55 protein-coding genes and 1 pseudogene (1 of these 56 only partly in view) are annotated in these 54,759 nt (G+C 70.0%); 15 read left to right on the top strand and 41 right to left on the bottom strand.

What is annotated here, in order from left to right:
* Positions 1 to 251: the 5' portion of a LysR family transcriptional regulator gene (locus tag AB0J95_RS08425; protein ID WP_364754223.1), read on the bottom strand. Its footprint begins 631 nt before the window's first position; only the first 251 of its 882 coding nucleotides appear in the window; the start codon lies at positions 249 to 251; its stop codon lies off the left edge, out of view.
* A gap of 157 nt (positions 252 to 408) precedes the next feature.
* Here AB0J95_RS08425 and AB0J95_RS08420 point away from each other — a divergent pair, with 157 nt between their 5' ends.
* Positions 409 to 1,275, top strand: coding sequence for an SDR family oxidoreductase (locus AB0J95_RS08420; protein WP_364754221.1), 867 nt, complete (start codon positions 409 to 411; stop codon positions 1,273 to 1,275).
* Here the strand turns inward: AB0J95_RS08420 and AB0J95_RS08415 are convergent.
* The gene (locus AB0J95_RS08415; protein ID WP_364754219.1) at positions 1,265 to 2,641 is read right to left on the bottom strand and encodes an MFS transporter; all 1,377 of its coding nucleotides are present in this window, start codon (positions 2,639 to 2,641) and stop codon (positions 1,265 to 1,267) included. The genes AB0J95_RS08420 and AB0J95_RS08415 overlap by 11 nt on opposite strands.
* A gap of 23 nt (positions 2,642 to 2,664) precedes the next feature.
* Here AB0J95_RS08415 and AB0J95_RS08410 point away from each other — a divergent pair, with 23 nt between their 5' ends.
* Positions 2,665 to 3,081, top strand: a complete 417-nt coding sequence (locus AB0J95_RS08410) for a MerR family transcriptional regulator (protein WP_364754216.1) — start codon at positions 2,665 to 2,667, stop codon at positions 3,079 to 3,081.
* On the opposite strand, the gene AB0J95_RS08405 is transcribed toward AB0J95_RS08410, so the two are convergent.
* The 4 genes from AB0J95_RS08405 to AB0J95_RS08390 form a co-directional block, all read right to left on the bottom strand.
* Positions 3,078 to 4,499: a transcription antitermination factor NusB gene (locus AB0J95_RS08405; RefSeq protein ID WP_364754214.1), complete on the bottom strand. Its 1,422-nt coding sequence runs from the start codon at positions 4,497 to 4,499 to the stop codon at positions 3,078 to 3,080. The genes AB0J95_RS08410 and AB0J95_RS08405 overlap by 4 nt on opposite strands.
* On the bottom strand, positions 4,496 to 5,425 hold the full coding sequence (gene fmt / locus AB0J95_RS08400; RefSeq protein ID WP_364754211.1) for a methionyl-tRNA formyltransferase: 930 nt from the start codon (positions 5,423 to 5,425) through the stop codon (positions 4,496 to 4,498). The genes AB0J95_RS08405 and fmt overlap by 4 nt, the downstream gene beginning before the upstream one ends.
* 2 nt (positions 5,426 to 5,427) lie before the next feature.
* Positions 5,428 to 5,973: a peptide deformylase gene (def, locus tag AB0J95_RS08395; RefSeq protein ID WP_364754210.1), complete on the bottom strand. Its 546-nt coding sequence runs from the start codon at positions 5,971 to 5,973 to the stop codon at positions 5,428 to 5,430.
* Positions 5,974 to 6,036: 63 nt separating this feature from the next.
* Entirely contained in the window at positions 6,037 to 7,512 is a 1,476-nt protein-coding gene (locus AB0J95_RS08390; RefSeq protein WP_364754207.1) for a glycosyl hydrolase family 28 protein, read from the bottom strand.
* A 152-nt stretch (positions 7,513 to 7,664) separates the two neighbouring features.
* Here AB0J95_RS08390 and AB0J95_RS08385 point away from each other — a divergent pair, with 152 nt between their 5' ends.
* Positions 7,665 to 8,456 carry a methyltransferase domain-containing protein gene (locus AB0J95_RS08385; protein ID WP_364754204.1) on the top strand — a complete coding sequence of 264 codons (792 nt, stop codon included), beginning with the start codon at positions 7,665 to 7,667 and terminating at the stop codon, positions 8,454 to 8,456.
* 36 nt (positions 8,457 to 8,492) lie between these two features.
* On the opposite strand, the gene AB0J95_RS08380 is transcribed toward AB0J95_RS08385, so the two are convergent.
* Positions 8,493 to 8,978 carry a carboxymuconolactone decarboxylase family protein gene (locus AB0J95_RS08380; protein WP_364754202.1) on the bottom strand — a complete coding sequence of 162 codons (486 nt, stop codon included), beginning with the start codon at positions 8,976 to 8,978 and terminating at the stop codon, positions 8,493 to 8,495.
* Positions 8,979 to 9,135: 157 nt separating this feature from the next.
* On the opposite strand from AB0J95_RS08380, the gene AB0J95_RS08375 reads away from it, so the two are divergent.
* Positions 9,136 to 10,008 (top strand): RNA polymerase sigma-70 factor, encoded by an 873-nt coding sequence (locus tag AB0J95_RS08375; RefSeq protein ID WP_364754199.1) that lies wholly within the window; start codon positions 9,136 to 9,138, stop codon positions 10,006 to 10,008.
* A gap of 209 nt (positions 10,009 to 10,217) precedes the next feature.
* Here AB0J95_RS08375 and AB0J95_RS08370 read toward each other — a convergent pair whose 3' ends face one another.
* A complete protein-coding gene (locus AB0J95_RS08370; RefSeq protein WP_364754198.1) occupies positions 10,218 to 10,844 on the bottom strand; it encodes a TetR family transcriptional regulator in 627 nt (208 codons plus the stop codon).
* 58 nt (positions 10,845 to 10,902) lie between these two features.
* On the opposite strand from AB0J95_RS08370, the gene AB0J95_RS08365 reads away from it, so the two are divergent.
* The 3 genes from AB0J95_RS08365 to AB0J95_RS08355 all read left to right on the top strand — a co-directional run bounded on the left by AB0J95_RS08365 (position 10,903) and on the right by AB0J95_RS08355 (position 12,871).
* The gene (locus AB0J95_RS08365; protein ID WP_364754195.1) at positions 10,903 to 11,592 is read left to right on the top strand and encodes an N-acyl homoserine lactonase family protein; all 690 of its coding nucleotides are present in this window, start codon (positions 10,903 to 10,905) and stop codon (positions 11,590 to 11,592) included.
* 86 nt (positions 11,593 to 11,678) lie between these two features.
* Positions 11,679 to 12,284, top strand: a complete 606-nt coding sequence (locus tag AB0J95_RS08360) for an ATP-dependent Clp protease proteolytic subunit (protein ID WP_364754192.1) — start codon at positions 11,679 to 11,681, stop codon at positions 12,282 to 12,284.
* Positions 12,281 to 12,871 carry an ATP-dependent Clp protease proteolytic subunit gene (locus tag AB0J95_RS08355; RefSeq protein ID WP_364754189.1) on the top strand — a complete coding sequence of 197 codons (591 nt, stop codon included), beginning with the start codon at positions 12,281 to 12,283 and terminating at the stop codon, positions 12,869 to 12,871. The genes AB0J95_RS08360 and AB0J95_RS08355 overlap by 4 nt, the downstream gene beginning before the upstream one ends.
* A gap of 219 nt (positions 12,872 to 13,090) precedes the next feature.
* Here the strand turns inward: AB0J95_RS08355 and AB0J95_RS08350 are convergent.
* Both AB0J95_RS08350 and AB0J95_RS08345 read right to left on the bottom strand, forming a co-directional pair.
* Positions 13,091 to 13,369: pseudogene (locus tag AB0J95_RS08350) on the bottom strand (helix-turn-helix transcriptional regulator); the annotation flags it as partial.
* Between the two features lie 60 nt (positions 13,370 to 13,429).
* Positions 13,430 to 13,738: a hypothetical protein gene (locus AB0J95_RS08345; protein WP_364754188.1), complete on the bottom strand. Its 309-nt coding sequence runs from the start codon at positions 13,736 to 13,738 to the stop codon at positions 13,430 to 13,432.
* A gap of 286 nt (positions 13,739 to 14,024) precedes the next feature.
* Between AB0J95_RS08345 and AB0J95_RS08340 the strand changes: the two genes are divergently transcribed.
* Positions 14,025 to 14,777 carry an SDR family oxidoreductase gene (locus AB0J95_RS08340; protein WP_364754185.1) on the top strand — a complete coding sequence of 251 codons (753 nt, stop codon included), beginning with the start codon at positions 14,025 to 14,027 and terminating at the stop codon, positions 14,775 to 14,777.
* Between the two features lie 17 nt (positions 14,778 to 14,794).
* Positions 14,795 to 15,634 (top strand): helix-turn-helix transcriptional regulator, encoded by an 840-nt coding sequence (locus AB0J95_RS08335; RefSeq protein ID WP_364754183.1) that lies wholly within the window; start codon positions 14,795 to 14,797, stop codon positions 15,632 to 15,634.
* Positions 15,635 to 15,735: 101 nt separating this feature from the next.
* On the opposite strand, the gene AB0J95_RS08330 is transcribed toward AB0J95_RS08335, so the two are convergent.
* The 4 genes from AB0J95_RS08330 to AB0J95_RS08315 all read right to left on the bottom strand — a co-directional run bounded on the left by AB0J95_RS08330 (position 15,736) and on the right by AB0J95_RS08315 (position 19,237).
* A complete protein-coding gene (locus AB0J95_RS08330) occupies positions 15,736 to 16,089 on the bottom strand; it encodes a hypothetical protein (protein ID WP_364754180.1) in 354 nt (117 codons plus the stop codon).
* A gap of 110 nt (positions 16,090 to 16,199) precedes the next feature.
* A complete protein-coding gene (locus AB0J95_RS08325; protein WP_364754177.1) occupies positions 16,200 to 16,745 on the bottom strand; it encodes a CbrC family protein in 546 nt (181 codons plus the stop codon).
* 68 nt (positions 16,746 to 16,813) lie between these two features.
* The gene (locus AB0J95_RS08320) at positions 16,814 to 17,932 is read right to left on the bottom strand and encodes an RNA ligase RtcB family protein (RefSeq protein ID WP_364754174.1); all 1,119 of its coding nucleotides are present in this window, start codon (positions 17,930 to 17,932) and stop codon (positions 16,814 to 16,816) included.
* Between the two features lie 129 nt (positions 17,933 to 18,061).
* Positions 18,062 to 19,237 carry a thiolase family protein gene (locus AB0J95_RS08315; RefSeq protein ID WP_364754172.1) on the bottom strand — a complete coding sequence of 392 codons (1,176 nt, stop codon included), beginning with the start codon at positions 19,235 to 19,237 and terminating at the stop codon, positions 18,062 to 18,064.
* 248 nt (positions 19,238 to 19,485) lie between these two features.
* Between AB0J95_RS08315 and AB0J95_RS08310 the strand changes: the two genes are divergently transcribed.
* Positions 19,486 to 19,941: a helix-turn-helix domain-containing protein gene (locus AB0J95_RS08310; protein ID WP_364754169.1), complete on the top strand. Its 456-nt coding sequence runs from the start codon at positions 19,486 to 19,488 to the stop codon at positions 19,939 to 19,941.
* Between the two features lie 24 nt (positions 19,942 to 19,965).
* Here AB0J95_RS08310 and ggt read toward each other — a convergent pair whose 3' ends face one another.
* The 4 genes from ggt to AB0J95_RS08290 form a co-directional block, all read right to left on the bottom strand.
* Positions 19,966 to 21,705, bottom strand: a complete 1,740-nt coding sequence (gene ggt, locus AB0J95_RS08305; protein ID WP_364755012.1) for a gamma-glutamyltransferase — start codon at positions 21,703 to 21,705, stop codon at positions 19,966 to 19,968.
* Between the two features lie 106 nt (positions 21,706 to 21,811).
* Complete coding sequence (locus AB0J95_RS08300; protein ID WP_364754166.1) at positions 21,812 to 23,416, bottom strand: thiamine pyrophosphate-binding protein; 1,605 nt, start codon at positions 23,414 to 23,416, stop codon at positions 21,812 to 21,814.
* Positions 23,413 to 24,348, bottom strand: a complete 936-nt coding sequence (gene speB, locus AB0J95_RS08295; protein WP_364754163.1) for an agmatinase — start codon at positions 24,346 to 24,348, stop codon at positions 23,413 to 23,415. The genes AB0J95_RS08300 and speB overlap by 4 nt, the downstream gene beginning before the upstream one ends.
* Positions 24,345 to 25,763: a sodium:solute symporter gene (locus AB0J95_RS08290; RefSeq protein ID WP_364754160.1), complete on the bottom strand. Its 1,419-nt coding sequence runs from the start codon at positions 25,761 to 25,763 to the stop codon at positions 24,345 to 24,347. The genes speB and AB0J95_RS08290 overlap by 4 nt, the downstream gene beginning before the upstream one ends.
* Positions 25,764 to 25,879: 116 nt before the next feature.
* On the opposite strand from AB0J95_RS08290, the gene AB0J95_RS08285 reads away from it, so the two are divergent.
* The gene (locus AB0J95_RS08285; protein ID WP_364754157.1) at positions 25,880 to 27,400 is read left to right on the top strand and encodes a PucR family transcriptional regulator; all 1,521 of its coding nucleotides are present in this window, start codon (positions 25,880 to 25,882) and stop codon (positions 27,398 to 27,400) included.
* Here AB0J95_RS08285 and AB0J95_RS08280 read toward each other — a convergent pair.
* Positions 27,382 to 28,536: a glutamate--cysteine ligase gene (locus AB0J95_RS08280; RefSeq protein ID WP_364754154.1), complete on the bottom strand. Its 1,155-nt coding sequence runs from the start codon at positions 28,534 to 28,536 to the stop codon at positions 27,382 to 27,384. The genes AB0J95_RS08285 and AB0J95_RS08280 overlap by 19 nt on opposite strands.
* 257 nt (positions 28,537 to 28,793) lie before the next feature.
* Between AB0J95_RS08280 and AB0J95_RS08275 the strand changes: the two genes are divergently transcribed.
* Positions 28,794 to 29,450 (top strand): RNA polymerase sigma factor, encoded by a 657-nt coding sequence (locus tag AB0J95_RS08275; RefSeq protein ID WP_364754151.1) that lies wholly within the window; start codon positions 28,794 to 28,796, stop codon positions 29,448 to 29,450.
* Positions 29,447 to 30,772, top strand: a complete 1,326-nt coding sequence (locus tag AB0J95_RS08270) for a hypothetical protein (protein ID WP_364754148.1) — start codon at positions 29,447 to 29,449, stop codon at positions 30,770 to 30,772. Before AB0J95_RS08275 ends, AB0J95_RS08270 begins: the two co-directional genes overlap by 4 nt.
* Positions 30,773 to 30,813: 41 nt before the next feature.
* Here the strand turns inward: AB0J95_RS08270 and AB0J95_RS08265 are convergent, their stop codons facing one another.
* The 14 genes from AB0J95_RS08265 to pyrR form a co-directional block, all read right to left on the bottom strand.
* Complete coding sequence (locus AB0J95_RS08265) at positions 30,814 to 31,401, bottom strand: M15 family metallopeptidase (RefSeq protein ID WP_364754146.1); 588 nt, start codon at positions 31,399 to 31,401, stop codon at positions 30,814 to 30,816.
* Between the two features lie 138 nt (positions 31,402 to 31,539).
* Positions 31,540 to 33,546 (bottom strand): primosomal protein N', encoded by a 2,007-nt coding sequence (locus tag AB0J95_RS08260; RefSeq protein WP_364754143.1) that lies wholly within the window; start codon positions 33,544 to 33,546, stop codon positions 31,540 to 31,542.
* A 31-nt stretch (positions 33,547 to 33,577) separates the two neighbouring features.
* Entirely contained in the window at positions 33,578 to 34,780 is a 1,203-nt protein-coding gene (gene metK, locus AB0J95_RS08255) for a methionine adenosyltransferase (RefSeq protein ID WP_364754140.1), read from the bottom strand.
* An 84-nt stretch (positions 34,781 to 34,864) separates the two neighbouring features.
* Complete coding sequence (gene coaBC, locus AB0J95_RS08250; RefSeq protein ID WP_364755010.1) at positions 34,865 to 36,079, bottom strand: bifunctional phosphopantothenoylcysteine decarboxylase/phosphopantothenate--cysteine ligase CoaBC; 1,215 nt, start codon at positions 36,077 to 36,079, stop codon at positions 34,865 to 34,867.
* Between the two features lie 29 nt (positions 36,080 to 36,108).
* Complete coding sequence (gene rpoZ, locus AB0J95_RS08245) at positions 36,109 to 36,390, bottom strand: DNA-directed RNA polymerase subunit omega (protein ID WP_364754137.1); 282 nt, start codon at positions 36,388 to 36,390, stop codon at positions 36,109 to 36,111.
* A gap of 31 nt (positions 36,391 to 36,421) precedes the next feature.
* Positions 36,422 to 37,015 carry a guanylate kinase gene (gene gmk, locus AB0J95_RS08240; protein WP_364754134.1) on the bottom strand — a complete coding sequence of 198 codons (594 nt, stop codon included), beginning with the start codon at positions 37,013 to 37,015 and terminating at the stop codon, positions 36,422 to 36,424.
* Positions 37,016 to 37,048: 33 nt separating this feature from the next.
* A complete protein-coding gene (gene mihF / locus AB0J95_RS08235; protein WP_054293572.1) occupies positions 37,049 to 37,366 on the bottom strand; it encodes an integration host factor, actinobacterial type in 318 nt (105 codons plus the stop codon).
* Positions 37,367 to 37,477: 111 nt separating this feature from the next.
* On the bottom strand, positions 37,478 to 38,314 hold the full coding sequence (gene pyrF / locus AB0J95_RS08230; protein WP_364754131.1) for an orotidine-5'-phosphate decarboxylase: 837 nt from the start codon (positions 38,312 to 38,314) through the stop codon (positions 37,478 to 37,480).
* A complete protein-coding gene (gene carB, locus AB0J95_RS08225; protein WP_364754129.1) occupies positions 38,311 to 41,640 on the bottom strand; it encodes a carbamoyl-phosphate synthase large subunit in 3,330 nt (1,109 codons plus the stop codon). Before carB ends, pyrF begins: the two co-directional genes overlap by 4 nt.
* Positions 41,640 to 42,773, bottom strand: a complete 1,134-nt coding sequence (gene carA, locus AB0J95_RS08220) for a glutamine-hydrolyzing carbamoyl-phosphate synthase small subunit (protein WP_364754126.1) — start codon at positions 42,771 to 42,773, stop codon at positions 41,640 to 41,642. Before carA ends, carB begins: the two co-directional genes overlap by 1 nt.
* Positions 42,770 to 43,273: a transporter gene (locus AB0J95_RS08215; RefSeq protein WP_364754123.1), complete on the bottom strand. Its 504-nt coding sequence runs from the start codon at positions 43,271 to 43,273 to the stop codon at positions 42,770 to 42,772. The genes carA and AB0J95_RS08215 overlap by 4 nt, the downstream gene beginning before the upstream one ends.
* On the bottom strand, positions 43,270 to 44,559 hold the full coding sequence (locus AB0J95_RS08210) for a dihydroorotase (protein ID WP_364754121.1): 1,290 nt from the start codon (positions 44,557 to 44,559) through the stop codon (positions 43,270 to 43,272). The genes AB0J95_RS08215 and AB0J95_RS08210 overlap by 4 nt, the downstream gene beginning before the upstream one ends.
* The gene (locus tag AB0J95_RS08205; protein WP_364754118.1) at positions 44,556 to 45,488 is read right to left on the bottom strand and encodes an aspartate carbamoyltransferase catalytic subunit; all 933 of its coding nucleotides are present in this window, start codon (positions 45,486 to 45,488) and stop codon (positions 44,556 to 44,558) included. The genes AB0J95_RS08210 and AB0J95_RS08205 overlap by 4 nt, the downstream gene beginning before the upstream one ends.
* Complete coding sequence (gene pyrR, locus AB0J95_RS08200) at positions 45,485 to 46,057, bottom strand: bifunctional pyr operon transcriptional regulator/uracil phosphoribosyltransferase PyrR (RefSeq protein ID WP_364754115.1); 573 nt, start codon at positions 46,055 to 46,057, stop codon at positions 45,485 to 45,487. The genes AB0J95_RS08205 and pyrR overlap by 4 nt, the downstream gene beginning before the upstream one ends.
* Before the next feature lie 264 nt (positions 46,058 to 46,321).
* On the opposite strand from pyrR, the gene AB0J95_RS08195 reads away from it, so the two are divergent.
* Positions 46,322 to 46,810: a helix-turn-helix domain-containing protein gene (locus AB0J95_RS08195; protein ID WP_003096372.1), complete on the top strand. Its 489-nt coding sequence runs from the start codon at positions 46,322 to 46,324 to the stop codon at positions 46,808 to 46,810.
* A 135-nt stretch (positions 46,811 to 46,945) separates the two neighbouring features.
* Here the strand turns inward: AB0J95_RS08195 and AB0J95_RS08190 are convergent, their stop codons facing one another.
* The 4 genes from AB0J95_RS08190 to AB0J95_RS08175 all read right to left on the bottom strand — a co-directional run bounded on the left by AB0J95_RS08190 (position 46,946) and on the right by AB0J95_RS08175 (position 49,780).
* A complete protein-coding gene (locus tag AB0J95_RS08190; protein WP_364754113.1) occupies positions 46,946 to 47,587 on the bottom strand; it encodes a hypothetical protein in 642 nt (213 codons plus the stop codon).
* Positions 47,588 to 47,648: 61 nt separating this feature from the next.
* A complete protein-coding gene (gene nusB, locus AB0J95_RS08185) occupies positions 47,649 to 48,068 on the bottom strand; it encodes a transcription antitermination factor NusB (RefSeq protein ID WP_364754111.1) in 420 nt (139 codons plus the stop codon).
* A 1-nt stretch (position 48,069) separates the two neighbouring features.
* Positions 48,070 to 48,636, bottom strand: coding sequence for an elongation factor P (gene efp, locus AB0J95_RS08180; protein ID WP_364754108.1), 567 nt, complete (start codon positions 48,634 to 48,636; stop codon positions 48,070 to 48,072).
* A gap of 34 nt (positions 48,637 to 48,670) precedes the next feature.
* Positions 48,671 to 49,780: a Xaa-Pro peptidase family protein gene (locus AB0J95_RS08175; RefSeq protein ID WP_364754105.1), complete on the bottom strand. Its 1,110-nt coding sequence runs from the start codon at positions 49,778 to 49,780 to the stop codon at positions 48,671 to 48,673.
* A gap of 95 nt (positions 49,781 to 49,875) precedes the next feature.
* Between AB0J95_RS08175 and AB0J95_RS08170 the strand changes: the two genes are divergently transcribed.
* Positions 49,876 to 50,292, top strand: coding sequence for a hypothetical protein (locus AB0J95_RS08170; RefSeq protein ID WP_364754103.1), 417 nt, complete (start codon positions 49,876 to 49,878; stop codon positions 50,290 to 50,292).
* On the opposite strand, the gene AB0J95_RS08165 is transcribed toward AB0J95_RS08170, so the two are convergent.
* From AB0J95_RS08165 to aroB, 4 genes are read right to left on the bottom strand one after another with little or no spacing between them, the layout of a single operon-like run.
* On the bottom strand, positions 50,256 to 51,737 hold the full coding sequence (locus AB0J95_RS08165; protein ID WP_364754100.1) for a beta-xylosidase: 1,482 nt from the start codon (positions 51,735 to 51,737) through the stop codon (positions 50,256 to 50,258). The two genes, AB0J95_RS08170 and AB0J95_RS08165, sit on opposite strands and share 37 nt — an antisense overlap.
* Positions 51,738 to 51,787: 50 nt before the next feature.
* Positions 51,788 to 52,819 (bottom strand): GNAT family N-acetyltransferase, encoded by a 1,032-nt coding sequence (locus AB0J95_RS08160; protein WP_364754097.1) that lies wholly within the window; start codon positions 52,817 to 52,819, stop codon positions 51,788 to 51,790.
* The gene (gene aroQ / locus AB0J95_RS08155; RefSeq protein WP_364754095.1) at positions 52,816 to 53,241 is read right to left on the bottom strand and encodes a type II 3-dehydroquinate dehydratase; all 426 of its coding nucleotides are present in this window, start codon (positions 53,239 to 53,241) and stop codon (positions 52,816 to 52,818) included. The genes AB0J95_RS08160 and aroQ overlap by 4 nt, the downstream gene beginning before the upstream one ends.
* Positions 53,238 to 54,338 carry a 3-dehydroquinate synthase gene (gene aroB / locus AB0J95_RS08150; protein ID WP_364754092.1) on the bottom strand — a complete coding sequence of 367 codons (1,101 nt, stop codon included), beginning with the start codon at positions 54,336 to 54,338 and terminating at the stop codon, positions 53,238 to 53,240. The genes aroQ and aroB overlap by 4 nt, the downstream gene beginning before the upstream one ends.
* Positions 54,339 to 54,759: the final 421 nt, after the last annotated feature.

Below are 54,759 nucleotides of genomic sequence, written 5' to 3'. Positions count from 1 at the left end.
GCGGCCTGCGCGGCTGACTTCAGCAAAGCCTTGGCACGCGGGAGAAACACCTCGCCCGCTTCGGTGAGCCGGGTGCCCTGCGGGGTGCGGTCCAGCAGGCGCACGCCCAGTTGTTGTTCCAGGCGGCGGATCTGCCTGCTCAGCGACGGCTGGGCGATCCGGAGGTCCTCGGCGGCGCGGCCGAAGTGCCGGTGGTCGGCGACGACCGTGAAGTACCGCACCAGCCTCAGGTCCAGGTCCGCCTCCGTCATGTCTCGATGGTAATCGAGTTCGTCGGCTCCGGCGTGGGCAATATAGGTCTTGAGCTGCGGTGATGCTTGTTCAGTATGACGGCATGCGCAACAGGCCTTGGACGGACGACGTCGTCCCGGCACATCGTGGAGGTACCGACTTCTGAAGGAGTACACGATGCGTGTGTTCGTCACCGGCGCTACCGGGTTCATCGGCAGTGCCGTGGTTCGCGAACTGCTCGGCGCCGGGCATCAGGTGCTCGGCCTTGCCCGTTCGGACCAGGGCGAGGCGTCGCTGCGGGCGGCCGGGGCCGACGTCCTGCGGGGCGGTCTTGCCGAACTGGATGTGTTGCGCGAAGGGGCGAAGGACACCGACGGCGTCATCCACACCGCGTTCATCCACGACTTCACCGACTACCTGGCCGCGGCCCGGACCGACCGGCTCGCGATCGAGGCGATGGGCGACGTGCTGGCGGGTTCGGACCGGCCCTTCGTGGTCTCCGCCGCCTTGGGCCTGGCCGACGTGGCGACCGAGGAGGACGCGATCGTTCCCGGTGCGGCGGCACGGGTCTCGGAGGAGGTGGCGCTGGGTTTCGCCGACCGCGGGGTGCGGGTGTCGGTGATGCGGCTGCCCGCGTCGGTGCACGGCGAGGGCGACCACGGGTTCGTGCCGCGGCTGATCGAGATCGCCCGGGAGAAGGGCGTTTCGGCCTACCCGGGCGACGGCTCGAACCACTGGCCCGCGGTGCACCGGTTCGACGCGGCCCGCCTGTTCCGGCTGGCGCTCGAGAGGGCGCCTGCGGGTACGCGGCTGCATCCGTTGGGCGACAAGGGTATCCCGCTGCGGGAGATCGCCGGGGTGATCGGGCGTCACCTGGGTCTGCCGGTGGTCAGCGCCGAACCGGAGCACTTTGGCTGGCTGGGCCGGTTCGTCGCGCTCGACGTGCGGGCGACCAGTGCGATCACGGAGAAACTGATGGACTGGCGGCCCGAACAGCCGGGGCTGATCGAGGACCTCGAAGCGGGTCACTACTTCACGTCCTGACCCGTTCCAGCCCGTCGAACAACGCCGCCGCCCGGGCGCCGCTGCCGAGTGCCCGGCGTCCGGTGCTGAGCAGCCCGAGGGTGACGACTCCCAGGCCAAGGGCGGCAATCAGCCACCACACGCCCAGCGCGGGGATCGTGCCCGCGAGCGCGACCCCGAACGTCATGCCGGTCTGCCGGTCCACCGAGGCGACGGAACCGGCCACCCCGGCCATCGACAGCGGCATCCCGGACACGGCGGTGTTGGTGATCGGCGGGTTGACCAAGCCCACGGCGACCCCGAACAGCAGGTAGATCGCAAGCACGGCAGGCAAAGGGGTGTCCGCGTCGAGCCAGAGCGACGCGGCACCGCCGAGCGCCAGCGCGGCCCCGGCGACCACGAGCGGGACCCGGGGCCCGCGCACGCTCACGATCCGGCCGCTGACCGGCGACAAGATGATGATCAACCCGCCGACCGGCAGCAGCGACATCCCCGCGGCCAGCGCGGACATACCTCGCGCGTTCTGCAGGTACTGCGTTGTCACGAAAAGGAACGCGCCGAACGAGCACAACGCGAACAGCGCCATCAGGATCGCCGAGGCGAACGGCACACTCCGGAACAACCGCAGCTCCAGCAACGGATCCGCGCGCTTCGGTTCGTACGCGAGGATCCCCAGCACGCCAAGCACGGCGACCACCAACAGGCCCACGATCAGCGGCGATCCCCAGCCCTGCCGGCCGGACTCGATGATCGCGAACACCACGCTGCCCAGCACCAGGACCACCAGGATCTGCCCCACCGGGTCGAACCGGCGCGCCCGCGGGGCCCGCGACTCCGGCACGAACAACGCCGTGCCCACCAGGGCGAGCGCCACGATCGGCACGTTGATCCAGAAGATCGAACGCCAGCCCAGGCCGTCGACAAGTGCGCCGCCGAGAATCGGGCCGAGCCCCAGCGACAGCCCGGACATCGCGCCGAACACCCCGATGGCCTTCGCGCGTTCGGCCCGGTCCGGGAAGGTGTTGGCGACGATCGCCATGGCCACCGGGTTGAGCATCGTGCCACCGAGCGCCTGCAGGGCACGTGCCGCGATCAGGCCGCCGATGCCCGGCGCCAGGCTGCACAGCAACGACCCCAGCCCGAACAGCGCCAGCCCGGTCTGGAAGACCCGCCTGCGGCCGAACCGGTCCGCGCTGGACCCGGCGAGCAGCAGGAACCCGGCCAGCACCAGGGTGTACGCGTCGATCGTCCACTGTAGACCGGTCACGGAGGCGTGCAGGTCATGGCCGATCGCGGGCAGGGCGACGTTCACGATGGAGATGTCCATCACCGCGACCACGATGCTGGCGCAGCAGATGGCCAGGACTAGAAATCTGCGGTCCTTCATACTTCAACGCTAGGATTTAGAGTGTGCTCGAAGTCAACCCGCGCACGGGCCTGACCATCGCCGAGGCCGCCGAACACAGCGGCGTCAGCGTGCACACCCTGCGCTACTACGAACGTGCCGGTCTCGTCATCACGCCCGTCGAACGCAACAACGCAGGCAGAAGGCGGTATCGCCAGCTGGACCTCGACTGGATCCGGATCTGCACCAGGCTGCGCGCCACCGGCATGCCGATCAAGTCGATCAAGCGCTACGCCGAGCTCGTCGCCGCCGGCCGCGGCAACGAGAAGGAACGCCTGGCGCTGATGGAGGCGCACCGCGACGAGGTCCTGGCCAAGATCGCCGACCTCGAGGAGAACCTCCGCCTGATCGACCACAAGATCGACGTCTACCGCGGCCGCCTCGCCGCCGGCGACGCTGACACCCTCTGGGCCCCGCGTTAGGCGGGCTTGCGGATGATGGCGCAGTACATGGCGTCGGTGCCGTGCAGGTGCGGCCAGAGCTGGACGTCCGGGCCGGGGCCGAGATCCGGCACGCCGGGGAAGAACTCGCGGGCGTCCAGTTGCTCGGCCTTGTTCTTGCGCACGACGTCGCCGACCACGCCGACGGTCTCCGACAGGTGCGGTGAGCACACGACGTAGGCGATGACCCCGCCCGGCCGCACGAGCCCCAGGGCCGCGACCAGCAGTTCCCGCTGGAGCTTGGTGAGGTCGCCGACGTCGGACTGCTGCCGCCGCCACCGGGCTTCCGGACGTCGGCGCAACGCGCCCAGGCCGGTGCACGGCGCGTCGACCAGGATCCGGTCGAACGACTCCGGCTCGAAGCCCGTGTCGCGGCCATCGGCGACGTGCACGGTCACCGGCAGGCCTTCGGTCGCGTTCTCGATCAGCCGCGCCCGGTGCGGGGCCTTCTCGACCGCGTCCACGCCTGCGTCCTGCAGGCCCGCCAGGGCGCCCAGCAACGCCGCCTTACCGCCTGGACCTGCGCAAAGGTCAAGCCAGCGGGTGTCCGGACCGGTGAGCGCGGGCCGGGTGAGCGCGAGCGCGCACAGCTGGCTGCCCTCGTCCTGGACCCCGGCGAACCGTTCCCGTACCGGCTCCATGTCCGCGGGGTCGCCGCCCCCGGCCTCCAGGCGGACGCCGTAGGGCGAGTACGGCGCTTCCTCACCGCCGGTGATCGCCGCCAGTTCCTCCGCGGAGATCTCGCCGGGGCGCGCCACGAGGTGCACGGCGGGGCGCTCGTCGTCGGCCTTGAGCGCGGCCTCCAGCTTCTCGCCCTTGTCGCCCAACGAGTCCGCGAACGCACGCGCGATCCAGCGCGGGTGCGCCGTTGCCACCGCCAGGTAACCGATCGGGTCGTCCGCGCGGTTGGGCGCGAGCTTGTCCACCCACTCGGGTTCGGTCAGCTCGCCGACCTTGCGCAGCACGGCATTGGCGAACCCGGCGAGCCGTGAGCCCACATCGGACCGTGCCAGGTCCACAGTGGACGAAACGGCCGCGTGCGGCGGGATCCTGGTGCGCAGCAACTGGTACGCGCCCAGCCGCAGCACGTCCAGCAGCTGCTTGTCGATCTGGGACAGCGGGCGGTCCGAGCACTCGGCGATCACCTGGTCGAGCCAGCCCAGCGCCCGGCAGGCGCCGTACGCCAGCTCGGTCGCCAAGGCCGCGTCCCGGCCCACGATCCGGCGCTCACGCAGCAACCCGGGCAGCACGAGGTTGGCGTAGGCGTCGCGGTCGCGGACCGCGCGCAGCGTGTCCAGGGCGGCACGGCGGGCGGGATCCTCGTGCGGCGGGCGCGGCGCCGAGGTCTCGCGGCGGCGCGGCGGGTGGGCCTGGCGGGGACGGGATGGCCGGTGTGTCACGTGAGTCGTTCCCCTTGCTCGACCCGGACGCCGCGCGCCCAGTCGGTCGCTGCCATCCGCTTCTTGCCTTGTGCCTGAACCTCACCGAGCTGCACCGGCTGGGTCGCGGTGCCGACGAGCACACGTTTGCGCTCGACCCGCACCTCGCCCGGCGCCAGCGCGTCGGTCTCGACCGTCCTGACCGGTCCGATCTTGAGCCGTTCGCCGCGGAACTCCGCCCAGGCGCCCGGCTCCGGGGTGACCGCGCGGATCAGCCGGTCCACGGCGATCCCCGGCTGGGTCATGTCGATGTGCGCGTCATCGACGGTGATCTTGGACGCGTAGCTGACGCCGTCCATCTCCTGCTGGTCCACCGCGCGCAGCGTGCCGTCCTCGATGCCGTCCAAAGTGGACACCATCAGCCCCGCGCCCGCCTCGGCGAGCCGGTCCAGCAGGTCACCGGCGGTGTCGGCGGACCGGATCGGCTCGGTCAGCACGCCGAAAACCGGTCCCGCGTCGAGCTGTTCGACGATCCGGAACGTGCTCGCCCCGGTGATCTCGTCGCCCGCCCGGATCGCGGCCTGCACCGGCGCCGCGCCCCGCCAGGCTGGCAGCAGCGAGAAGTGCAGGTTCACCCAGCCGTACCGCGGGATGTCCAGCGCGACCTGGGGCAGCAGCGCCCCGTACGCGACGACCGGGCAACAGTCCGGGTTCAGCTCACGCAGCCGGTCGAGGAACTCCGGCTCCTTGACGCGCTGTGGCGTGAGCACCTCGATGCCGTGCTCGTCGGCCAGCGCCCCCACTGGCGAACGGACCACGTGACGGCCTCGGCCCGCAGGCGCGTCGGGGCGGGTGACGACGGCGACCACCTCATGGCGGTCCGACTCGATCAGGGCCCGCAGCGTGGGGACCGCGGGCGCCGGGGTTCCGGCGAAGACCAGCCGCATGCTCAGAAGCCCCCGAACATCGCGTGCGGGTTCTGCTTGATCACCGGGGCGGCGCCGTCGAACCAGGGCGCCTGCCGGATCTCCCGCATCGCCAGCTTGCGGGTCTCCGCGTCGAGGCGGTCCAGGAACAGCACGCCGTCGAGGTGGTCGGTCTCGTGCTGGATGCACCGGGCCAGCAGGTCGGTGCCCTCGATCTCGACCGGCTCGCCGTGCGCGTTCCACCCGGTCGCGACGATGTTGCGCATCCGCCGGGTCTCCCACCGGAACCCCGGGATCGACAGGCAGCCCTCCTCGCCGTCCTGGCACTCGTCGCCGACCGCGTTCCAGGTCGGGTTGATCAGGTGACCCGCGAACCCGTCACAGTGGTAGGTGAACACCCGCAGACCGACCCCGAGCTGCGGCGCGGCCAGCCCGGCGCCGCCCTCGGACTCCATCGTGTCCCACAGGTCCTGCACCAGCGTGCGGAGCTCCTTGTCGAAGCTGACAACCTCGTCCGCGCGGGTCCGCAGCACCGGGTCCCCGAAAAGCCTGATCGGTTGGATGGTCACGACGGACAAGTCTACGAAAGACACGCCCGGGCGGCGCAGGATGGGCCGCCCGGGCGCCCCCGGTCACTGCGTGCGGACTCGCGGTGTCCCACTCGGCAGGGTGGTGCTGCCGGTGACGGCCTGACCGGTGCTCTTCTGGAACGTCACGTCCCAGCTGCCGGTGCTGCGCTCCATCTTCACCCCGTCCAGCGACACGCCGGTGGTGTCGTTGGCCAGGAACGCCGGGCGGCCGTCGGACTTGTCGAACTGGACGGTGCTGTTGACGAACTTGACGCCCTTGGCGTGCCGGATCCAGAACGCGTACGAGGGCCGCACGCCGAAGGTCCGCGGCGGGTAGGCGTCGGGGCTCTCGGGCGGGTTGCGGTCGGCGTCGGAGGCCGGGTGGCCGCCGGGGAAGGTCATGGTCACCGTGTCCAGCGTGACGTTCTCGATCGGCGAGTCGGTGCGGCCCGCGATCGTGCTGGAGTACTCGTCGTCACCGGCCACGTCGACCGGCGTGGTGAGGTTGGTGCCGGTGACGTTCTTCAGCGTGATGTTGCGGATCTTGCCGGCCGGCGGGCTGCCCGGGCAGCGCGAGCGTTTGCCGATGTGCATGAACACGGCCGACGCGGTCTTGGTCAGCTTGACGTTCTCGTAGCTGACGTCCTCGATGGTCGCGCCGTCCATCGACACGATCCCGATGCCCGCCTTGCCCGCGCCGGTCACGGTGACGTTCTGGAACTTGATGTTCCGGAAGCTGCCGCAGGTCTCCGAACCGAACTGCAGCGCGTTGTTCTCCTTTGACAGCACCGTGGAGTCGCGGACCACGTTGTTCTCGCTGACGAACGTCCTGCCCAGCGCGTAGTCGCTCTTGAACACCACGGCGTCGTCGCTGGCCTCGATGCGCGAGTTGGCGATGTCCACATTGGAGCTGTTGATGATGTTGAACGCGTCGCGGTCCGAAGAGGACAGGATCTTGGTGTTGTCCATCGTCACGCCGTTGCAGCCGTTCATCAGGATGGCGAAGTGGCCGCCCTGCCGGATGGTCAGGTCCTTGAACCCGACGTTCTTGCAGAGCTTCAGGCTGATCGCCTTGTCGGCCACGCCCGAACCCGGATCGCCGGTGGTCAGCTTGTCGTCGCCGTCGATCGTGCCCGCGCCGGTGAACGCCACGTTCTCGACGTTCTCACCGAAGATCAGCGCGTTGTGGAAGTGGCTGTGGCCGTAGTCCTGGTACTTGTCCCACTGGTTCGACTCGGCCTTGTCCATCCCGCTGCCCGCGGCCAGCAGGGTGGCCCCGGCGTTGAGGTTGAACACGATGTTGCTCTTCAGGTGGATGGTGCGGGACCGGTACTTGCCGGCCGGGAAGTCCACCACCCCGCCCCCGGCCGCGTTCGCGGCGGTGATCGCCTTGTCGATGGCGTCGTCGTCGTTCGTACTGCCGTTGCCCTTGGCGCCGTAGTCCTTGACGTTGAACACCGGCGCGGCACTGGCCGCACCAGGCGCAACGAACGCGAGCACACACGCGCCCACCAGGGCGATCGTCCCGGCTCTCGCCATGAGAACTCCTCGTCTGCGTCGACGGTCTGTCTCTCCTGGCGGCGGAATGAAAACGTTTACGAAAACGTACATTAACGGAGCCACTCCCGGCAAGGAGTCACCGAACGCGACCGGTGATCGACGAGGGGTGACCGGCAGGTATCCTGCGCGCCATGGAAAGCATCGTGGCGGGTGTGCTGAAGAACCAGGCACTCGCGGTACCGGCGATCCGGCGCCGCCGCGAGGCCCGCCAGGCTCCCTACGAGCCCACGAAGAACGCCGTTTCGTACGTGCACGAGGTCTTCGAGAACTCCTCGCGGCAGGTCCGCGGCCGCCGCCCGGTCTCCGGCAACGTCATGGAGATCGGCCCGGGCGGCAACCTCGGCGCGCTGCTGATGTACCTGGCGGCGGGCTGCGACCGTGGCGTGGCGCTCGACGTGGTCCCGCTCGTGACCGACCAGCAGGGGCTCTACGACGAACTGGCCCCCAACGCCGCCGAGCTGCTCGAGCGGATCGAGTACCGCACCGGCGAGCCGATCGAGCGGCCTTCGTTGCCGGAGAACCACTTCGACATCATCTTCTCCGCCGCCTGCCTCGAACACGTCGCCGACCCGTTGGCCGCCCTGCGCACGATGCACCGCTTGCTCAAGCCCGGCGGGGTGACCACGCACAGCATCGACCTGCGCGACCACCGCGACTTCTCCGACCCCCTGGCGTTCCTCAAGCACTCCGACCGCGCCTGGCGCGCGGCGACCTCCCGCCGCCTGGTGACCAACCGCTGGCGCGCCTCGGACTGGCTGGCAGGTTTCGAGGCAGCCGGTTTCGCCGACATCGAGATGCAGCCACACGAGCAGGTCCCGATCACCGAGGAGATGCGGTCGGAGTTCCACCGCAGCTTCCACACCAAGGACCTGACCGACCTCGGCACCCTGCTCATCAACGTCACCGCCACAAAGGCGCGATAACGGCCCGGCCCGGTGGATGGGCCGGGCCGGCGGTGCTCAGCTTGTGTACTTGGCGAAGTCGCCGGGCTGGTAGGAGCCGCCCTTCTGGTGGACGATCACGGCCATCCGGTTGGCGGCGTTGATCATGGCGACCAGGCAGACGAGGGCGGCGATCTGGTCGTCGTCGTAGTGTTTGCGCACCAAGGCCCAGGTCTCGTCGGACACGCCCGTGTCCGCATCGGCCAGGCGGGTGCCTTCCTCGGCGAACGCCAGTGCGGCCTGCTCGGCCTCGGTGAACACCGTCGCCTCCCGCCAGGCGGCGACCAGGTGCAGCCGCACCGCGTCCTCCCCCGCCGCCGCGGCTTCCTTGACGTGGAAGTCGATGCACCAGCCGCAGCCGTTGATCTGGCTGGCGCGCAGGCTGACCAGCTCCTGGGTGGTCTTCGGCAGCGGCGACTGCTCGATCACCATGCTGGCGTTGGCGAAGCGCTTGCTGAACTTGGCGGAGATCTCGTTGGTCAACAGGTTGAACCGCGGTTGCATGGCTGTGTCCCTCACTCGTGTGCCGAACTCGAACGACCACGAGATGCCGGCCGGCCGCCCGTTGTGACAGTGACGCGCGCCACAAGGTCTGGCTGTCACAGAACGGTGGCGACCGGCGTCTGGTGCCCGGCACAGTCGTGAGCGAACAGGAGGCACCATGCACACCGAGGCTTTCCTCGCCCACCGCAACCTGCTGTTCACGGTCGCCTACGAGATGCTCGGCTCGGCCGCCGACGCGGAGGACGTGCTGCAGGAGACGTGGCTGAAGTGGACAGGTGTCGACCTGGACACGGTCGAGAACCAGCGCGCCTACCTGGTCCGGATCACCACCCGCCAGGCGCTGACCCGGCTGCGCACGCTCGGCCGCCGCAAGGAGTCCTACGTCGGCTCCTGGCTGCCGGAGCCGCTGCTGACCACGCCCGACGTGGCCGAGGACGTCGAACTGGCCGACAGCGTCTCGATGGCGATGATGCTGGTGCTGGAGACGCTCACGCCAACCGAGCGGGCGGTGTTCGTGCTGCGTGAGGTGTTCGCCCTGGGCTACGACGAGATCGCCGAAGCCGTCGGCAAAACCACCGCCGCGGTCCGCCAGATCTCCCACCGCGCAAGGGAACACGTCGCCGCGCGCCGCCCCCGCGGGGTCACGTCGCCGACCGACGCCCGCACCGCGATCGAGGCGTTCCAGCGCGCGGTCGAAACCGGCGATCTGCAGAGCCTGCTGGACATCCTCGCGCCGGACGTCGTCTTCCTCGGCGATGGCGGCGGAGTCAAGCAGGCCGTGCTGCAGCCGATCACCGGCGCCGACCGGGTGGCCCGCCTGCTCACCGCCGGGATCGGCCGGATCGCGGAGCTGATGTCGCTGGAACCCGCCCAGGTCAACGGCCTTCCCGCGCTGATCCTCCGGCTCGACGGCGAGGTCGACACCGTCCTGGCGATGCACATCGACAACGGCCTCGTCACCGGCCTCTACGCCGTGCGCAACCCGGCCAAACTGTCCCACATGGAGCGGGAGACCACCCTGCGTCGCTGACGATGAAGAGGGGAAGAAATCCCCCTTCATCGTCCGCTGTGGACGCCCCCATCTCCGGCAGCGCCGGTGACCGGTGGGTGGGCCGGTCACCGATAGCGGCTGGGTCAGGCCAGGATGGGGACCGGACGGCCCAGATGCCGGGCGAAGCGACACCACCGAACCGCCAGTTCGCCCCATGGCGATCCACCCCCTGCGTGATCGGGCGGTGATCAAGATCCGAACGTGTGCGCCTGCTGGGAGAGCAGGGAAAACGCCGCCCTGGTCGCCGTCGTGACGCGGGTTCGGACGGTGCGGGCCGGGGTTCCGGCGAGGATGAGGTCGCGGGCCAGCTCGGCCACGGTGCGGTGCAGGGTGACCAGCTGCCCGGCGAGCAGGACCGGGGTGGAGTCGGTCCGCCCGTGCCGCAGCTCGTCGAGCACGGCGGCCAGCGTCTGCCGGTACCGCTGGTCGATCTCGCGTTCGTGGGCCCGCAGGGCGGGGCTCGCCGCCACGATCTCCAGCATCCTGCGGGTTCGCTCGCCCGCGTCCGGGCTGGTCAGAAAGCCGATCGCGCGGTCGTGCCAGTCCCGGAAGGCGGCCACCACGCCCACGCCCGGCGGCCGCTCGCGCACCGTGGCCGCCATGTCCTCGATGAGGTCACCGGCCCGGTCGAACAGGATCGCTTCCTTGCTCGGGAAGTAGTTGAACACCGTGCCGACCGCCACGTCGGCCGCGTCCGCGATCTGCGCGATGGTGACCGCGTCGAACCCGTGGGCAGCGAACAGCCGCCACCCGTGCTCGCCGATCGCCGTCCGGGTCAACCGCTTGCGCCGGTCCCGGCGCCCTTCCTCCGGCATGCCGGCCAGCATACTTGAACGGTTGTAAATTTGTAGTCATTCATGTTTATAGTCGTTCATGACTGTCGTCCGCTCCCTGCGCCTGCTGCGGGTCGCCACCGTCCGCGACCACGACTTACCGGTGCCGGCGTTCCTGATCGGCCTGGCCGATGGACAGTGCTGGCTCGTCGACACCGGCTGCCCGGCGACGATGATCGACGATCCGCAGGCGCCGTTCGCGGTCACCGCCGAGTCGCACATCGTGGGGCAGCTCGGTCGCCTCGGCCTCACCCCCGGCGACATCAGCACGGTGATCGTCAGCCACCTCGATCCCGACCACTGCGGCGCGAACGACGAGTTCCCGCACGCGCGATTCGTCCTGCAGCAGGCCCAGTACGAGCACGCCCGCGAGTCCGGGCTGCTGCGCTACGAGTGGATGCGCGAGCATTGGGACATCCCGGACGCGCGCTGGGAGTTCATCCACGGCGACGTTGAGCTGGCACCGGGGATCACGCTCATCGAGTGCGGCGGACACGTCCCCGGCCACCAGGCCGTCCTCGTCGAACTCCCGGACAGCGGCCCGGTGCTGCTCGCCGGTGACGCCTGGTTGCGCGACAGCGACCCGGACACCCGCCAGCTCAGCACGCACGACCTCGATGGACCGGCAACCCGTGCCAGCCAACGGAAACTGATGGACCTCGGCATCCCATTCGTCATCCACAACCACGACGCCGGCCAGTGGCGCACCCTGCGGGCGAGGTACACATAAGTCCTCAGTGGATCGTCCGCCGTGGGCGGATCTGCCCACAGCAGAGAAACCGGCGCGCGGCACCAGGAAACCGGCATTGTCGGGGCATGACCACGAACGACAAGATGTTCGACCAGCGGTTGCGGGAGCGGTACTTCAGCCAGCGCGTGCTGGTTCTGGACGGTCCGCTCGACGACGACAACGGGACGGTGCTGGCGACGCAGCTGCTGTCGCTGGCGAGTGAGGACCCCGCCAAGGACATCGCGTTGTGGATCCACTCGCCGGGCGGATCGGTGCCCGCGATGCTGGCGATCCGCGACGTGATGCGGCTCGTGCCGTGCGACGTGGCCACGCTCGCGCTGGGGCTGGCCTGCAGCGCCGGGCAGTTCCTGCTGTCCGCGGGCACCCCGGGCAAGCGGTTCGCGCTGCCGCACGCCCGGATCCTGATGCACCAGGGCTCGGCGGGGATCGGCGGGTCGGCGGTGGAGGTCGAGGTGCAGGCCGACGACCTGCGGCACACCCGGGACACGGTGCTGGGGATCATCGCGGAGGACACCGGCCAGCCGATCGACCGGATCTTCTCCGACTCGCTGCACGACCGCTGGTTCACCACCGAGCAGGCCCGCGACTACGGCTTCATCGACCACATCGTCGGCGACCTGACCCAGGTCGTGCCCGTCCGCACCCCCTACGCGCTGGGAGCCACCGCATGAGCACGTACACGATCCCCAACGTCATCACCCGCAGCACGACCGGCGAGCGGATCATGGACGTCTACTCGCACCTGCTGTCCGAGCGGATCGTCTACCTCGGCACCGGGATCGACTCCGGGGTGGCCAACGCGTTGATCGCGCAGCTGCTGCACCTGGAGGCGGAGAACGCGGACCGCGAGATCAACCTGTACATCAACTCCGAGGGCGGCGACCCGTCCGCGATGCTCGCGCTCTACGACACCATGCAGTTCATCAAGGCGCCGGTGGCCACGACGTGCATCGGCCAGGCGGTCGCGGCCAGCGCGGTGCTGCTGGCCGCGGGCGCGCCGGGGAAGCGTTTCGTGTTGCCGCACTCCAGGGTCGTGCTGCACCAGCCCGCGGCGCAGGGCCGTGGCGCGATCCCGGACCTCATCCTGCAGGCCGACGAGGTCGTGCGCGTACGGACGCAGCTGGAGGAGATCCTGTCCGCGCACACGGGTCGCGAGGTGATGGGTCTCCGGCACGACACCGACCGGGACCGCGTGTTCGACGCGAAGGGCGCGGTCAGCTACGGCCTCGCCGACCACGTCCTCGACCACAAAGCCTGATCAGGCGGCCATGAGCACGGGTCCCGTGGGACGTCGACCGGCCGCTAGGTCGTGTTTCGGATGTCCCGGTCGATGAGAGGCGGGATCGGTGCGGTTCCTGGCGTCGCCACCGGAACGCCAATACTGGTTGTCTTTGGGCGTTTGGGGTGTGGCGTCAGGGATCGCATCCGGCCGGGTTATCGCGATCGGGACATCCGAAACACGGCTTAGACCCGAGCCACGGCGCACAGTGCCCACAATGTCCACCAGCAGATCGGCCAGCTCGACGCCCAGCGCACCCGCGACCGCCGCGATCATCTCGCTGGACGGCTCCTTGCGCCCGCGCTCGATCTCCGACAGGTACTGCGGCGAGATCCCGGCCCGCTCGGCCACGTCGACCAGCCGCTCGCCCTGCTCCACCCTGGCGGCACGCAGACTCTGCCCCAGCACCTCACGCCACAACGGCTCCGGCTCCTCCTCGGCCGTTCGCTTCCGGTGAAAATGCAGGATCTCCGCCATACCGTCATCCTCGCACCGACCCGGCCCGCGCCGACACCAGTTCCGCTGCGGGCGGACAGGTCATCCCTTGGCGAGACGGTCCAGCAGCGCGGCCAGCTCCTGCGCACGCGCGGTACGCAGCCGCACCTCCACCTGCCCGGAGCGTCCATTACCGCCCGCGGCGGCGTCGTAGCCGAAGCACAACCGGTCCGAGGCCTCGGCGGCGACCTGGATGCTCGCCCGCAGCGGGTGCCGGTGCGGAACGTCGATGTGCCGGAACCGTCCCGCCCACACCAGCAGTCGCTGCCGGGTCACGGCGATCACCCCGGACGCGGCCTGCTTGCGCCAGCTCGAGTACCGGCCGGGCGCGCGGTAGTTCCGGTAGGTCACCGAGCCGCTGAGGGTCTTCCTCCAGCGCCAGCACGGTGTCCGCGCTGATCTCGGCGCGGAGGTCGTCCGGCAGCCGCCCCGACCCCAGGAACATGCGACGGAACACGCTCATCCCCGGACAGTAGCCCGGTTCCCCTCCGGCGGCCCGGTCCGGCGCGGCGGGTCGTTCCGGCCCAAGGGGGGATCGGCGGTCCCTGGATGACTTGGGCCTTAATCCGCCTGCTCGTCCGGAGGAATGTCTGTGGTGGCAGGCAGGACGGCCTGCCACGACAACGAGGAGCCTGCGATGCCGATCGCTCTCATCACCGGCGGGAACCGCGGCCTGGGCCGGTCCACCGCCCTCAAGCTCGCCGAGGCGGGCACCGACGTGATCCTCACGTACCGGTCCAACAAGGACGAAGCGGCCGCGGTCGTCGATGCCGTCACGGCGTTGGGACGCAAGGCGGTCGCGCTGGAGCTGGACACGACCGCGTTCGACACGTTCCCCGCGTTCGTGGCGCAGGTGCGGGAGGCGCTGGACCTGACCTGGCAGCGCGACACTGTGGACTTCCTGGTCAACAACGCCGGCTCCGGGGCGTTCACGCCGCTGGGCCAGACCACCGCCGAGGCGTTCGACCTGATGGTGAATGTGCACTTCAAGGGCGTGTTCTTCCTGACTCAGGCGGTGCTGCCGCTGCTGTCGGACGGCGGGCGGATCGTGAACCTGTCCACCGGGCTGACCAGGTTCGTCAGCGAGGGCTGGTCGGTGTACGCGGCCGCCAAGAGCGCGGTCGAGACCTACAGCAAGTACCTGGCCAAGGAGCTGGGCGGGCGGGGTATCAGCGTCAACACGGTCGCGCCCGGCCCCACCGGCACGGACTTCGCCGGTGGCGTCATGCGGGACGACGCGCAGTTCCGCGAGGTGCTGGCGCGTCAGGCGGCGCTGGGACGGCCGGGTGAGCCGGACGACATCGGCGCCGTGATCGCGGCCCTGCTCACCCCGGGTACCGGCTGGATCACCGCGCAGCGCATCGAGGTGTCCGGCGGCATGTTGCTCTGACAGGCGAGAATCAGGCCATGGACCGAGCACAGCTGGCCGACTTCCTGCGCACCCGGAGGGAGGCGTTGCAGCCCGAGGACGTCGGGCTGCCGCGCGGCCCTCGCCGCCGCACGCATGGGCTGCGCCGGGAGGAGGTCGCCGCCCTCAGCGGCATGTCGACCGACTACTACACGCGGATCGAGCAGCAGCGGGGGCCGACACCGTCCGAGCCCATGCTCGCGGCCATCGCCCGTGGGCTGCACCTGTCGGTGGACGAACGCGATCACCTGTTCCGGATGGCCGGCCACAACACGCCCAGCCGCAGTCCGCACTCCGATCACGTCTCCCCCGGCATGATGCGGATTGTCGACCGGCTGCAGGACACACCCGCCCAGGTGTTCACCTCGCTCGGCGAGACACTGCTCCAGACCCCGCTCGCGGTCGCGCTCTTCGGCGACGAGACCGGCTACACGGGCCTGGACCGCAGTTTCACCTACCGCTGGTTCACCCACCCACACGGCCGCCGGATCTACCCGGCGGACGACCACCCCATGCACAGCCGGATCTTCACTTCGCAGCTGCGCGCGACTTTGTCCCGGCAGGGCCCCGATTCGCCCGCGAGCCGGGTCGTGGACGCGTTGCTGGAGCGCAGTGAGGAATTCGCGCGCCTGTGGAGTGCGCACGAGATCGGCCTGCGGCACGAGGACTACAAGCGGATCCAGCATCCCGACCTCGGCGTTGTCGAGGTGCACTGCCAGGTCCTGCTCGACGCCGACCTGACCCAGACCCTGCTCGTGTACACCGCCACGCCCGGCACCGAGAGCTACGAGAAGCTGCAACTGCTTCCGGTGCTGGGCAACCGGCAGCCACACTTGTGAGCGGTCTCCGGATGGCGATGCCCGAGATCGCTTCGAACGCACCTGTCGCAAGCTCGGCACCGGCAGCCGCACACCCTGACTGCCACCGTCCTAACCGGACACTAAGGCTTGAAAAGGCTGCGCTCGAGCTCATCAGCCGCGCACTGATGCTCCTTGGCCCAACGGGCAAGCAGATCGCAGTAGCGCTGATAGGTGTCCCCAGACCAGCCCCAGGTGTGGTTCAGTGACGTCCACCCGCACTTGTCTTTGAGCGTGAACACATCGTCGGTCGGCGCCCACACATCGGCACGCGTGAGTATCGGTCCGCTTGGCGGCACGCCTGGAAGTCCCAGCGCGCTGATCCTCTCGCGCCACCAATGCTGCCGAATGTCAATCCAATGACCGTCAACAGCCTCCACCCGCGGCCGTGTCGGAACAGCCCAAGCCGGTAGCGCCAACGTGGCCAAGTCGGTCATCGACATACCGCATGCATCGCCAGACACACCTGGCCGTTACCAACGAGATCTGATCATCGGCCGTTGTGCCGTGTTGCTGGCGGCCAGGTTAATGGGGAGAAGGTCTCGGCTCAGGCGGAGTCGGAGTAGGCGAGGTGGGTGTGGCAGGTGCGGCATTGGAAGAGGTAGGCGGTGGGTTGGCCGTCGCGGGTGAGGGCGGCGAGGTAGGGCTCGATCTGGGTGGTGGGCCAGCCTTGTTCGGTGAGGGTGGTGCGGAGGTGGTCGAGGGCTTGGGGGTTGTCGCGGAGTTCGCGGGCGCCGGCTGCACCGAGGAAGGCGGCGCCGTCGCCGCAGTGGAACATCCACTCCTCCTGTTGCCAGCCGGAGAATCCGGGGGTGCGGCGCGTGATGGTGTCGATCACCTCGGCAGGCGTTCCGTCCGGGCCGAAGGCGTCGGTGAACACCGCGTCGAACCACTCCGCCGCGCGCCCGTCGGCGATGCACCACAAGCACAGCTCGCCGTCAAGCTCCTCCTCGCAGAACACCGGCCCCCGGTACACCACACCACGGCTCGCCCCACAGCAGACGCACTCCTCATCCGACACCACCGCGCAGCCCGTGCTCAACGGGTCCGGGTGGTAGGCGAACTGCGGGAGTTGCGCGCGGTCGATGCTCATCGCCGAATTCTGCTACAGGCCGGAAACCGGGTGGCGTGTAGGCACCACCGCCCGCTTCAAAGCCGATCTCACCGGCCCCGTTTGCGGGGGCCGCGGTCGGCGGTTTTGTAGGTGACGACGGGTGTGGTGGTCGCTATGGGGGTCGCGAGGTTGTGGTCGGTGAGGTCGGCGATGACCTGTTCGATGCGTTTGTAGGCGGTGGGGGCTTCCTCGAACAGAAGCTGACGGTCGCCGCAGACCACCACCGAACCCATGGGCGTGGTGCGGAGTTCCTCGACGGTGTGCTTGGCCTTGCCCCGGCGCAGAGCATCGGCCCGGGACATCTTCCGGCCGGCGCCATGCGCGACGGAGTGGTTCGCGTCGGCACCGGCGTGCCCGGCGACGAGATACGACGGGGTGCCGCGAGTGCCCGCGATGAGCACGTCGTTGCCGTCACCGCGCGCAACTCCCTTGCGGTGCAAGTAGGTCCCGTCATCGACCGCAACGAAGTTGTGGCACTCGTCCACGATCGGCGACTCAGGCTCGGCCCCCAAAGCAAGCGCGACTCGAGCGGCCATCAGGCGCCGGTTGAGCGAACCCCAACGCACCGCCGAATCATGCGCCGCCAGATAGGCCGCAGGATCCGCTGCCGGACCAGCACCGTGCACCTCGGTGTGCGCCCGCAGGATCCGCTCACCCAGACCGCGCGATCCACTGTGGACGATCAGCACCAGGTCACCGGCGTCCAGCCCAAGGCGCGAGGCGTGCTCCGGCGAGAACACGGTACCGATCCGCGCCAGCTCAACGAAGTGGTTGCCCCGCCCGACAGTCCCCAGCCCCTCAAGGTGACCGCCGGGAACATCTGAGTCCACAAAGGACCAGACCTCGTCGGAAAGATCCACCGGAACGTCAAGGTCGGGGAACCGCCCGGCGAGCCGCGACGGCACGGCCTTCTTCAGCCGGAACGGGAAAACCGCGATGCCACAACCGATGTCGGACCCCACCAGGAACGGGTACAACACCGTGGACAGCATGGCCGCGCCGATGGGCGCGCCCTTGCCCGGATGCAGGTCCGGCATGGCGGCAACGTGGATCATGCCCTCGAGCGCGGCGACCTGCCGGCACTGTGACAGGGCATTGGACTCGATCCAGCTCGTCGGCGACGCGAACACGCTGACGGTGGCCGAAGTGGAGTTCTGGGCAGGCAAAAGACGCTCTCTTCCAAGGAAAGGGGGACGGCAACGGCCGCGGCGGCTGGGGTCTGTCCGTCAGAACGTCATACGCACAGAGTCCCGCAGCCCACCGCGCGCGGCAACCGAATTTCGGCCCCCCGATCCTCAGAGGCGTTCGACGATGGTGGCGTTGGCCAACCCGCCTGCCTCACACATGGTCTGCAGGCCGTAGCGGCCGCCGGTCTGGTCGAGAACGGACAGCAACGTCGTCATCAAACGAGCCCCGCTGGCGCCGAGCGGGTGGCCGATGGCGGTGGCGCCGCCGTTGACGTTGACCTTGTCCAGCGAAACACCGGTTTCCTTCTGCCACGCCAGAACCACGCTGGTGAAGGCCTCATTGACCTCGAAGGCATCGATGTCCGAAACAGACAGCCCGGCTCGCTGCAGAACCTTGGAAGTCGCGGGAATGACCCCGGTGAGCATGTACAGCGGGTCATCGCCGACCACGGCGAAGCTGTGCAACCGGGCGCGAGGCGTCAAACCGAGCTTGCGAGCCGTGGAGCTGCTGGTGATCAGCACCGCCGCAGCACCGTCGTTGATCGGTGAGGAGTTGCCCGCGGTCACGTTCCACGAGATCTGCGGGAACCGCGCCGACCAGTCCGAGTGGTAGAACGCGGGTTTCAACCCCGCGAGGATGTCCACTGTGGTCGACGGCCGGATCGACTCGTCCAGGTTCACCTCAGCGGTGCCCACCTTGAGCGGCGCCACCTCACCGGCGAACTTGCCATCAGCCCAAGCAGCGGCGGCACGCTGGTGGCTCAAAGCCGCGAACGAGTCCAGCTCGCCACGGCTCAGACCCCACTTGGCCGCGATCAGCTCCGCGCTGATCCCCTGGGGAACGAGACCCTCGGGGTACCTGGCCGCCACGCCCGGGCCGAACGGATCCTGCCCGTTGACCTGGCTGCCGATCGGGATCCGGCTCATCGACTCGATCCCGGACGCGATCACCACGTCGTAGGCGCCCGCGATCACGCCCTGCGCCGCGAAGTGGATCGCCTGCTGGCTGCTGCCGCACTGCCGGTCCACGGTCACCGCGGGCACGGACTCGGGCAGGCCCGCGGCCAGGGCGGCCCAGCGGGCGGTGTTGGCGCTCTGCTCGCCGATCTGGCCGACCGCGCCGGAGATCACGTCGTCGACCAGCGCCGGGTCGATGCCGGTGCGTTCGATGAGCGAACGGATCGCGTGCGCGTGCAGGTCCACGGGATGCACCCCGGACAACGCACCGCCACGTTTGCCGATGGGAGTACGGACAGCGTCGATGATGACCGCATCTTCAGTCATGACAGGCCCGCCTCTCCGGATTTCAAAGTCTTGGTTGCGTTGAGAACGAACGGTTCCGTCCGGTCACGTACTTGTGGCTGGTTCGCGTCACGTTCCCCTGAGGTCCGGTTGGGAAGCACTCGGCCTGATCTCGATTCAGTCGACACAAGGGGTGTCATGGCTGGCCTCACTTGAAGATAGTTGACTTTCTTGAAGCAAGCGTACGTCGAGTAGGCTTGTCTCGAGCAAGTCAATGTGAGGAGAGTCCCGTGGTGCTCCGTCAGGACTGGTCCAGGCACCCCTGCCCGATCGCCCGCACGCTGGACGTGGTCGGCGACCCGTGGGTGCTGCTGGTGCTGAGAGAGGCGCTGCTGGGCGCCACGAAGTTCGACGAGTTCCGCACGACCCTGCAGGTCGCGGACAACGTGCTGAGCAAGAGGCTCGCGATGATGGTCGACGAGGGCCTGCTCACCAAAGCGCCCTACAAGGGCCGCCAGCGCACCCACGACCAGTACCTGATCACCGAAGCGGGCGCGGACCTGCTCCCGGTGCTGAACGCCCTCGCGCACTGGGGCGAGAACCACACCGACCCGCCACGACGCCACACCGCGATGTGGATCGACCACAACGGCCACACCAGCACCAGCGCCACCGAGTGCAGCACGTGCGGCGAAGAGCTGACGTCAGCCAACCGCACCTACAAACGACAGTGGGTGGCCCCGTAGTAACAGGGCCACCCACCGACGAAATCAACGAGCCGGGAACACCACAGCAGCCGATCCGCCGCCACGACGGACAGGCTCAGCAGCGGCGATCCACCGCCCATCGGGCAACCGCTCGACACCCGTGGCGGCGCCGATCTCAGCCGCGGCGGCGGCGTTGAAGCCCTGGCCGTACTGCTTGGCCAGCACATCGGCCTCCGGCAACGCCAGGAACGCCGGTTCGACCTGGGCGAGCGCGGAGTTGCGCTGCGAGGCTCGCGGCTGGGCGATGGCCTGCACCAGGGAGAAGCCCCGGTCGATCCGGCCCAGGATGACCTGCAGCGTGGTCGTGATGATCGACGCGCCACCCGGTGACCCGGTCGCGAAGAACGGCTTTCCGTTGCGCAGCACGATGGTCGGCGCCATCGAGGAGCGCGGCCGCTTGCCGGCGCCGGGCAGGTTCGGGTCGGGCACGCCCGGGAACAGCGGCGCGAAGTTGAAGTCGGTCAGCTCGTTGTTCAGCAGGAACCCACGGCCGGGCACGACCATGCCGTTGCCGCCCTCCTGCTCGATGGTGAGCGTGTACGACACGACGTTGCCCCACGCGTCCGCGGTGGTCAGGTGGGTCGTGCTCATGCCGTCGTTCAGGATCGTGCCGCCGGGACCGGTGGTGGCACACGGCTTCGGGTTGTACGGGTCACCGGGCGCGACCGGGCTGGTCAATGCCTTGTTCGGATCGATCAGGCAGGCGCGGGAGTTGGCGAACTTCTGCGACAGCAGCTGCTTGGTCGGCACCGCCTGCACGTCCGGGTCGCCCACCCAGCGGTTGCGGTCGGCGAACGAGATCCGGGTCGACTCCAGGAAGTTGTGCAGGTAGTCCACCTGGGAGAGCTTGCGGACGTCCTTGGTCTCCAGGATGTTCAGCGCCTCGCCGACGGTTGTGCCACCCGACGACGGCGGCGCCATGCTGTACACGTCCAGGCCGCGGTAGCTGGCCTTGGACGGGTCGCGCGGGATCGCCTGGTAGCGCGACAGATCCTGCAGCGTGAGCCGGCCGGGGCGGACGTTCAACGGGGAGGCCGGGTCCTTGGGCGGCTGCTGCACGGTCTTGACGATCTCGCGGCCGATGGCCCCGTTGTACAGCGACCGCAGGTTGGTGTCGGCCAGCTCGCGGTAGGTGTTGGCCAGGTCGGGGTTGCGGAACGTGGACCCCACCGCGGGCGGCTTGCCGCCGGGCAGGTAGAGCTCCCGGGTGGACGGGAACGCCGAGAACCGGGCGATGTTGTTGCTGATCTGGGTCTGGAACGTCTGGTCGACGGTGAACCCCTTGCGGGCCAGCTGTTCGGCCGGTTTCATCGCCTCTTTCAGCGACAGCCTGCCCCACTTCTGCAGGGCGGTCTGCCAGGTCTTCGGCGTGCCCGGGACGCCGACGCTCAACCCGCTGGTGACGGCGTCGGCGAACGGCAGCGGCACGCCGTTCTCCTGGAAGTACTTCTCGTCCGCGGTCGCCGGCGCGGTCTCGCGGCCGTCGAGCGTGTACACCTTCCCGGTGCGGGCCTCGTAGAACACGAAGAACCCGCCACCGCCGACGCCGTTGGAGAACGGGTCGGTGACGCCCAGCGCGGCGGCCGTGGCGACGGCCGCGTCGACCGCGTTGCCGCCGTGGCGCAGCACGGAGATGCCGATCGCGGTGGCGTCCTGGTCGATGCTCGCCACAGCACCGCCGTAGCCGATCGCCTCCGGCACTTTCGCCGGGGCGGCGACCGCGTTGGCTCCGGTGAGCACCATCGTTGTGGTGACAGTCAGTGAGGCCAGTAAACCGGCGGATCGACGCACAGTGAACCCTCCTGCTCCTCTGCGAGGGGATTCACTCTGCCCCGCCGGTCGGGTTATCTCAAGCCGAACCCAGGTGGGTCGGCGCGAACATCCGCAGCAGCGCAGGCAGAACGACCACGGAGGGCCCATCATCCGCCAGCGCCTTCGCCAGGTCGTCGCGCAGCGAACCGGGTGTCGTGCGCACCGCGGGAACGCCGAAAGCCGAGGCCAGCGCGACGAAATCGGGCCTGGCCAGCTCGGTGCCGGTGGCCACGCCGAACGCGTCGGTCATGTACTCGCGCAGGATGCCGTAGCCACCGTCGTCGACGATCAACCACGTCACCCGGAGGTGGTGCTGTTTCGCGGTTGCCAGCTCGGGCAGCCCGTACATCGCGCCGCCGTCGCCGGACACCGCGAGGACGGGTCCGTCCGTTGTGGATGCGGCGCCGAGCGCGGCCGGGAACGCGTAGCCGAGCCCGCCCGCGCCCTGAGCCGTGTGCATCGCGCCCGCCCGCGGATCCCAGGCCGACCACGCCCAGTACGCCAGGATCGTCATGTCCCAGAAGCTCGGGGCGTCATCGGGCAACGCCGACCGCACGGCCGCCAGAACGTCCTGTTCGAAGCCAAGGTCCTGACCGGCGAGCCGCTCCCGCACCGACGCCAGCACAGCACCCACATCGGCCGTCGAGTCGCGCGAGGACACTGCGGATGTCAATGCGCGCAAGGCAAGCGCCGCGTCGGCGTGGATGGCCAGCGCGGGATGGCCGGCCTCCAGCTTGCCGAGATCCGCCTCGACCTGGATCACCCGGCCCCGCGGCCGGAAGGTGTGGTAGTTGCTGGACAGCTCCCCCAGCCCCGACCCGACGACCAGCAGGGCATCCGCAGCCTCAAGGTAGTCGGTGGTGTGTCGGTCCTCCAGCCAGGACTGCAGCGAAAGCTTGTGGTCCCACGGAAAAGAACCCTTGCCACCGAAGGTCGTGACCACCGGCGCGCCGAGTTTCTCCGCCAGGGCAAGCAGATCGGCTTCACCGCCGCTCCGCACCACTCCCCCGCCCGCCAGAATCACCGGCGAAGCGGCCGCGGACAACAGCCGAGCCGCCTCCGCGATCAGCTCCGGCCGCGGCGCCAAGACCCGCGGCGAGACAACAAGTTCGCCCAAAGGTGGCACGGACACCTCACCGAGGAGCACGTCCTGCGGGATCTCCAGCCACACCGGACCTGCGGGGGCGCTCGCGGCGATCTCCCACGCCTCCGCGACCGCCGACGGGATCTGCGAAGCCGTCCTGACAACCCGCGTGTGCTTGACCACGCCACGGAAACTGGCCTGCTGGTCGGGCAGTTCGTGGAGAAAACCCCGCCGCGCACCACCCAATCCGGCGACCGGGACCTGGCTGCTGATCCCCAGCACGGGCACGGACGAGCTCGCGGACTCCTGCAGCCCGGCCAAAGTCTGCAAAGCCCCCGGCCCGGTCGACACGAACAACGGGGTCACCGCACCGGTCGTGCGCGCATGCCCGTCGGCCGCGAAAGCCGCGTTCACCTCGGTCCGGCTGCCCACATACCGCAACGAGGACCGCCGCAACGCGTCGAACAGGCCGAGCGCATGCTGCCCGGGCAGGCCGAAGACCGTCGTGGCGCCGAGCGCGGTCAGCGACTCGACGACCAGGTCGCCGCCCGTCCTCACGGTTTCCCCATGGCCAGCAACGTGATCAGGTCGTAGGCGACGTGCGAGGCGGCGATGGACGTCAGCTCGGCGTGGTCGTACGCGGGCGCCACCTCGACCACATCCGCGGACACCAGATTCGAACCGGCCAGACCACGCAGGATTTCCAGCAGTTCCCGGCTGGTCATGCCACCCGCCTCCGGCGTGCCGGTCCCGGGCGCGTGCGCGGGATCCAGCACGTCGATGTCCACGGACACATACAACGGACGGTCCCCGATCCGCGCCCGCAACGCCTCGACCACGGCATCCACCCCCTGCCGCATGACATCGGCGGACGTCACGATCCCGAACCCCAGCCGCGTGTCCTCATCAAGGTCGGCGCGCCCGTACAGCGGACCACGAGTGCCCACATGGGACACCGCGGACGTGTCCAGGATCCCCTCCTCGACCGCCCGCCGGAACGGGGTGCCGTGCGTGTAGGGCTCGCCGAAGTAGGTGTCCCACGTGTCGAGGTGCGCGTCGAAGTGCAGCAGTGCAACGGGTCCGTGCTGGGCCGCGACCGCCCGCAGCAGCGGCAGGGCGATCGTGTGGTCGCCGCCGATAGTCAGCAGCCGCGCCCCAGTGTTGAGCAACTCCGTTGCCTGCTCCTGGATCGTGCCGATGGCCTCGCCGATGTTGAACGGGTTGCACGCGATGTCTCCGGCGTCCACCACCTGCGCCTGCTCGAACGGTGCGGTGTCCAGGGCCGGGTTGTACGGCCGCAGCAACCGGCTCGCCTCCCGCACCGCCGCCGGGGCGAACCGCGCGCCCGGACGGTAGGAAACGCCCGCGTCGAAGGGAACCCCGAGGACCGCGATGTCCGCCGACGGCACCTGGTCGAGCCGGGGCAGCCGGGCGAAGGTGGCCGGCCCGGCGAACCGGGGCACCTGCGAGCTGTCGACCGGCCCGATCACGCAGGCACCTTTTCGCTGATGCGCTCGGTCCACGCCTCCCGCACGGCGGCGTCGGTCGGTGGCGTCAGCAGGCTGACCACGACGTAGAACACCAGGCTCACTCCCAGTCCGTAGAAGATGACCTCGTTGGCTTCCAGGCCATTGGTGAACATCACGACCACGACCGTCACCGCACCCGAGGCCATCGACGCCAGCGCGCCCTGCCGGTTGCCCCGCTTCCACACCATCCCACCGACGATCGCCACCAGCAAGCCACCGACCAGCAGGTTGTACGCCACGGTGAGCGCCGCGATCACACCCTCGATCAGCATCGCCAGCAGGATCGCGATCACCCCGAGCACCAAGGTGAACAACCGGTTCGAGTGAATGTCCTCTTTGGACCCTGACCGGCCGGAGAGACGAGGCCAGATGTCGTTGGCGGCAACGGTCGAGGACGCGATCAGCGCCCCGCTCGAGGTCGACATCAACGCGGCCAGCGCCGCCGCCAGCACCAGCCCGCGCACACCCATCGGCAGGAAGTTCTCCACGGCGGTGGCGAAAGCCGTGTCCTTCTGGCCGATCCCCGGGTACAGCGAGTGCGTGGCCATCCCGATCAACGCCCCCGCGAACGCGTACACCACGCAGTACAGCCCGGAAGTGATCCCGCCCCAGGTGGCGACCTTGGGCGTGCGGGCGGTGAACACGCGCTGCCAGATGTCCTGCCCGATCAGCAGCCCCAGCGTGTAGGTGACCAGCAGCGTGACGATGGTGGTGCCGCCGATCGCGGTGAAGTCGAAGTCACTGGCGGACAGGCGTTCCCGCATCCCGGCGAACCCGCCCGCCCGGGCCAGCGCGAAAGGCAGCAGCAGCAACAGGATCCCGACGGTCTTCACGGCGAACTGCACGATGTCGGTCATCGAGATCGACCACATGCCGCCGAGCACCGAGTACAGCACGATGATCCCGCCGGCCAGCAGGATGCTCGCCCACCGGTCGAACCCGAACAGCACGTTGAAGATCGTCGAGGAGGCGCCCAGCGAGGTGACGGTCAGCATCAGCGCGTAGCCCCACATCACGACGCCGGAGACGGCCGCGGACGAGCCGCCGTAGCGGATGTCGAGCATGTCCGACACCGTGTAGACGCGCAAACGGGCGATCCGCCGGGCGAATGCCGCCGACAGGAGCAGGATGCCCAGGCCAATTGCCAGCACCAGCCAGGCGCCGGAAATGCCGTACTGGTAACCGAGCCGCACACCGCCGATGGTGGAGGCGCCGCCGAGCACGATGGCCGACATCGTGCCGGAGTACATGACGCCGCCCAACCGCCGTCCTGCCACCAGATACTCGCTCTTCGTGGTGGCGCGGCGCATACCCCACCACCCCATGCCGATCATGCCCAGCAGGTAGGCCACAATCACCGCGTAGTCCAGGCCCATCTCGTGCCTCCGGTTGTGTCGTTCCGGTCACCGTATGCAAACGGCTCTGGCCGGGCGACGGGTTGAACTGCACAATCGGGTGACCGCCTGTTGGATGAATCGGCCCCGGAGACGTCATGACGCTCAGAACGGTGCCCTTGCGGACCGTCGTGGACCGGGCCGAGCTGCGCCTGGAGGTCAAGGCCGGCAAGGAGAACCTCGACCGGCCGGTGTGCTGGGCGCACGTCAGCGAGCTGCGCGACCCGGTGCCCTACCTGCTCGGCCAGGAGCTGCTGCTCACCGCCGGGGTCAACTTCCCCAAGCGTCCGGCCGACATCGAGGCCTACGTCGAGGGGCTCACGAAGGCGGGCGTCAGCGCGCTCGGGTTCGGCGTGACACCCGTGTACGACGCGGTGCCGGACGCCCTGGTCCGGGCTTGTCACGACCGCGGCATGCCACTCGTGGTGGTCCCCGAGAAGACCCCGTTCCTCGCGGTCAGCCAGGCCGTCGGCACCGCGCTCGCGGACGCCCAGAACACCGAGCTGCGGGTGATCGCCGACGGCCAGCGAGCCCTTACCCGCGCCGCCGCCCGACCCCGACCAACCGAGACCACTGTGCGCGCCCTGGCCACCTCCCTGGCCGCGTGGGCCATGTTGCTGGACGCGCAGGGCACGGTCGTCACCCGGTCCGGGCTCGCGCCGGAGCCCACGGACGACCTCAAGGCGCTGGCCGCCAAGGTCCGCACCGGCACCGGGCCGCGGTCCGGGAGCACGAAGATCGGCGATGACCACGCGGTCCTGCATCCGGTCGAGCCCTCGTCGGTGCTGATCGTGGGCCGTTCGCGGGCGTTCACCGTGGGCGACCGTGCGGTGGTGGCGATGTCGCTGGCTCTGCTCGGGCTCGTGCGCCGGGAGGTCGACGCGTCCCGCGGCCACACCGCCCGGCTGGCCGCGCGGCTTCTTCTCGCCGGTGGCGCGGCCGCCGAGTCCACCGGTGACCTGCTGGCCACGTTGCTCGACAACCGCCCTGGCCAGGACTACCGGGTGATCGCCGGGGTGGATGTGCGGCAACGGCACCGTTTCGACGCGGATGGCGACTTCGCCCAGCTGGTCCAGCTGCTCGGCACGCCCCTGGTCGACCTGACCAACGGCAGTTTCCGCGCGGTCGTGGCGGCCCGCTCCGCGCCCAGCCAGGCCGCACTGGAGACCCTGCACAAGCGCGGCTGGCTGGTCGGTATGAGCGGAGTCACAGCGCTCGCCGACCTCCGTTCGGCGGAACGGGAAGCCGTCGCATTGCGACGTCGCGCAGCGGCGAGTGGCCGCCCGGTGACAGCCGACAACGAAAACGAGTCCGTCGCCTCTTTGATCGATCCGGCGCAGGCCCGCGCATTCGCGCGGCGCACCCTCGCGCCATTGACCGAAATTCGATCACCGGGCGCCGCACAGCTCGTTGAAACCTTGAGAATTTGGCTCGCCAATCACGGCAACTGGGACCGCACGGCGGCGGTCCTGAAAGTGCACCGCAACAGCGTTCGGCACCGTATCCAGCAAATCGAGCGCGCCCTGCACGTCGACCTTTCCCAGGCGCAACATCGGATGGATCTCTGGTACGCGGTCAATTGGCTGCCGCCGGACTGGCCTCACGACGTCCACGTCTGAGCGGCCAGGAAACCGACCACGTCCTCGAGCCGTCCGGTGCGCGCGAACGCCGCCCGCTGGCGGGCCGCGCCGCTGCCGTCGAGCAGCAGCCTGGCCAGCGACTCGTTGACCAGTTCGTAGTCACCGGCCTCCTCCAGGGCCGGCCGGATCCACCGGACCAGGCCCGCGGCCAGGTTCCCGGCCGGCGCCAGCTCGCCGGTGCGGACGTCAACCCCTAGTCCCTCCAAGCCATCCCGGGCCGCGCGCCACAACGCGGGCCGCAGCAGGTGCTGGGGAACCGCGAGCGCGGGCATGTCCGTGGTCAGCGCCATCGTCGCGATGCCCCGGGCGATCGCGGCCAGCAGCACCGCGTCCCGCACGGTCGGCGCCACATCGCAGATCCGCAGCTCAACGGTGGGATGACGGGCCGAAAGCCGGGCGTCCCAGTAGAGCATGCCCACGTCCATGGCCGCGCCGCTGGAGATGACCTCATCACGGGCGGCGTAGTAGGAGGCGGGCGACTCGATCCACGGCGGCGGCCCGGCGGACGGCCACCTGCCCCACATCAGGTAGCGCCAGCTGGCATAGCCGGTGTCGGCGTTGTTCCAGTACGGCGAGTTGGCGCCCATCGCCAGCAGCGTCGGCAACCAGGGCCTCAGGTGGTTGACGACCAGCACCCTGGCCTCGTCGTCCGGGAGTCCGATGTGGACGTGGCAGCCGCAGACCGGCAGGTCGCCCAGGAGAGCCCGAAACTCGCGGCTCATCCGGTGGTAGCGCGGGACGGGCGTGAGCGGGTTCGGCGTGCTGCGGCCGAACACCGACGTCCCCGAAGCGATCAGCCGGGCCCCGTAGGCGTTCGCCTGCTCGGCAAGCACCGCACGGGCGCCGGCCAGCTGGTCGTGCAGGTCCCCCATCGTGCGGCAGACCCCGGTCGCGGTCTCGACCTGGCTCAGCGTGATCTCCGCCTGTAAGTCGTGCCCATTGCCGGCGGCGTCCGCGAGCACATCCGGCGCCCGGTCGGCCAGCCGCCCGGTGCGGGCGTCAACCAGCAGGAATTCCTCCTCCACTCCCACCGACAGCAGTTCCGACGTGATAATTCCCGCCGCCGATGATCCTTGTGAAGATCGCGCGCGGGTGCCAAGCCGGGCTTCGCTCACGCCTGCCTCCAGTGACGGCCGTCCTCCCAATCGACATTACGAGCCGACCGGAGTTTCGCGCATGGGGCATCAGGCTGAACCAAGTGTGAGTTTTGGAATGTTCACCATTCCAATCCGGTCCCATGGGGGCCGGTACCACTGTTTCCGGCATATCGTGCGACCGCCACCCCTGGCTGAACCCCGGTCATCCCCAGGGGCGATGCGCGCTGACAACAGCGGTATGCAACGCTTGGGGCGGAGGTGGCCACCTCCACTATGTGACGACCACCGCGAAGCTGGGAACGAGGATGCTGCCCGATCGCGGCGAGCCCTCGCTGGGCCCGCCGGCCGGGGCCGAACCGGCTCATGACCCGCACAGCGATGCCTCGCTGTGGCGTCGTGCGGCGTCCGGGAACAAGGCCGCGTTCGGTGAGCTGTTCGAGCGGCACGCCCAGGCGGTGTGGAACCACGCCTACCGGCTGACCGGGTCCTGGTCGACCGCGGAGGACCTCACCTCGATCACGTTCATGACCGCCTGGCGCAAGCTGGGCGAGATCACCCTGGTCCGCGACAGTGCGCTGCCCTGGCTCTACGCGGTGGCCGGCAACCTCGCGCGCTCGGAGTACCGCAGCTCCGGCCGGTTCGCCCGGATGCTGCGCCGGGTGCCCACGCAGGAGGCCGTCGAGGACCACGCCGAGCAGGTCGCCGACAAGGTCGACAGCCAGAGCCGGATGCGCCGGGTGCTGGCCGCGGTGGCCAAGCTGCCGAAGTCCGAACGCCAGGTGGTCGAGCTGTGCCTGATCGGCGAGCTGTCCACCGCCGAGGCGGCCGAGCTGCTCGGCCTCGAGGAGGTCAGCATCCGGTCGCGGATCTCCCGCGCCCGGGCACGCCTGCGCAAGACACTGGGGGGCGACGTGCTGGAGGACGCACCATGACCGGCTTCGAGCCGCGCCGGGAGATGCCGCCGGAGGTGCGGGACCGGTTGCGGCGCAGGCTGTGGCGGGAGCTGGACCGGCCCGCCGGGTTTCTCGACCGCGCCAGGGCGCCGCTGGCAGCGGCCGCCGGAGTCGCCGTGCTGGCCGCCGGAGCGGTGATCGTCGCCCAGGCGGTGCCGCCCCGGCAGTCGGCGGCCTCGGACGGCCAGGGGTCGGTCGAGGCGCCACGCAGCCCGTCCATTTCGGACGATGTGGCGGTGGCCAACGCCGAGCTGGACCGGTGCTACGCGGCGGCGCGGACCTCACCGCAGAGCGGCGCCTACCCGGACCGTCCCGAGTGGACACCGTCGTTCAGCGCCGAGGTCGGCGGGATCGTGGTGACCGCGGCGCGCGCCGACGGCAAGCCGCTGTTCTGCGAGAGCACGCTGACCTCGGTGACGATCTCCAACCCCAGCGCGGAACCGGCGTACGCGGCCGGGTCGGGCACCGGCGCGTTGTTCGCGACGTCGAACGGGACGGTCGCGGGCGTGCTGGACTCCTCCTGGGAGGCGTTCGACATCACCTCGGCCGACACCGGCGAGGAAATGCTCGCGCCGCCGGAGAAGGGCGACGGCATGTTCGTGGCCTACACGTCGATCAGCATCGGCCCGGACACCCATCTGCAGGCGCAGCAACTGCCTTCGGACTCCACCGCGGACCGCCCGGACGACGACGACCCGGTCTACCCCGCGCGTGAGATGACCGCGCCGCCACTGCCGATGGTGTCCGTTGTGGACAGACCAACGCCCGCGGCGGACCGGACCTCGCCGCGGGGCAAGGAACTCGGCGACTGCCTGGACAGCACGCGGGACCCCGAGCCGGACCGGGACAGCTGGCAGCCGGGCGCGGCGATGACCGTCAAGGGCAGTGAGCTGATCATGGCCACGAACAGCAAGGGCGTGTCCGCCTGCCAGTGGCAGCCGGACCCGGTGACCCGCAAGGCGGCCGACCCGGTCGACCAGACCTTCCAGCCCTACATGGACTTCGTGCGTGAACCGCAACCGGTCGACGCGGCCCAGATGCCCGTCGTCACCGGCGGCGACGGCGGCCTGGTCCTGCTCGGCACGGTCCGCGCCGACGCGACCAAGATGAACGTGAGCCTCGACGGCACCACGGAACTGGACACCGACGTCCGCGCGGGCACCTTCATCTCCCTCGTCCCCGACGCCCTCACCGACGACAGCGGCCAGCTCGACGACACCACCCTCGACCACCTCACCGCGACCCTCTACGACTCCAAGGGAAACACCCTCTACCGCGGCCCCCTGCACCTGCACAGCTGAGAAAGCAGGCCCCGCCGGGGTGACGGGGCCTGCTTTTTGTCTTACGGCTTCTCGAAGTGCTGGTAGTCGATCGGCGAGTCCCAGTAGCCGCCCCATTCCCAGCCGCGGCTGGCGAACGCCTGGACGGTGTGGTCACCGGCGTGGATCAGGCCCGGGTCGGTCCGGGTCCGGTCCACGTACGGCGCCCCGTTGGGTGGGTACACCGCGCCGCTGCCGGAGATGTACGGGTTCTGGACGGTGTTGATGTCGATCGCGCGGCCGTAGGAGTGGTTGGACCACGCCGTGCCACCGGTGATCGGACGGCAGTTGAACGCCGAGGTGTTGTTGGCCGCCATGGACTTGTCGTCGTCCGCGTCGAACTTCTCCACGGTCTCCATGCGCTGGATCGGGAACCGGTCGAAGTACAGGTCGGCGAACGTGCGGGCGACCTCGGTGGCCACCGCGGCGTTCACGATCAGCTCACCGCGGTAGACCTTGCCGTCGAAGCCGAGCACGCTGAGGTTGATCAGCCTGAGCTGGTCCGGTCCGACCGGGCAGCCCTCCCGCCAGCTCTTGCCCAGCCGCTCGGCCGTGACCGGCTGGATGAACGCGACGTACGGCGGCAACCCGGCAGCGCCCGGCCCATCCACTCGTACGCCCTGCTCAGAAGCGTTCGCTACCCCAGTCCCCAGACCCACAGAAGCCGTGATCGCAACTATCGATGTGAGTGTTCTCAAGATCCCCATGCCCGGTAGACGCCAGAGATCGACAAAAGGTTGTCGATCTCTTCAGACGAGTTCCAACGGGTCCAACCGGATCCGCAGCGTCTCGGGTTCCTTGCGGGCAGTGCGTTCGCGCTGAGCCACCGACAAGGCCGCGGCCAGGGCACGACCTTGACCCCGGCTCGAACGGATCAGGGCACGTTCGACCTCGCCCTTGTCGCCCAACGGAACCGGACCGAGGATCTCCGCGGTCTCCGGGAGGGTGAGGCTGTCCAGGAAGTCGTTCAACGCGGTCGGCGAACCGTCCACGGAGGCCATCCGGACCGCCGGCGGGAAGCCGAGTTCCATGCGGCCGGCCAGTTCCTGCTCGGCGTGCCACGCGGGATCCCACCGTACCAGCGCCTGGACCGGGCCGAGCGCGGAATCTCCCACCACCACAACACGTCCACCGGCCGGGCCAGGACGAACCAAAGCCGCCGCGCCCATCCAGCGCCGCAGGGTCTCCTCGGCCGCACGCAGGTCCGCACGACCGAGCAAAGCCCAGCTGTCCAGCAAAAGCGCGGCCCCGTAACCGCCTTCGGCGACCGGTTCCGCGCCCGGGGTGGCAACGACCAGAGCGGGATCGCCTGGCACGGTTGCCAAAACCTCGTCAGCGCCGGAGGTGCGCACGGGCACACCGGGGAAGGCGCGGCCCAGCTCCTCGGCAGTTCGTTTGGAGCCAACGACAACAGCCCGCAACCGCCGCGAACCGCACTCCCCGCAACGAAAAGCGGCCTCGGCGGCGCCGCACCACCGGCACGCGGCCGGACGCGGCACGCCATCATCCCGTCCGCCGGGCAAGGCCAGCGGGCCGGCACACCGGCGGCAGCGCGCGGGCGCCCGGCAGTTCATACACGCCAACGCAGGCACGTACCCCCGCCGCGGCACCTGCACCAACACCGGCGCCCCAGCCTTCAACGCACCCCTCGCGGCCTCGAAGCTGACCAACGGCAGTCGCGCGGCCCGGGCGGCGGGGTCACGGGCGATCTGCACGTCGGTCTCGCCGATCGCGGTGACCCGTGGGGCGCAGGCGCGCAGCGAGTCGCGCGAGGCCACCAGCTCATGCGCCCAACCGGTTCGCACGAGCAGCTGCGCCTCCGCGGTCCGCGCGAACCCGCCGATCACCAGCGCCGCCCCGGACAGGTGGGCGCGCAGCGTCAGCACCTCGCGGACGTGCGGGTACGGCGAGCGCTGGTCGGCGTGCAGGTCGTCGCCGTCGTCCCAGACGACCACCAGGCCGGGGTCCGCGACCGGGGCGAACGCGGTCGCGCGGGTGCCCAGCACGATCCGGGCGCTGCCCCGGCGCACCGCGAGCCACCTGCGGTAACGCGTAGACGGGCCCAGATCGGCCGACAACGCCACAACGGCCGGTTCGCCGTCCTTGCCCACCAGGTCAAGGCAGGCGGCGTGCAGCCGGGCCACGTCGCGATAGTCGGGCACGACCAGCACCACGCCCCGGCCGGTCGCGGCGACGGTCACCGCCAGCTCGGCGAGCCGCCTGGGCCAGTCCTCGTCCGGCAGCGCCTGCCAGACGGCATGCGCCTGCCGGCCCGCTTTCAACGCGTCCAGGAAGGCCGCGCCGCGGGGATAGCGGTCCCACCCGGACAGATCCTCCAACGGCGTTAGAGAGACCGGCTCGGGGGACGCGGAGGATTCGGCGCGGGCATGCCTGGGCGGGATCGCCAGCCGGAGAACGTCCATCATCGACCCGGCGTACCGGTCGGCCACCGCACGGGCCAACTGGGCTATCTCCGGCGCCAGCACCGACTCGGCGGACACCGCCCGCTCCAGGAACGCGAGCTTCGGGTGGTCGGACTCCTCGGCCCGCTCGATCACGTACCCGTCGACGAGCTGCCCGGAGAACCGCACCCGCACCCGCGACCCGGCGACCACCTCGGCGTCCAGGTGTGTCGGCACGAGGTAGTCGAACGTCCGGTCCAGGTGCGCCAGCGGGACGTCAACGTAAACGCGGGCAACCGGCAGGGTGGCGGCTGCCTGCCGCTCCCCTTTGTGCCGGTTGCCCGCGTTGGCCATGCCCTGTTTTCTAACAGAGCGGTACGACGGGTCAGACGCCAGCGGCCTGCTTCAACGCCTCGGCGCGGTCGGTACGCTCCCACGGCAGGTCCAGCTCGGGCCGGCCGAAGTGGCCGTAGGCCGCGGTCGGGGCGTAGATCGGGCGCAGCAGGTCCAGGTCGCGGATGATCGCGGCCGGGCGCAGGTCGAACACGCTGGAGATGGCGGCCTGGATCTTGGTCGGGTCGACCGTCTCGGTGCCGAAGGTCTCCACGAACAGGCCCACCGGGGCGGCCTTGCCGATCGCGTACGCGACCTGCACCTCGACCCGGGTGGCCAGGCCGGCGGCCACCGCGTTCTTGGCGACCCAGCGCATCGCGTAGGCGGCCGAGCGGTCCACCTTCGACGGGTCCTTGCCGGAGAAGGCGCCGCCACCGTGGCGGGCCATGCCGCCGTAGGTGTCGACGATGATCTTGCGGCCGGTCAGGCCCGCGTCACCCATCGGGCCGCCGATGACGAACCGGCCGGTCGGGTTGACCAGCAGCCGCACGTTCGAGGTGTCCAGCGTCAGGCCCTCGAACTCGGGCAGCATGACGTGCTCGCGCACGTCCGCGCCGAGCAGGCGCTCCAGGTCGATGCCGTCGGCGTGCTGCGAGGAGACCACCACGGTGTCCAGGCGGACCGGCTGGTCGCCCGCGTACTCGATGGTGACCTGGGTCTTGCCGTCCGGGCGCAGGTAGGGCAGCACGCCGTCCTTGCGGACCTGGGTCAGCCGCTTGGACAGCCGGTGCGCCAGCGCGATCGGCAGCGGCATCAGCTCGGGGGTGTCGGTGCAGGCGTAGCCGAACATCAGGCCCTGGTCACCGGCGCCCTGGCGGTCGATGTCGTCCTCGGCGGACTCCACGCGGGACTCGTACGCGGTGTCCACACCCTGGGCGATGTCCGGGGACTGGGTGCCCAGCGCCACGTTCACGCCACAGGAGTTGCCGTCGAAGCCCTTGGCCGACGAGTCGTAGCCGATCTCCAGGATCTTCTCGCGCACGATGCCCGGGATGTCGGCGTAGGCCTCGGTGGTCACCTCACCGGCGACGTGCACCTGGCCGGTGGTGACCAGGGTCTCCACCGCCACGCGCGAGCGCGGGTCCTTGCGCAGCAGGGCGTCCAGGATCGAGTCGCTGATCGCGTCACAGATCTTGTCGGGGTGCCCTTCGGTGACTGACTCCGACGTAAAGAGCCGGCTGGCCTTGTTAGTCACGGTTCTTCCCCTTCACGATCTCTCTGCGACGAATTCATGCCTGCGAAATGTGCGCCCAGCCTACTTGCGGCCGCTGACACGAGGTCAACGCCCGGTGGACTCCGCGATGAAGTCCCAGATGGCGGTCGCCATTTGTGCTTTGGAGCCGAGTGCGATAGCGCGCTCGGTCCCGTCCGCGGCCAGCAGCCAGCCCGCGTTGTCCTCGACCTCGAACGCCTTGCCGTCGCCGACGGCGTTCAGCACGAGCAGGTCGCAGCCCTTGCGGGCGAGCTTGGCGCGGGCGTGGGTGAGCACGTCCCCGCTCTCGTCCCCGGTCTCGGCGGCGAAGCCGACGATGTACTGGGTGTCCGGCAGCTTACCGGCGGAACGGGCCGAGACCAGTTCCGCGAGCACGTCGGGGTTGCGGGTGAGCGCGACCGGGTCCGGGTCCCGGTCCGACTTCTTGATCTTGTGGTCGGCCCGGCTGGCCGGGCGGAAGTCGGCGACCGCGGCGGCCATCACGACGATGTCGGCGTCCGCCGCCGCCTTGTGCACGGCGTCCCGCAGTTCCAGTGCGGTGCCGGCGTGCACGATCTCGGCCCCGGCCGGTTCGGCCAGCGCGGCCGTGTGCGCGGACACAAGGGTCACCTGCGCGCCGCGCTGTGCCGCCACTCTGGCCAACGCGTAGCCCTGTTTGCCAGAGGAGCGATTGCCTAGGTACCGGACCGGGTCGAGCGGCTCGCGTGTCCCGCCGGCGGAGACAACGACGCGCAGTCCGGCCAGGTCACGGGGCAGCGCGTCCGGCCGGGCCAGCAGCAGCCGGGCCAGCTCGACGATCTCGGCCGGGTCGGCCAGCCGCCCCTTGCCGGTGTCCTTGCCGGTCAGCCGGCCCGACGCGGGCTCGGCGACCACGACGCCACGCGACCGCAGCAGCGCCACGTTGTCCTGGGTGGCGGCGTGCTCCCACATCTCGGTGTGCATCGCCGGGACCATCAGGACCGGGCAGCGCGCGGTCAGCAGCGTGCCGGTGAGCATGTCGTCCGCGCGGCCGTGCGCGGCCTTGGCCAGCAGGTCCGCCGTCGCGGGCGCCACCACGACCAGGTCGGCCTCCTGGCCGATCCGCACGTGCGGCACCTCGAAGACGTCCTCGAACACCTGGGTGTGCACCGGATTGCCGGACAGCGCCTCGAAGGTCGCCTTGCCGACGAACCTCAGCGCCGCCTCGGTGGGCAGGACCTGGACGTGGTGCCCGGACTCGGTGAGCCGGCGCAGCACCTCACAGGCCTTGTAGGCGGCGATGCCACCACCGACCCCGAGCACGACCCGGGGCCGCCGCGAAGGCTCGGTGCTCACTCGCCTTCGGTGTGCTCGAGCAGACCGGCGTGGATCTCGCGCAGCGCGATGGACAGCGGCTTCTCCCGCGGGCCCGGCTCCACCAGCGGCCCGACGTACTCGAGCAGGCCCTCGCCGAGCTGCGCGTAGTAGTCGTTGATCTGGCGGGCGCGCTTGGCGGCGTAGATCACCAGCGCGTACTTGGAGCTGACCTTGTCCAGCAGGTCGTCGATCGGAGGGTTGGTGATGCCTTCCAGGTTGGTGGTCGGCTCGCCCAAAGCGCCCAGCTCGGTGCTCAAAACAGACTCCTGCTTCAGGTCGGACAGCGGGTCAGACAGATGTACCCGTCATCAAGGTTAGCAACTCGGCCGCGGCGTCCCGCACGTCGGTGTTCATCACCAGCGCGTCGAACTCGCCCTGGGCGTCGAGCTCCTTCTCGGCGACCGCCAGCCGGTGGGCCACCACCTCGGGGTCCTCGGTGCCGCGGCCGGTCAGCCGGCCGACCAGGGTCTCCCACGACGGGGGCACGAGCATGACCAGCTGAGCCTCGGGCATCGCGGCGCGCACCTGCCGCGCGCCCTGCAGCTCGATCTCCAGGATCGCCGGGCGCCCCTCGGCCAGCGCGTCCAGCACGGGCTGGCGCGGGGTGCCGTAGAAGTTGCCGGCGTACCGGGCGTACTCGAGGAACGCGTCCTCGTCGATCATCCGCTTGAACTCGTCGAGGTCGACGAAGTGGTAGTGCTGACCGTCCACTTCGCCCGGGCGCTGCGCCCGGGTGGTCAGCGAGACGCTGAAGAAGATGCCCGGGTCCAGCTTGCGCAGCTGGGCGACGACGGTGGACTTGCCGACCCCGGACGGTCCCGACACAACAGTGAGCCGGGGCCGGGCGCGCACACCCGTCCCCGGCTCGGGCACTTCAGTCAACTGACTGCCGTATCAACTGATGCCGCCAGTCGGTCACTCGCCGCTGAACTCGGCGAGCAGCGCCTTGCGCTGCCGGTCACCGAGGCCGCGGAGACGGCGGCTGGGCGCGATCTGCAACCGCTCGATGATCTGGTTGGCACGCACCTTGCCGACGCCCGGAAGCGCCTCAAGCAGTGCGGTCACCTTCATCTTGCCCAGGACCTCGTCGCTGTCGGACTGGGCGAGCACATCCTTCAGGGTCGTGCCGCCTCGCTTGAGGCGCTCCTTGAGCTCAGCCCGGGCCCGACGAGCAGCAGCCGCCTTCTCCAGCGCTGCGGCCCGCTGCTCCTCGGTCAGCTGGGGAAGGGCCACGATTTCCTCCGTGGGGTGGGTGTTTCTGGATCGGGTGCAGGCGACCGTACCGACCTCGGGTATCCCAGGACAACGTGGGTGGGCAATCCTGGCGGGATCACGCGTGGTACATCAGTGGTGACCCGTGGCAGACACGATCGCGTCACGGGTGCGCAATGCCTCACTACGCAGCGCGAAGACGTCCGGACCGGCCTGGAGCACCCCCCGGGAGCTGCTCGGAAGCACGTTACGCAGGGAGTTTCCGAAGAGTGTCCGCATATCGGACACCGTGCCACCCTGTGCCCCGAACCCCGGTGCGAGCACGGGTCCGTTGAGCCGGTCCAGGTCCACCGGCAGGTCGCCGACGGTCGCTCCGACCACAAGACCGATTCCCCCGATCGGGCGAACTCCGTCGTTGCGTTCGGACGCGGCGTCCACGACCGTCTGGGCGATGGTGCGTCCGCCGTTCACCGCGCGCTGTACGGCAGGTGCTTCTGGATTCGAGGTCAGGGCGAGGACGAAAACGCCCCGCCCGGACTTTTCCGCCGCGTCGAACGCGGGTTCCAGCGACCCGAAACCGAGGTACGGTGACACCGTTACGGCGTCCGCGGCGAGCGGCGAGCCGTCGGTCAGGTAGGCGTCCGCGTAGGCCGTCATGGTCGACCCGATGTCGCCGCGCTTGATGTCCAGCAGCACCAGCGCGCCGGCCTGCCGGGTCGCCTCGATGAGCCGCTCGAGCACCGCGACGCCCTTCGAGCCGTGCCGCTCGAAGAACGCCGACTGCGGCTTGATCACCGCGATCTCACCGCCGAACGCCTCCACGCAGGTCATCGCGAACCGCTCCAGCCCGCCGGGGTCGTCCGGCAGGCCCCAGGCCGCGAGCAGCCCGGGGTGCGGGTCGATGCCGACGCACAGCCGGCCGCGCCGGCCGACGACCTCGGTCAGCCTGGCCCCGAACGGCGCCCTCACGCGCCGGCCCTGTCGATCTTGGCCTTGAGCGCCTCCTGCAGGGCCTGCAACGGCCGGACGGTGATCTCGCCGCGGATCAGCGCCTCGATGCCCTGCACGGCCGCCGCCGCGCCCTGGATCGTTGTCACGCAAGGGATGTCCCGCGCGACCGCGGCGGTGCGGATCTCGTAGCCGTCCACCCGGGGGCCGCTGTTGCCGTACGGGGTGTTGATCACCATCTCCACCCCGCCGGACAGGATCAGCTCGACCGCGTTGCCCGTCTCGCCGTCCGCCTTCTCGAAGTGCTTGGGCACCACCGTGCAGGGGATCCCGTTGCGGCGCAGCACTTCCGCGGTTCCGGTGGTGGCCATGACCTCGAAGCCGAGGTCGGCCAGCCGCTTGACCGGGAAGATCATCGCGCGCTTGTCCCGGTTGGCCACCGAGACGAACACCCGGCCGGAGGTGGGCAGCGAGCCGTAGGACGCGGTCTGCGACTTGGCGAACGCCTTGCCGAACGAGGTGTCGATGCCCATCACCTCGCCGGTGGACTTCATCTCCGGGCCGAGCAGCGAGTCCACGCCCTGGCCCTCCGGCGTGCGGAACCGGTGGAACGGCAGCACGGCCTCCTTGACCGCGACCGCCGCGTCGGACGGCAGCTCGCCGCCGTCGCCGGTCGCGGGCAGCATGCCCTCGTCGCGCAACTGCTTGATGGTGGCGCCGAGCATGATCCGCGCGGCCGCCTTGGCCAGCGGCACCGCGGTCGCCTTGGACACGAACGGCACCGTGCGCGAGGCACGCGGGTTGGCCTCCAGCACGTAGAGCTGGTCGTCCTTGAGCGCGTACTGCACGTTGAGCAGGCCGCGCACGCCCACGCCCTTGGCGATCGCCTCGGTGGACCGGCGCACGTTGTCCAAGTCGGTGCGGCCCAACGTGATCGGCGGCAGCGCGCAGGACGAGTCGCCGGAGTGGATGCCGGCCTCCTCGATGTGCTCCATCACGCCGCCGATGAAGATCTCGTCGCCGTCGCACAGCGCGTCGACATCGATTTCGATGGCGTCGTCCAGGAACCGGTCGACCAGGACCGGGTGCTCGGGCGAGACCTCGGTGGCCCGGGCGATGTAGTCGGCCAGCGTGTCGTCGTCGTAAACGATTTCCATGCCGCGGCCACCGAGCACATAGGACGGCCGGACCAGCACCGGGTAGCCGATCTCGTCGGCGATCCGCTTTGCCCCTTCATAAGAGGTGGCGGTGCCGTAGCGCGGCGCGGGCAGCCCGGCGGAGGTCAGCACGTCGCCGAACGCGCCGCGGTCCTCGGCCAGGTGGATCGCCTCCGGCGGCGTGCCGACGACCGGAACGCCAGCGTTGGCAAGGCGTTGCGCCAGCCCGAGCGGGGTCTGGCCGCCGAGCTGCACGATCACCCCGGCGACCGTGCCGGACTGCTGCTCGGAGTGCACGACCTCCAGCACGTCCTCGAACGTCAGCGGCTCGAAGTACAGCCGGTCGGAGGTGTCGTAGTCGGTGGACACGGTCTCCGGGTTGCAGTTGACCATGACCGTCTCGTACCGGTCGTCGCGCAACGCCATCGCCGCGTGCACACAGGAGTAGTCGAACTCGATGCCCTGGCCGATCCGGTTCGGGCCGGAGCCCAGGATGAGCACCTTGGGCCGCTCGGTCTGCGCGGTCACCTCGGTCTCCGCGAACGGATCCAGCTCGTAGGCCGAGTAGTGGTACGGCGTCTTGGCGGCGAACTCGGCCGCGCAGGTGTCCACGGTCTTGAACACCGGCCGCACACCCAGCCGGTGGCGCAGGGTGCGGACTCCGTCCTCACCGGCCAGTTCCGGGCGCAGCGCGGCGATCTGCCGGTCGGACAGGCCGGCCCGTTTCGCCCGGCGCAACAAGGGTTCGTCGAGCACGGCGGCGGCCATGATCTCGGTGCGCAGCTCGACCAGGGACAGGATCTGGTCGACGAACCAGGGGTCGATGCCGGAGGCCTCGTGCACCTGCTCGACCGTCGCGCCCAGGCGCAGCGCGCGTTCCACTGTATAAAGGCGTCCGTCGTGACCCGCCCTCAGCTGCTCCAAAGTGGACTCGAGGGTCGCGCCGGCCGGATCGGCCGTGGTCCAGAACCCGGCCGCCTTGGTCTCCATCGACCGCAGCGCCTTGCCCAGCGCCTCGGTGAAGTTGCGGCCCAGCGACATCGCCTCGCCGACCGACTTCATCGTGGTGGTCAGCGTCTTGTCCGCGCCGGGGAACTTCTCGAAGGCGAACCGCGGCACCTTGACCACCACGTAGTCCAGGGTCGGCTCGAAGGACGCCGGGGTCTCGCCGGTGATGTCGTTGGGGATCTCGTCGAGCGTGTAGCCGATGGCCAGCTTGGCGGCGATCTTGGCGATCGGGAACCCGGTCGCCTTGGAGGCCAGCGCGGACGAGCGCGACACCCGCGGGTTCATCTCGATGACGACCATCCGGCCGTTCTCCGGGTTGATCGCGAACTGGATGTTGCAGCCACCCGTGTCCACGCCGACCGCGCGCAGCACGTCGATGCCCACATCGCGCATGTGCTGGTACTCGCGGTCGGTCAGGGTCATCGCCGGCGCGACGGTGACCGAGTCGCCGGTGTGCACGCCCATCGGGTCGATGTTCTCGATCGAGCAGACGACCACGACGTTGTCGCGCTTGTCCCGCATGAGCTCGAGCTCGTACTCCTTCCAGCCGAGCACGCTCTCCTCGATCAGCACCTCGGTGACCGGGGACTCGGCGAGCCCGACGGACGCGAGCCGCTCCAGCTCCTCGGGCGTGTGCGCCATGCCGGAACCCAGGCCGCCCATGGTGAACGACGGCCGGATCACCACCGGCAGGCCCAGCTCCGCGACGGTCTCGCGGACCTCGTCCATCGAGTGGCACACCCGCGAGCGCGGGGTCTCACCGCCGATCTGGGCGACGATGTCCTTGAACTTCTGCCGGTCCTCACCGCGCTGGATGGCGTCGATGTCCGCGCCGATCAGCTCCACGTTGTAGCGCTCCAGCACACCCCGCTCGTGCAGGGCGACCGCGGTGTTCAGCGCGGTCTGCCCGCCGAGGGTGGCCAGGATGGCGTCCGGCCGCTCGGCCGCGATCACCTTCTCCACGAACTCCGGCGTGATCGGCTCGATGTAGGTGGCGTCCGCGAACTCCGGGTCGGTCATGATCGTCGCGGGGTTGGAGTTGACCAGGCTGACGCGCAGGCCCTCCGCCCGCAGCACCCGGCAGGCCTGGGTGCCCGAGTAGTCGAACTCGCAGGCCTGGCCGATCACGATCGGCCCGGAGCCGATCACCAGGACGTGCTTGATGTCCGTCCGCTTGCCCATCAGCCCTTACCGCCACTCTTGTAGGCCGTGTCCATCAACGCGGCGAACTCGTCGAACAGAGGCGCCGCGTCATGCGGACCGGCCGCCGCCTCGGGGTGGTACTGCACGGAGAACGCCGGAACCTCCAGGCAGCGCAGGCCTTCGACGGTCCCGTCGTTCGGGCAGTAGTGACTGACCTCGGCCGCGCCGAACGGCGTGTCCAGCCGCTGCCCGGCCTCGCCTTCCAGCGCGAACCCGTGGTTCTGCGCGGTGATCGCGACCCGGCCGGTGGCCGCCTCGATCACCGGGACGTTGATGCCGCGGTGCCCGTACCGCATCTTGTAGGTGCCCATGCCCAGCGCGCGGCCGAGGATCTGGTTGCCGAAGCAGATCCCGAACAGCGGGACGCGCCGTTCGAGCACCGCCTTGGTCAGTTCGATGGCGTGTGCTTGGGTCTCCGGGTCACCAGGACCGTTGGCCAGGAAGACGCCATCGGGCTCGACCGCCAGCAGATCGTCCACAGTGGACCCGACCGGCATGACGTGCGTCTCGATCCCGCGCGCGGCCATCATCCTGGGCGTGTTGAACTTGATGCCCAGGTCGAGCGCGGCCACCCGGAACCGGCGGTCACCGTCGGCCGGGACGACATAGGTCTCGCCCGTGCTGACCGCGCCGGACAGGTCCGCGCCCTTCATCCGGGGGCTGGCCTGCACCTGGGCGACCATGCTGTCCACATCGGCCAGTCCATCGCCGGAGAACAGCCCGGCGCGCATGGCGCCCTGCTCGCGGATGTGCCGGGTGATCGTGCGGGTGTCCACCCCAGCGATCCCGACGATGCCCTGGTTGGTCAGCTCGTCGTCCAGCGAGCGGCGGGACCGCCAGTTCGACGGCACCCGCGCCGGGTCGCGCACGACGTACCCGGCGACGTGGATCTTCTTCGACTCGTCGTCCTCGTCGTTCCAGCCGGTGTTGCCGATCTGCGGAGCCGTCGCCACCACGATCTGGCCGTGGTAGGACGGGTCGGTCAGGGTCTCCTGATAGCCGGTCATCGCCGTGCAGAACACGACCTCGCCGAGGCTGACGCCGGTCGCGCCGTACGCCTCGCCCCGGAAGATCCGGCCGTCCTCGAGTACCAGTGCAGCGGGTGTGCTCACGCCGCCCCTCCCTTTGCCGCCAAGCCTTGCAGCGCTTCGACCCAGTCTGCGTAAACGTCCTTGTCATCACCGCGGAAGCCGGTGTCCAGCTCGTGCTCGCCGAGCCGCCAGCGGACCACGAGCAACCCGTCGCGGCCCATCACCTTGCCCGCGATCGCGCGGTCGGTGCGCGCACCGACCACCAAGGCCGCCGGGATCCAGACCCGGTCGGCGCCCTTGCGGTCGAACAGCACGCCGTCCGGGGTCAGGTGCACGGTCGCGGCCGCGCGGAACCCGATGTCCCCGATCGCCACCCGGTCCTGCCAGCTCGCCGCCGTCGTCGTGCTGATGTACACACCGGTCGCCGGTTCGAGCAGGTCGTCCCTGAGGTGCTCCGGCGGTTGCGGGAACTCCGGCAGCACCGCGTCCTGCCGCTTCGCGCGGTTGCGGTAGCCCCACCACATGGCGAGCAGGCACAGCAGGAAGAACACCACGATCGCCAGGGTCAGCACGATTCTCATGCCGTCTCCCCCTGTGCCGCGTTCCTTTGGGCCGTGACCTTGCCGCGCAGCAACGTGGTCCGCACGACCCCGGGCAGTTCCATGCCCTCGTACGGGGTGTTGGCCGCGAGGCTGGCCAGCTCCGCACCGCGGACCGTCCACTTCGCACCGGGGTCGACCAGCGCGAGGTTGGCCGGTTCGCCGACCGCGATCGGGCGGCCCTGGTCGGGCAGTCCGGCGATCTCGGCGGGCCGTTCGCTCATCACCCGCGCGACCCCGCGCCAGTCCAGCAGACCCGGCCGCACCATCGTCTGGATCACCACGGACAGCGCGGTCTGCAGGCCGAGCATGCCCGGTCGGGCCGCCGACCACTCGCAGTCCTTGTCCTGCGGCGCGTGCGGGGCGTGGTCCGTGGCGACGCAGTCGATCACGCCTTCGGCCAGCGCCTCGCGCAGCGCCTTGGTGTCCGCCGCGGTGCGCAGCGGCGGGTTGACCTTGTTGACCGGGTCGTAGGTGGCCAGGCGGTCGTCGTCGAGCAGCAGGTGGTGCGGGGTGACCTCGGCGGACACCTGGGTGCCCCGAGCCTTGGCCCAGCGCAGCACGTCCGCCGTGCCCGAAGTGGACACGTGGCAGACGTGCAGGCGGCCGCCGACCTGGCCGGCCAGCAGGCAGTCCCTGGCCACGATCGCCTCTTCGGCCGCGGCGGGCCAGCCGGCCAGCCCGAGCCGGGCCGCGGCCGCGCCCTCGTGGGCCTGCGCCCCGACGGTCAGCCTCGGCTCCTCGGCGTGCTGGGCCAGCAGGACGTCCAGGCCCTTCGCGTACTCCAGCGCCCGGCGCATGATCAACGGGTCGGCCACGCACATGCCGTCGTCGGAGAAGATCCGGACGTTCGCCGCGCTGCGGGCCATCGCGCCCAGCTCGGCCAGCCGCTCGCCCTTCAGGCCCAGGGTGACCGCGCCGATCGGGTGCACGTCGACCAGGCCGACCTCGCGGCCGCGCCGCCAGACGTGCTCGACGACCACCGGGTTGTCGGCCACCGGGTCGGTGTTGGCCATCGCGAAGACGGCCGTGTACCCGCCGAGCGCGGCCGCCCTGGAGCCGGTCTCGACGGTCTCGGTGTCCTCGCGGCCGGGTTCCCGCAGGTGGGTGTGCAGGTCGACGAACCCGGGCAGCGCGATCAGGCCGCTCGCGTCGATCACGTCGTCGTGCTCGCCCAGACTGCCAATTTCCACGATCTGGCCGTCCTCGACGAGCAGATCGACGGGGTCACCTTCGCCGTATGGCACGGCGCCACGGATCAGCGTCATGCGACTTCTTCCTCTCCGGCGAGCAGGTGGTACAGCACGGCCATCCGGACGTGCACGCCATTGCGGACCTGGTCGGTGATCGCGGCGCGCGGCGAGTCGGCGACCGCGGACGCGATCTCCATGCCGCGCAGCATCGGTCCGGGATGCAGCACGACAGCGTGGTCGGGGAGCAGGCGCAGGCGCGCCTCCGACAGACCGTATGCGATGGAGTACTCCCGCGCAGAGGGGAAGAAACCGCCGTGCATCCGTTCGGCCTGGACGCGCAACATCATCACGGCGTCCACAGCGGACAGTTCGGCGTCCAGCTCGTGCGAAACGCTTACCGGCCAACGCTCCACGCCGGCAGGCAGCAGTGTGGGCGGCGCCACCAGGGTGACCTCGGCGCCCAGGGCAGTGAGCAAGTGCACATTGGACCGAGCCACCCGGCTGTGCAGCACGTCACCCACGATGGCCACCCGGCGGCCGTTGAGCCCGCCGAGGCGTTCCCGCAGGGTGGCCGCGTCCAGCAGCGCCTGCGTGGGGTGCTCGTGCATGCCGTCGCCGGCGTTCACGACGGAGGTGTGCGTGTGCTTGAGCCACTCGGCGAGCCGGTGCGCGGCCCCGGAAGCGGGGTGCCGCACGATCACGCAGTCGGCGCCCGCGGCCTGCAGGGTCAGCGCGGTGTCCCGCAGTGACTCGCCCTTGCTGACCGAGGAGCCGCTGGACGAGACGTTGATGACGTCCGCGCTCATCCACTTGCCGGCGATCTCGAACGAGACGCGGGTGCGGGTGGAGTTCTCGTAGAACATCGTGATGACCGTGCGGCCGCGCAGGGTCGGCAGTTTGCGGACCTCGCGGCCCAGCAACGCCTGTTTCAACGCATCGGCCGTGTCCAGGATCTGGGTGGCCGCGTCGGCGGCGATCGCCTCGCAGCTGAGCAGGTGCCTCATCCGACCAGCTCCACCGCGTCGTGGCCGTCGAGTTCGGACAGCAGCACCTTGATCTCCTCCGACCGGGACGTCGGCACGTTCTTGCCCACGTAGTCCGCGCGGATCGGCAGCTCCCGGTGGCCGCGGTCGATCAGCACGGCCAGCTGGACCGCTCGCGGGCGGCCATGGTCACGCAGCGCATCCAAGGCGGCACGCACCGTCCGGCCGGAATAGAGGACGTCGTCGACGAGGATCACCAGCCGGTCCTCGATACCGCCATCCGGCAGAGCGGTGGGCTCCAGCGGGCGGTTGGGGCGGCGGCGCAGGTCGTCGCGGTAAAGCGTGACGTCAAGCACGCCTACCGGGACAGTGACTCCGCTGAATTCCGCAATGCGGGCTGCCAGACGCGCGGCCAGCGGTGCGCCCCTCGTCGGAATGCCGATCAGCACGACCGGAGCAGCAGCCGGAGCACCGAGAGTCGTCTTTTCGATGACCTGATGGGCCATTCGGGCGACGGTACGCGCGACGTCCCCGGCCGACAGCAGCTCACGCCGCCCGCCGGAGTCCGCCGCGCCACGAGTTCGCGGCACGGACTTGGACCTCCTTCCCCGCCTCGCCGGACGGGTCGTTAAAGGATGTCGAGGACCCCCATTACCAGGGTCATCAGGCACGCTACCAGGGAACGGCAGTAGACCTTCCGGGTGGTGTTCGCGAGGTTCGGGCTACGGCAACAGTGGGATGTGCTTGACCTGGTGGCCACGGCAAGTAACCATTACTCTGCGTATTGATCTCAAGCGAGGACCCGTCGGCACTCCTTCCCGGCCGCCGGGGTGAATGAAATGGAGAACCGCCACATGGGCGATTACGCCAAGGCGCTAGGGGCCAAGCTCCGTGGCATCCGCCAGCAGCAAGGCCTGTCGTTGCACGGCGTCGAGCAGAAGTCCGGCGGCCGCTGGAAGGCAGTCGTCGTCGGCTCCTACGAGCGCGGCGACCGTGCGGTGACCGTGCAGAAGCTGGCCGAGCTGGCCGACTTCTACGGGGTCCCGGTGGTTGAGCTCCTGCCAGAGGGAAGGGTCCCCTCCGGTGCCGAGCCAGCCACCAAGATCGTGATCAACCTGGAGCGGCTGCAGCAGCTGCCGGCCGAGAAGGTCGGACCGCTGGCGCGTTACGCGGCCACCATCCAGAGTCAGCGAGGCGACTACAACGGCAAGGTGCTGTCCATCCGGACCGAGGACCTGCGGTCGCTCGCCATCATCTACGACATGACCCCGGGTGAGCTGACCGAGCAGCTCATCGACTGGGGCGTGCTGCCGCCCGAGGCACGCCCATCCAAAGAGGACTGACGTCCAGAGGGGGACGGAAGTTCGAACGACCCCGGCTGCGCGTCTGGGGGTCCGCCCGAACGGTGGCGCGCAGCCGGTCGGCGTTGGTGTGGGGCCAACGCCGGCACCTTCCTCAGCGCTGCGCTCCTGCGGCGCTCAGCTTCTCGCGGCGAACCGAATCGTGACGCCGTGATCCTCGGGCACCACCCAGCACACACGCGCGCCATCCACGGCCATCGCCACAAACGCGCGCCCCTCCACCACCTCCGCCACCCTGGGCCACTCCCCCAGCCGCACCCGCGCCCACGGCAGCGCCTGCTCGGCCGCCCCGGCAGTGCTGATCAGGAACTCACCATCGGCGGTGGACAAACCCCGCTCCCGGGCCAGCCGCAGCCAGGCTGCGTCGACCGCGATGTCGACGACCTCGGCGATCTCGCCATCCCGCCGCCGTTCCCAGGCCACCGCCGGAGCCACCACGTCATCGACCGTCCCCAGTGCAATGAGCCCGGCCCGGCGCAGCAGCTCCCCGCGTTCCCCTTGGACCGCGCTCATCAACCGAGCCAGCCAGTCCTCGAAATCCTCCTGGCCGTACAGCCATTCGCGATCGGTGGTGGGCGCATCGGCCCCGGCCAGCGCCTGCAACGCATCCCACGCTGGCCAGTCCGTGACCTCCTGGTCGTCCGGCATGTACCGCTCGGCCCAGCTCGCGATGGCGTCCCGGTTGCCATGCCCCTCGACCAGCGCTCGCAGGTGCCCGAAGACCTCGTCCCGGGACGGAAACTCAGATCGGTGCGGCATAGGAAGTCCGGTAGTCGGCGACACACCGCGAGGCGGTTCCCCAGCTCGCCTCGAAGCCGGCCTACAGGGTGGCGCGGAGGCGGTCGGCGATGGTGGCGATGCGGCCGAGCAGGCCGTTGACGAACCGCGGTGAGTCGTCGGTGGACAGCATCTTGGCGAGCTGCACGGCCTCGTCGATGGCGACGGGGTCGGGGACGTCCGCGGCCCACAGCAGCTCGTAGAGGCCCAGCCGCAGCACGGCGAGGTCCACCGCGGGCATCCGGTCGAGGGTCCAGCCCTCCGAGTGCTCGGCGAGCAGCTCGTCGATCCGGGACAGGTGTGCCTGGACGCCCTCGACCAGCGTGACCGTGTAGTCGTTCACCGGCGGCACGTCCGGCGAGCCCACCCGGTCGGCGAGCAAGGTCACCGGGTCCACGTTGCGCAGCTGGGCCTCGAACAGCAGGTCGACCGCGCGTTTGCGTGCCTTGCTCCGTGCGCCCATCTCAGCTGGAGACGCGGCCGAGGTAGCGGCCGTCGCGGGTGTCGACCTTGACCTTCTCACCCGTCGACAGGAACAGCGGCACCTGGATCTCCGCGCCCGTCTCGAGCACCGCGGGCTTGGTGCCACCGGTGGACCGGTCGCCCTGCAGGCCCGGGTCGGTGTGCTGGATGACCAGCTCGAGGGAGGTCGGCAGCTCGACGTAGAGCGGCACGCCCTCGTGCGTGGCGACGACGACCTCGGTGTTCTCCAGCAGGTAGTTCGCGCCGTCGCCGACGACGTCGCGGCTGACCGAGATCTGGTCGAAGGTCTCGCCGTCCATGAACACGAAGTCCGTGCCGTCGGCGTACAGGTAGGTCATCGAGCGGCGGTCGACGGTCGCGGTCTCCACCTTGGTGCCCGCGTTGAACGTCTTGTCGACGACCTTGCCGGACAGCACGTGCTTGAGCGTGGTCCGGACGAACGCCGGGCCCTTGCCGGGCTTGACGTGCTGGAACGACACAACCGTCCACAACTGGCCCTCGAGGTTGAGGACCAGGCCGTTCTTCAGGTCGTTGGTGGTGGTGGCCACGAGTTCGCTTCTCCTACTAACAGCGGCCGTGTGGTCACACGACCATGAGTTGCTTGGTGGTCAGGGTGAGGAGCTCGGGACCGGCCTCCCGCACGACGAGCGTGTCCTCGATACGGACACCGCCCCGCCCGGCCAGGTACACGCCAGGCTCCACGGTGACCGCCATGCCGGCCGAAAGTGTACCTTCACCGGTCTTGGCGAGGCTCGGCGCCTCGTGAATGCGCAGGCCCACGCCGTGCCCGAGGCCGTGCAGGAAGTTCTCGCCGTGCCCGGCGCGCTCGATGACGTCGCGGGAGGCTGCGTCGATGTCCTTCACGTCCGCGCCCGGCATGAGCGCGGCCCGCCCGGCGGCCTGCGAAGCGGCGACCAGCTCGTAGATCTCGCGCTGCCAGTCCGCGGGGTTGCCCAGCACCAGCGTTCGGGTCATGTCCGAGTGGTAGCCGTCGACCAGGGCGCCGAAGTCGAGCTTGACGAAGTCACCGGCCTGCAGCACGGCCTCGGTCGGCCGGTGGTGCGGGATAGCCGAGTGCACGCCGGCCGCGACGATGGTCTCGAACGACTTGTCCGCGGCGCCGTTCTCCAGCATCCGGTTCTCCAGGTCGCGCGCGACCTCCTTCTCGGAGCGCCCGGGCCGCAGGCCGCCGTGCTCCAGCAGGTCGGCCAGCGCGCGGTCGGCCGCGGCACAGGCCATCCGCAGCGCCTCGATCTCGATGTCGTCCTTGACGATCCGCAGCGTCTCCACCATGCCCGGGGCACGCACCAGCTCGATACCCGCCGCCGCCTCGGCCAGGCCGTCCAGCGCCTCGACCGTCACGTGCTGGCTCTCGTAGCCGGTCCGCCGGAACTGACCGGGGTCCTTGGCGACGCGGGCCGCCAGCGCCACGGCGCTGTTGCGGTCGATGATCCGCTCGAGGTCGGGCACCTGCTCGCTGGACTGGGTCAGATAGCGGCCGTCGGTGCAGAACACGGTGTTCTTCTCCGAACCGGGCGCGTCCGCGGCGTGCACCACGAGGGCGGCGTTGGAGCCGGTGAAGCCGGTGAGGTACCTGATGTTGAGCAGGTCGACCACAAGCACCGCGTCCAGCCCCCGGTCACGGAGCTGGGCACGGAGCGCTTCACGGCGGCGAGGGAAGACGTCAGACATGCTCAGCAGCCTAGTGGCCTGCACATACCCCGACGCCAGGCTTGCCAGCGCCCGGGCAACCCACCTGGGTTGTGCCGATGTCTTACTGTGTGACAGTGCGATTCTGGCTGATCCGCGGTGGGGTGCTGGCGTTCGTCCTGGCCGGGGCGGATGTGGGACTGGCCGCGGTCGCCGTGCACAACAGCGACATCACCGTGCTGCGGTCGATCGTGCTCGGCGTGGTGGCCGGGCTGGCGGCGCTGTGGGCGGCCGCGGACGGCTGGCACCAGACCCTCGACCGGGGCCGTGGCTGGGTGATCGCCGCGATCATCGCCGGGTTCGCCTCGGGCGTGCTGCGGGTGATCGGCAAGGCGATCTTCGTGGACGAGACCGGGCTGAGCTCGCTCGGCAGCGCGCTCACCGGCGACGCCGCGTTCGGCGCGTTGCTCGTCCTGGTGCCCGCCGGGCTGGGCCTGCTGGTCGGTTCCCGGATCGGTCAGCGCGACACGGCCAAGGCCGGACCGGCCGAGTAGGAGTCCCAGGTCGCGTTGAGGATGTCGGCGACCTCGGAGGAGTTCGCCTGCGCCACCGCCGGTGACCCGATCGGGTAAACCTTGCCGTCCAACAGGAACCCGACGCCACGATCCTGAGCGCGCACCGCCTGGGCGCCCGCGGGGATGTGCTCGGCGATCTCCACGCCGTTGAGGCCGGTGGGCCGGTCCGCGATGACGGTGGCGCCGAGCGCCTGCGCCACGGACTTGCGGTCGATCCGGAACACCTTGCCGCCGAGCACCAGGTCCAGCGTCCGCTGCGGCGACGGGACCGCGAAGCCGTTCAGCACCGCCAGCGCGGACGTGCGCTCGGCGCAGCCGCCGACATCCTTGAGGTCGATGCCGAAATGCTGGAGGTCGGTGGGCTGCGCGGGGTTGCGGGTCGCGCGGACCAGGTCGATCTGCACGCGTCCGCACGGGTCGGCGCCGTTCACCAGAGCGTGCCCGTCGGGCGAACGTAACAAGCCAGGCCCCTCCGCCCACGGTCCGGCGATCAGCACGGACTGGTACGGGTTGGCGGTGAAGTTCTTGTCCCAGAAGGTGATCGTCGTGCCTTCGACCGTCTCGTGGGCGATGGCGAACGCCTGCATCGCGTCCACCCACATCCAGTCCGCGCTGAACGCGTCCACGATGTGCCGGTCACGCCCCATCCCGGGGTGAAAACCCTTGGCGCCCAACGACTCCACGCCACTGGCGAACGCCGCATCGCGCGAGCGCAGGACGAACTGACCGGCGCCGTTGCCAAGCGCGCCACGGCCGTTGGTGTCGGTGAACATCAGGTAGAACCAGCCGTCGAGGTACACCGCGGATGGCTGGCCAGCGCCGTAAGCGTTGGCACGGTTCACTTCAAAGGATGACGTCACGATCGGCTGGCCACCGTTGGCACGCGTCCAGTTCACCCCATCGGGGCTGACAGCCAAACCGATTCCGTTGCCCGCACCGTGATCCGAGGGCGCGCCCGTGTAGTACAGGTAGTACGTACCGTTGACTCGTAGCACTGACGGGTCGCACGTGTGCCTGCCGTCGAACCCGCTACCGCCACCGCCGAACACGGCACGCGCCGCGCTGAACGGGCCCGCAGCGGTCGGGCCTTCGGAGTAGACGATGTCGTCACCGGGCGGCGGGGCGCTTACCAGCTGGCTACACCACCACATCCGCACGCGGCCACCGTCGGCCATCAGCGAGGGCGCGTAGTTGTACTGGGCGTTCTCCCCCGCCGCGGCCACCACCGCACCCTCGGCGCGGTAGGCGTCGGTGAGCAGCGGCCGGGCACCGGGCTGGTCGTGGCGGTTGGGCGGGGACACGCCGCCCAGCGCCGCCGGGGCCGGGGCGGGCTCGGCCGCGGGTTCGGTCTCGGTGTGCACGAGGGCGACCAGGACCATGATCAGGGCGATCGCCGCCGTCAGCACCTCCAGCACCCGACGCACTCATCGCCCCTTCCTTCACCCATTCAGGGGACAAGTGTAGGGAAGGCGGGTCAGCGGGCCGCCGCTCTGGGCAGGGCAACGTAGACGCGATGCGGGCCACCGTAGTGGTGACCTGCGCCGACGCTGAGGAAACCGAGCCGCTCGGCCAGCCGGTGGCTGGCCTCGTTGCGTTCGTGCACCAACGCCCACACAGCGGGCAATCGCAACGTGTACAAGCCGTAGTCCCGCAAGGCGGTGGCGGCCTCGGTGGCCAGTCCCCGGCCCTGGTGGTCGACGCCCAGGTACCAGCCGATCTCCGCGAGGCTCGACGGCAGTTCGCGGGACGGCCGCAGGTGACCGACGCCGACCAGGATGTCGTCCTCGATGAACGCCCAGTGCCCCAGCCCGGGCGGGCCGTCGTAGCCGAACCGGCGCTCGGTCATCTCCTCGGCGAACCCGCCCGCGGCCCGCTCCGGGGGCACGAAGTCGACGATCTGCGAGTGTTCGAAGACCTCACGGACGTCCGCGCGGTCCTCCGGGCGCAGCGGGCGGATCAGCAGGCGTTCGGTGCGCAGGGCCGGTTTCGGTTCGGTCGCGGCGGGCGCCTCCGGCAGCAGGACGTGCAGCTTCGCCACGCCTTCGGCGTACTGCACGCCCGCCACCGGCTCGAACCCGAGCCCGGCGGCCAGCCGGTTGCTCGGCTCGTTGTCCTCGTGGATCAGCGCCCAGATCGCGGGCAGGCCGAGCGTGCGCATCCCGTGGTCCAGCACGGTTTTCAGCGCCTCGGTGGCATACCCCTGGCCGGTGTGCGCGCGGTCGACGAACCAGCCGGCCTCCACCTGGCGGCCGGGCAGCCGGCTGGACCGCGCCAGCCGGACGAGGCCGATCGCGGCGCCGTTGAGGTCGAGCACCCAGGTTCCGGTGCCGTCCGAGCCGTCCAGGCCCAGCCAGCGCTCGAAACTGGCCACCGCGGTGACCGGGTCGGACATGTCGTTGGGCAGGTACCGGCTGGACTCGGGGTCGGCGAAGATCTTCACCACCGCGTCCCGGTCCCCGGCGCGCAGCGGGCGCAGGGCGAGCCGGTGTGTGTCGAAAGCGGTCATTTCTCGGCGAGCCAGCGCAGAGCCAGCTGGTATCCCTTCACTCCGAGGCCGACCAGTACGCCGCTGGCGACGGCGGAGATGTAGCTGTGGTGCCGGAAGTCCTCGCGCTTGTGCACGTTGGAGATGTGCACCTCGACCAGCGGGGCGTTGAGCTGCGCGCAGGCGTCGGCGATCGCGATCGAGTAGTGGGTCCACGCGCCCGCGTTGAGCACGACCGGCCAGCGCTGGTCGGCGGCCTCGTGCAGCCAGCCGATCATCTCGCCCTCGTGGTCGGTCTGCCGGACCTCGACTTCCAGGCCCAGCTCCGCACCGGTGTCCTGGCACATCTCGACCAGGTCGGCGTGCGTGGTGTGGCCGTACACCTCGGGTTCGCGGGTGCCGAGCCGGCCGAGGTTGGGTCCGTTGAGGACGAGGACCTTCACAGCAGCACGCCTCCGTTGGTGGGTTCGGCGGCCACCGCCGAGTAGGCGGCGGCCAGCAGGGCCGGGTCGGGGCCCTCCAGGCGGCCGGGTTTGGCCAGGCCGTCCAGCACGACGAAGCGCAGCATCCCCGACCGGGTCTTCTTGTCGTTGCGCATGCCGTCCATCAGCTGCGGCAACGCGTCCGCGTCGTAGCGCGTCGGCAGCCCCACGGACTCCAGGACGTCGCGGTGCCGCTCGGCGGTGGCGTCGTCGAGGCGCCCGGCCAGCCGCGCCAGTTCGGCGACGAACACCATACCGACGCTGATCGCCGCGCCGTGGCGCCAGCGGTAGCGCTCGCGGCGTTCGATCGCGTGGCCGAGGGTGTGGCCGTAGTTGAGGATCTCGCGCAGGCCGGACTCCTTGAGGTCCTCGCCGACGACGTTGGCCTTGATCTGGATCTTGCGCGCGACCAGCTCGGCGATGACGTCGCCCTCAGGGTCGAGGGCCTGCTTGGGGCCGGCCTCGATCAGCTCGAGGATGCGCGGGTCGGCGATGAAGCCGCCCTTGATCACCTCGGCCATGCCGGCGACAAGCTCGTTGGGCGGCAGCGTGGTGAGCGTGGCGAGGTCTACCAGGACGGCCTTGGGTTCGTGGAAGACACCGACGAGGTTCTTGCCCGCGTCGGTGTTGATCCCCGTCTTGCCGCCGACCGCGGCGTCCACCATGCCGAGCAGCGTGGTGGGCACGTTGACCAGCTTCACGCCCCGCAGCCAGGTGGCGGCGACGAACCCGGCCAGGTCGGTGACCGCCCCGCCGCCGAGCCCCACGATCGCGCCCTGCCGGTCCAGCCCCATCCGCCCGAGCACATCCCAGCAGAACCCAGCCACCGCAAGGGCTTTGCCGTCCTCAGCGTCCGGGATCTCCACCGTGTGCGCGTTGACCCCCGCGGCTTTCATCTCGTCCTGCGCGGCCTTGGCGGTCGCCGCCAGGGTCGCGGTGTGGATGATCGCGACCTTCGACGCACCCGCCACCTGCTCGACCAGATCCCCCAGCAGGCCGCGCCCGACGATCACCTCGTACGGCTGTTGCGTGGCCACCGCGATACGCACCGGCTCCATCTGCCCAGCATGTCAGGCCACCCCCACCCCCTCACCCCGGCCCCCCACACACTCAGACACCCACCCAGGCCACTCGGCGCCCCCCTGCGCAGCACCCACCAGCCCGCCACGGGACGGCGCACAACTGGTGGCCCCACCACCGGACAACCATCGCCAGCCACGCACTGCCCCACCAGGTGTCTGGCGACCAGCGCACGGCCCGCACCTGCCGCCGCCAGCCCAAGGCACACAGCTTCACGGCAGCCAGCCGGACACCGACAGCCTCGATCGCCACCAGCCCGGCTAGGGCCCCTTTCGGCATAGGCCTGCGATTCGGGGCCACTGCCGCCACTCGGCCACCGTGGACGCAGCAAGCCCTCCCACATGCCGCGAGCCATCGGCGCCAGCCATCGGCGCCAGCCATCGGCGCCAGCCATCGGCG

It is taken from the genome of Actinocrispum sp. NPDC049592, assembly GCF_040675465.1.
In the GTDB taxonomy this organism is placed as follows: Bacteria; Actinomycetota; Actinomycetes; order Mycobacteriales; family Pseudonocardiaceae; genus Kibdelosporangium.
Note: the sequence above shows the minus strand (reverse complement) of the source record. Positions and strands in the feature narration are given on the sequence as shown.

What these genes read in the sequence shown, in the direction of transcription:
- AB0J95_RS08420 (WP_364754221.1), top strand. Translation starts at nt 409, where the DNA reads ATGCGTGTGTTCGTCACCGGCGCTACCGGGTTCATCGGCAGTGCCGTG.
- AB0J95_RS08415 (WP_364754219.1), bottom strand. Translation starts at nt 2,641, where the DNA reads ATGAAGGACCGCAGATTTCTAGTCCTGGCCATCTGCTGCGCCAGCATC.
- fmt (WP_364754211.1), bottom strand. Translation starts at nt 5,425, where the DNA reads ATGCGGCTGGTCTTCGCCGGAACCCCGGCGCCCGCGGTCCCCACGCTG.
- AB0J95_RS08390 (WP_364754207.1), bottom strand. Translation starts at nt 7,512, where the DNA reads ATGGCGAGAGCCGGGACGATCGCCCTGGTGGGCGCGTGTGTGCTCGCG.
- AB0J95_RS08385 (WP_364754204.1), top strand. Translation starts at nt 7,665, where the DNA reads ATGGAAAGCATCGTGGCGGGTGTGCTGAAGAACCAGGCACTCGCGGTA.
- AB0J95_RS08380 (WP_364754202.1), bottom strand. Translation starts at nt 8,978, where the DNA reads ATGCAACCGCGGTTCAACCTGTTGACCAACGAGATCTCCGCCAAGTTC.
- AB0J95_RS08375 (WP_364754199.1), top strand. Translation starts at nt 9,136, where the DNA reads ATGCACACCGAGGCTTTCCTCGCCCACCGCAACCTGCTGTTCACGGTC.
- AB0J95_RS08370 (WP_364754198.1), bottom strand. Translation starts at nt 10,844, where the DNA reads ATGCCGGAGGAAGGGCGCCGGGACCGGCGCAAGCGGTTGACCCGGACG.
- AB0J95_RS08365 (WP_364754195.1), top strand. Translation starts at nt 10,903, where the DNA reads ATGACTGTCGTCCGCTCCCTGCGCCTGCTGCGGGTCGCCACCGTCCGC.
- AB0J95_RS08360 (WP_364754192.1), top strand. Translation starts at nt 11,679, where the DNA reads ATGACCACGAACGACAAGATGTTCGACCAGCGGTTGCGGGAGCGGTAC.
- AB0J95_RS08355 (WP_364754189.1), top strand. Translation starts at nt 12,281, where the DNA reads ATGAGCACGTACACGATCCCCAACGTCATCACCCGCAGCACGACCGGC.
- AB0J95_RS08340 (WP_364754185.1), top strand. Translation starts at nt 14,025, where the DNA reads ATGCCGATCGCTCTCATCACCGGCGGGAACCGCGGCCTGGGCCGGTCC.
- AB0J95_RS08335 (WP_364754183.1), top strand. Translation starts at nt 14,795, where the DNA reads ATGGACCGAGCACAGCTGGCCGACTTCCTGCGCACCCGGAGGGAGGCG.
- AB0J95_RS08330 (WP_364754180.1), bottom strand. Translation starts at nt 16,089, where the DNA reads ATGACCGACTTGGCCACGTTGGCGCTACCGGCTTGGGCTGTTCCGACA.
- AB0J95_RS08325 (WP_364754177.1), bottom strand. Translation starts at nt 16,745, where the DNA reads ATGAGCATCGACCGCGCGCAACTCCCGCAGTTCGCCTACCACCCGGAC.
- AB0J95_RS08315 (WP_364754172.1), bottom strand. Translation starts at nt 19,237, where the DNA reads ATGACTGAAGATGCGGTCATCATCGACGCTGTCCGTACTCCCATCGGC.
- ggt (WP_364755012.1), bottom strand. Translation starts at nt 21,705, where the DNA reads ATGGTGCTCACCGGAGCCAACGCGGTCGCCGCCCCGGCGAAAGTGCCG.
- AB0J95_RS08290 (WP_364754160.1), bottom strand. Translation starts at nt 25,763, where the DNA reads ATGGGCCTGGACTACGCGGTGATTGTGGCCTACCTGCTGGGCATGATC.
- AB0J95_RS08285 (WP_364754157.1), top strand. Translation starts at nt 25,880, where the DNA reads ATGACGCTCAGAACGGTGCCCTTGCGGACCGTCGTGGACCGGGCCGAG.
- AB0J95_RS08270 (WP_364754148.1), top strand. Translation starts at nt 29,447, where the DNA reads ATGACCGGCTTCGAGCCGCGCCGGGAGATGCCGCCGGAGGTGCGGGAC.
- AB0J95_RS08260 (WP_364754143.1), bottom strand. Translation starts at nt 33,546, where the DNA reads ATGGCCAACGCGGGCAACCGGCACAAAGGGGAGCGGCAGGCAGCCGCC.
- carB (WP_364754129.1), bottom strand. Translation starts at nt 41,640, where the DNA reads ATGGGCAAGCGGACGGACATCAAGCACGTCCTGGTGATCGGCTCCGGG.
- AB0J95_RS08215 (WP_364754123.1), bottom strand. Translation starts at nt 43,273, where the DNA reads ATGAGAATCGTGCTGACCCTGGCGATCGTGGTGTTCTTCCTGCTGTGC.
- AB0J95_RS08210 (WP_364754121.1), bottom strand. Translation starts at nt 44,559, where the DNA reads ATGACGCTGATCCGTGGCGCCGTGCCATACGGCGAAGGTGACCCCGTC.
- AB0J95_RS08205 (WP_364754118.1), bottom strand. Translation starts at nt 45,488, where the DNA reads ATGAGGCACCTGCTCAGCTGCGAGGCGATCGCCGCCGACGCGGCCACC.
- AB0J95_RS08195 (WP_003096372.1), top strand. Translation starts at nt 46,322, where the DNA reads ATGGGCGATTACGCCAAGGCGCTAGGGGCCAAGCTCCGTGGCATCCGC.
- AB0J95_RS08190 (WP_364754113.1), bottom strand. Translation starts at nt 47,587, where the DNA reads ATGCCGCACCGATCTGAGTTTCCGTCCCGGGACGAGGTCTTCGGGCAC.
- nusB (WP_364754111.1), bottom strand. Translation starts at nt 48,068, where the DNA reads ATGGGCGCACGGAGCAAGGCACGCAAACGCGCGGTCGACCTGCTGTTC.
- AB0J95_RS08175 (WP_364754105.1), bottom strand. Translation starts at nt 49,780, where the DNA reads ATGTCTGACGTCTTCCCTCGCCGCCGTGAAGCGCTCCGTGCCCAGCTC.
- AB0J95_RS08160 (WP_364754097.1), bottom strand. Translation starts at nt 52,819, where the DNA reads ATGACCGCTTTCGACACACACCGGCTCGCCCTGCGCCCGCTGCGCGCC.
- aroB (WP_364754092.1), bottom strand. Translation starts at nt 54,338, where the DNA reads ATGGAGCCGGTGCGTATCGCGGTGGCCACGCAACAGCCGTACGAGGTG.